Source organism: Treponema sp. OMZ 805, from assembly GCF_050937395.1.
Lineage (GTDB): Bacteria > Spirochaetota > Spirochaetia > Treponematales > Treponemataceae > Treponema.
The window spans coordinates 57,672-114,141 of record NZ_JACCLP010000003.1 but is presented as its reverse complement, the minus strand read 5'-3'; the positions used below and the strand labels follow the sequence as shown (position 1 = coordinate 114,141).

The window sequence follows — 56,470 nt, the reverse complement described above, 5'->3', positions numbered from 1 at the left end:
TTTGCTCCCACCCGTATTTTCCGCGGGCATGGCGGCTCGGATAAAAAAGCGGCGAAAAAGTAGGTGGAAATAATGGCTGAAACAACTAAAAAGAACGGTTACCGCGCTACGATAAAGTATTTTATTGCTTCTCCGACAAAAGTTCGACCGGTTGCGAATGTGATTAAACGCAAGTCTTATACCGATGCAATGGCGATCTTAGAGCACATACCCAATAAAGGGGCAGCGCTGATTTCACAGACGGTTAAGTCTGCTGCTTCGAATGCTTTGAACGGTAATAAAAAACTGGATGAAGATATGCTCTATATCAAAGAGATCCGTATTGATGAAGGACCGAGACTTAAGCGCTTATGGTGCCGCGGCCGCGGACGTGCGGATGTTCAATTAAAACGAATGTGTCACATTACGGTAATAGTTGACGAAAAGGCGGGAGCGTAAGTATGGGACAGAAAGTAAACCCTATCGGGTTAAGACTTGGAATTAACAAAACATGGGCGTCTCGCTGGTATGCAAGTCCGAGAGAATACGCAGATTTGTTGCACGAAGACTTAAAGATTCGCGCAATGCTCCAGACGATGCCTGAGTGTAAAAATGCGGATGTCGCCGACATCGAAATCATCCGTCATCCTCAGCGTGTAACAATTGTTATTCATACTGCGCGGCCGGGTGTTATCATCGGAACGAAAGGTGCCAATATTGAAAAAATCGGCGCTATTATTCAGAAAGAGCTGAATAAAAAAGTTCAGATCAAGATTAAAGAGGTGAAGCGTGCTGAATTGAATGCTTCTCTCGTTGCCCAGAATGTTGCTCGTCAGCTGATGGGGCGCGCCTCTTTTAGAAAAGCCTTAAAGCAAGGCTGCTTTTCTACGATGAAGGCCGGTGCACAGGGAATTAAAATCCGTGTTTCAGGCCGTCTCGGCGGCGCTGAAATGTCCCGAACCGAAGAAATGAAGGAAGGGCGAATACCGTTGCACACACTCCGTGCGGATATCGACTACGGTTTTGCGGAAGCGCATACCACCTACGGGAAAATCGGTGTAAAAGTTTGGCTCTATAGCGGTATGATGTACGGCAGCGACCAAAAAGATGACGCCGGTTTATTGTTAAAAAAACAGCGCAAGGAACGCGCTCCTCGGTCGGAAAAGGGCCGCGGCGAGCGTGCGGAAGCAGGGAGGGATTAAGCGATGGCTTTAAGTCCTAAGAGAGTAAAATACCGCAAAATTCAGCGCGGTAGAGTTAAGGGAAACGCAACGCGGTGTAATCATATCGACTTCGGTGAATTTGCATTGGTATCGCTTGAACCCTTTTGGCTGACTAATCGCCAGCTCGAAGCTGCTCGTGTTGCTTTAAACAGAAAGGTAAAGCGCGGCGGTAAGTTGTGGATACGTGTATTCCCCGATAAGCCGTATACGAAAAAACCGGCTGAAACACGTATGGGTAAAGGTAAGGGTGCTCCGGAATATTGGGTCGCTGTTGTAAGACCCGGAACGGTGCTGTTTGAGCTTACCGGTATTGATCGCTCGCTTGCGGAAGAGGCTATGCGTTTGGCAGGAAGTAAACTTCCGTTTAAGACACGCTTTGCCGAGCAGCCGCGCGATAACTAAGATGGAGTTTTCCGAATGAAAAAGCCGAACTATAAAGATTTATCCCTTGCCGAATTGGTGGCAAAGCGGAGCGAACTTAAACAAAAATATATGGATTTGAGGTTTCAGTTTGTAGTGGGACACGTAGAAAACCCTATGCTGAAACGGTCTATGCGCCGCGAAATTGCAGCGCTGAACACATTTATCCGGCAGAAAGAACTGGCCGGTGTAAGTGCAGAGTAGGAGCAGGCCCGTGGAAGAAACAACGGCAAAAAAGAAATCCGGGAACCGCGAGTTTGTTGGTTTGGTAACCAGCGATAAAATGGATAAAACCATTGTTGTGCAGGTCGCTACCAAGAAACTTCATCGGCTGTATAAAAAGTATGTGCTCAATACAAAAAAGTATAAGGCGCATGACGAACAAAATACAGCTCACATTGGTGATACGGTGCGTATTGTAGAGAACCGTCCGATCAGCAAGGAAAAATGCTGGCGTTTGGCGGAGATTATTGAGCGTGCAAAATAACGAGTAAGGAGCGTCTATATTATGGTTCAAGTAGAAACAAGATTAAACGTTGCCGATAACTCGGGTGCAAAAATTGTACAGTGTATTAAGGTGCTCGGCGGATCTCACCGCCGGTATGCCGGTATCGGTGATATTATTGTAGTAGCGGTAAAGGATGCCCTTCCGACGTCTACAATTAAAAAGGGTTCTGTAGAAAAAGCGGTTATCGTCCGCGTTTCTAAAGAATATCGCCGTCCCGACGGGACATATATCCGCTTTGACGATAACGCTTGTGTATTGGTCGATGCGAATAAGAACCCCAAGGGTAAGCGTGTTTTCGGGCCTGTCGCGCGCGAGCTGCGTGATATGGATTTTATGAAAATCGTATCGCTTGCGCCTGAAGTTCTATAAGGAGATTGAGTATTTATGGAAGGAAAAATCAAGATCCGTAAGAACGATACGGTAGAAGTGATTGCGGGAAGCGAGAAAGGAAAGCGCGGCGCCGTATTGCGTGTTTTACCTGAAAAGAATCAAGTGATTATTCAGGGCATCAATATGGGGAAAAAAGCAATGCGCAAGCGTTCTCAGCAGGATCAGGGCGGAATTGCCGAAATCGAGATGCCGATACATATTTCAAATGTCATGATAGTCGGTAAGAAAAGCGGCGTATCTCGCATTGGATATAAGATGGACGGCGATAAAAAAGTGCGTTTTTGCCGTAAGGGTGGAGAAGTATTATAATGAGCAATTATGTGCCACGGCTTAAGAAAATCTATACGGAAACGATAACGCCTGAGCTTACAAAAGAGTTCGGCTATACTACGGTTATGCAGGTGCCGAAGCTTGTTAAAATCGTACTCAGTATGGGGGTTGGCGAAGCATTGACAAATAAAAAATTGCTTGATGCTGCGGTAACCGATCTTGGTACTATTACCGGCCAAAAAGCGGTAAAAACAAAGGCAAAGAAAAGTATCGCTAACTTTAAACTTCGTGAAGGGCATGAGATCGGGGCGATGGTAACATTACGCGGCGCCAAAATGTATGAATTTTTGGATCGGTTTATTAATGTTGCGCTGCCTCGTGTTAAGGATTTCCGCGGTGTCAATCCGAACGGGTTTGACGGGAGAGGAAATTATTCATTAGGTGTTACGGAACAGATTATTTTCCCTGAAATCGACTTTGATAAAATCGAAAAGATTGCAGGTTTGAATATCAATGTCGTAACGACGGCAAAAACCGATAAAGAGGCGCGGGCGCTTCTTTTGAAGTTCGGCATGCCCTTTAGAAAGTAAGAGAGGTTTTCATGGCAACAACAGCAATGATAAATAAGGCAAACAGCACGCCGAAGTATTCCAGCCGCCAATATAATCGCTGCAGAGTATGCGGCCGTCCGCGCGGATATATGAGAAAATTTCAGATGTGCCGTATTTGTTTTCGCAAATTAGCAAGTGAAGGCCAGATACCTGGCGTTACAAAATCAAGTTGGTAGGAGGTAAAAAATGAGCGTTTCAGATCCCGTCGCAGATATGCTTACAAAGATTCGGAATGCAGCGGCAGCCGGTCATGAGAAAGTCGATGTGCCTTCTTCAAAGTTAAAACTTGAAATTGTGAAGATTTTGAAAACCGAAGGTTTTATTAAGAACTTTAAAAGACTTAACGAAGCCGGCGCAAGTACGATCCGGATGTTTTTAAAATACGATGATAATGAATTACCCGTTATTCATGGTATTGAAAAAGTGTCTACACCCGGACGCCGCGTATATTCAGGATATAAGATGCTTCCCCGCGTATATAACGGGTACGGTACTCTTATTCTTTCAACTTCGGTGGGCGTTATCACCGGCAAGCACGCAAGCGAAAAGCAGGTTGGCGGCGAGCTTATCTGCAAAGTTTGGTAGGAGGCGACTGTGTCAAGAATTGGAAAACTTCCGGTAGCTGTTCCTGCCGGAGTAAAAATCAATATTGCCGATGGTGCGTTGACCGTTGAAGGCCCCAAGGGGAAACTTTCCCGTACCTATAATTCTCTGGTACAGGTAAAGCTTGAAAACTCTGAGGTTTCCGTAACGCGGGTGAACGATACCAAAGAAGCCCGTTCGTTTCACGGTCTGTATCGGAATTTAATTCACAATATGGTCGTGGGCGTCAGTCAGGGCTTTTCTAAAACCTTGGTTGTAAACGGCGTCGGTTACCGTGCCGAAGTGCAGGGCAAACTGTTGGTAATGGCTTTGGGCTATTCAAACGATTTTATCGCATTGATCCCCGAAGGCATTGAAGTAAAGGTTGAACCGCAGGGAAATAAAATTATTATCTCCGGTATTGACAAGGAAAAAGTCGGCGAATTTGCAGCGCAGATCCGTAAACTCAGATTACCCGAACCCTACAAGGGAAAGGGTATCCGTTATGAAACCGAAGTCATTAAACGCAAAGTCGGTAAGACCGGTGTTAAATAAGGATAGGTACTATGTTTAAAAAGCGAATCGAGAAAGATAGAAAGAGATTTAAGCGTAAAGTTCATATCCGTAAACGGATTTATGGAACAGCTGAACGTCCGCGTATGACTGTGTTCCGCAGTAATAAGAATATTTCGGTGCAGGTTATCGATGATGATGCACGCATCACCATCGCTTCAGTTTCAACGCTTGAAAAAGATTTTAAGCCGTTGAAGGCAAACACTGAATCAGGGGCAAAGATTGGGGAAGAACTCGGTCGCCGCCTCAAGGAAAAGAATATTACGACAGTTGTTTTTGATCGGAACGGTTATCTGTATCATGGTGTGGTACAGGCAGTTGCAGACGGTGCCCGTAAAGCGGGAATAAATTTCTAGGAGCGGATATGGATCGTCAGAAAGATTTTAACAGAGACAGTTCGCATCGCGAGAAGGAACTGGTAGAAAAGCTGGTTAAGTTAAACCGGACTGCAAAGGTTGTAAAGGGCGGCCGCCGTTTCTCTTTTTCCGCTTTAACGGTTGTCGGTGATCAGAACGGACACGTGGGATACGGTTTCGGCAAGGCGAATGATGTAAGCCAGGCCATTAAGAAGAGCATTGAAAAGGCGAAAGCCAATATGATTTATATCCCGCTGAAAAACGGCACTATTCCGCATGAAGTGCAGGCTAAGTTCAAGGGTTCTTCGGTATTGCTTCGCCCTGCCCGTTCCGGTACGGGAATTATTGCAGGCGGTACTATTCGTGCAATTATGGAAGCAGCCGGAGCAGCGAATGTTCTTTCAAAATCCTTGGGGTCAAACTCCGCAGTAAATGTGGTGCGGGCGACTTTCGAGGCTGCATCGGGATTAATGGATGCTAAAACGATTGCTAAGAACCGCGGAAAGTCTATTACGGATGTCTGGGGGTAAACTATGGCAAAGAAAATTCGGATTACGTTAGTTAAAAGTACCATTGGACAAAAAAAGCCGGTTCGCGCGACCGTCCGTTCCTTGGGGCTTGGAAAATTGCATTCCGTAGTTGAGCACTCCGCTTCTCCCGCCATCTTAGGTATGGTACGGGCGGTTTCTCACTTAGTTGAAACAGAGGAGCTTGATTAATGTCTGATTTTATATTGAATGCGCCGAAAGGGGCAAATAAGAAAAAGCGCATTGTAGGCCGCGGTTCTTCATCCGGTCGGGGAACGACATCGGGTAAGGGAAACAAAGGCCAGAATGCACGATCCGGCGGCAAAACCTATATCGGTTTTGAAGGCGGACAAATGCCGTTGTATCGCCGCGTTGCGAAAAAAGGCTTTTCCAACTATCCCTTTAAGGAAACATATTCGGTTGTAAATTTATTTATGATCGATGAAAAGTATTCCGATGGGGAAACCGTTAATAAAGAAACGCTGAAAGAAAAGGGGCTGCTGAAAAAGCAAACGGCTTTGGTAAAAGTGCTCGCTTCCGGCGATATTACAAAAAAGTTGACGGTTGATGTAGATAAAGTTTCCGCACAGGCGCAAGCAAAGATTGAAAAAGCCGGCGGGACAGTCGTTAAACAGAACGGCTAGGTAGGCGGGCTTCATACATGGCTAACAATGCACTTGTAAATGTATTTCGGATAAAAGAATTACGCGACCGCATCCTGTTTACGATTGGAATTTTGATTGTATTCCGCTTGGGATCGGTACTTACTATTCCCGGTATTGATCCCCACGCCTTATCGGCATATTTTCAATCGCAGGTACGGGGAAATGCTTTTGTCGATTATATGGACTTCTTTGTCGGCGGGGCGTTCTCCAACTTTTCCGTATTCATGCTTGGCGTTATGCCGTATATCTCAACTCAAATTTTGATGCAGCTTGCGTTGTTCGTATTTCCGAGTTTGAAAAAGATTGCGGAAGATGACGGCGGCCGGAAAAAGATACAGGTATGGACGCGAATCCTTACCGTGTTTGTCGCGTTGATTCAATCGTATGCGGTAACTTTCTATGCCTATTCGATACCCGGCGCTATCGTGCTTCAAAGCCGGTTTATGTACATCTTTGTTACGATGCTTACCGTAACGACGGGTACTATGATAACGGTTTGGTTGGGCGAGCAGATTACGGCGCGCGGTATCGGAAACGGTATTTCGATGATTATCTTTGCGGGTATTATTGTCCGGTTACCCCATGCCGTTTCGCAGATGATCCGGCTGGTGCGGCTCGGAGAATTGAACCTCGTTTTTGTCGTTATCGCGTTGATTATGTTTGTCGGTATTATCGTACTGGTTGTTTATGAGCAGCAAGGGCAACGGAAGATACCGGTGCACTATGCGAAGCGGGTTGTCGGACGGAAAATGTATGGCGGTCAAAACACCTACATTCCGTTTAAGATCAATCCGTCGGGTGTTATTCCGATCATCTTTGCCTCATCGTTTTTGACGTTCCCGATTTCGATTGCGACAACGATAGGACCGAATGTTCGCTGGCTGAACAGTCTTGCTCATTTCTTGCGCCCGAACGGTTTGTGGTACAATATTTTCTATTTGATCCTTATTGTGTTTTTTGCATATTTTTATACACAGATTTCGTTAAACCCCACAGAAATTGCAAAGCAGATAAGGGAAAACGGAGGCTCTATTCCCGGAATTAGAACCGATAAAACCGAGGAATACTTGCAGCGGATTTTAAACCGGCTGATTTTACCCGGTTCGTTGTATTTGGCGCTGATTGCCGTCTTGCCGACTGTAATACAGACCATTTTCGGCTTCCCTCAATCGATTTCGATGCTGATGGGCGGAACCTCGCTTCTTATTTTGGTTGGCGTTGATCTTGATACGATGAGTCAAATCGAAGCGCAGCTTAAAATGCACCATCACGAGGGGTTGGTAAAACGAGGAAAGCTCAGATCACGGAATCTGTAGTATTTCGGGAAAGGTTATTCTTTTGTTAAGGAGAAAAACAATATGAAAGTAAGAACCAGCGTAAAGCCTATTTGCGATAAATGTAAGGTTATTAAACGCAACGGAATTGTGCGGATTATCTGCACTAATCCCAAACACAAGCAGCGCCAAGGCTAATGGAGGAAACTGAAGAATGGCTCGTATTTCTGGGGTCGACCTCCCCAATAAACATGTTAATATCGCGTTGACGTATATCTATGGAATATCTCACTCATCTGCAAAAGCAATTTGCGAAAAGTCGAAAATTGATCCGATGCGGATGATCAACGATTTAAATCAAGATGAACTTGCCGCTATCCGTGCCGTTATCGATCAGGATTACAAGGTTGAAGGTCGGCTTCGCACCGAAGTTGCCTTAAACATCAAACGCTTGATGGATATCGGTTGCTATCGCGGTCTTCGGCATCGAAAGGGTTTGCCCGTCCGCGGACAACGTACAAGAACCAATTCCCGTACTCGCAAAGGTAAGAAGAAGACCGTTGCAGGTAAGAAGAAGTAATTTTGGAGGATAAGCTGTGGCTACAACTGCAAAAAAACGAAAAGAAAAGAAAAGCGTATATGAAGGAAATGTCTATATTCAGGCAACCTTTAATAATACCATTATTACCATAACCGATTTGAAGGGCAATGCGCTGTCTTGGGCATCCTCCGGCGGTCTGGGATTTAACGGTGCGAAAAAATCCACCCCCTTTGCTGCACAGACAGTCGCGGAAACGGCTGTACAGCGTGTTCAGCAGTATGGATTACGGGAAGTTCACGTATTTGTGAAGGGACCCGGTGTCGGCCGCGAATCCGCAATTAGAACACTTGGCGTTATGGGGTTAAAAGTTCGCTCTATTAATGACGTAACCCCTATTCCGCATAACGGTTGCCGTCCCCGCAAGACCCGCCGCATCTAATAAAAAGGAGTTTAAATGGCTCGTAAAAATCTTTTGAAAGGATTCAAAAAACCAAAAGGTCTGGAATTTGCGGCAGATGTCTCGAATGACAGCTATGGTAAGTTTACGGCGTCTCCCTTTGAAACAGGCTTCGGTACAACGATCGGCAATTGTTTGCGGCGTGTTTTGTTGTCTTCGATACAAGGGTATGCTATTTCCGCTGTAAAGATTACCTCTTACGGTGATGATGATGTTCCGCATGGTATCTCAAGCGAGTTTGAAGCAATTCCAAACGTAACCGAAGACACGATGGAAGTTTTGAATAACCTGAAACAAATGCGGCTGCGGCTCCCGAATGAGATTGAGCAAGATGTCTTTTTGTTTGATTTTAAAGGTCCCTGCTCCGTTAGTGCAGCCGATTTTGCAAAACCCGGTCAACTTGAAATTTTATCCGGCGATCTCCATATTATGGAGTTGATGGAAAATGCTCATATTGAGATAGAGGTTCAGGTTGATTTCGGCCGCGGTTATGTACCGGCAGAAACGAATGAAAAATACGTTGAAGTGGTCGGAACAATTTCGTTGGATACCATCTTTAGCCCGGTTCGGAAAGTCAGCTATGAAATTCAGCCGTGTAGAGTAGGGCAGCGCAACGATTATGACAAGCTTGTACTTGAAATCTGGACGGACGGTACGATACGGCCTGAAGACGCTTTAGCGGAAGCTGCAAAAATCGCGAAAGAACATTTTACCGTTTTTGTCAATTTCAACGAAAATGAATTGCTCGGTGATGATGAAGCCGATGAAAGCGATGAAATGATAAAGCAGTTGCTTGACACACCGATCACCGAGCTTGATCTTTCCGTGCGGGCTTCCAATTGTTTGAAAAACGCAAACGTTTCAACAATCCGCGATTTGACAATGATGACCGAGGATGAGATTTCGAAAACTCGAAATGTCGGAAAGAAGAGTTTGCAGGAAATACAAGAAAAGTTGGCGGAACGTAATTTGAGTTTGGGTATGACTGATTACAGTCATTTAAAGAATTCGATCAAGTTATCGAGACAAAAGGAAGAAACAGATGAAGCATAAAAACGGCTTTAATCCGCTTTCACGTACCAGTGCACATCGCCGCGCATTGCATCGTAACATGGTTACATCACTGTTTAAGTACGAACGGATTACTACGACAAAACAAAAGGCGATGGAGATTCGGAGAACCGCAGAAAAGCTTATTACCCGTGCTAAAGTCGATTCAGTACATAATCGGCGGCAGGCTGCAACCTATATTTGGGATGAGGCAATCTTGAATAAATTGTTTACCGACATCGGTCCGCGCATGAAGGATCGGAACGGCGGATATACTCGCGTACTTAAATTAGGGTTGCGTGAGGGTGATGCCGCACAGGTCGCAATTTTAGAGCTGGTTGACTATACGCTCGATAAGAGCACGAAGAAGTCGGCAGATGCAAAGAAAGACGGTGCAGACAAGGGCGCTGCAAAGTCAAAGGCAGCGGAGGGCTAAACTATGTCGAAAGCACATCGCGGAAAGGGAATTAAAAGCGTTCCCAATCATGGGCGGGGAACCTGCCCCGTAACCGGACAGACCGGAGTTAAGCTCTTGTATGAGCAGGAAATTGACGGAAAGAAAGTCAATATCTCTAAAGTCGGCCGTGCAATGCTGAAAAACAAGAAGGCCGCCGAAGCTAAGGCGTAAATAACACTACGCTGTGAACAAAAACGATCCTTAAAATTCAGCAGCCGAATAAAATATTAATTTTAGAGGATGCTGAATTCGTGCGCGAAAACGCTCGCTCTGTCGAGCGTTTTTTTATGCCCTATTGTTTTTGCCAATATAAAAGCGAATAATAGTATTATGATGAATTTGTGTAAAATTGCCGCTGCAAAACCTTATGGGACTATTTGTAAATTAGCCGGTAAGGCATGGATACCGGTGAAAGGTTTTGAATCGCATTTGGATGAAGAATTGGCTTTGCAGGCTCATGGTTCGTCCGGGCGTATGTGGCGATTTTCTTCCGCTTCCGAAAGCTATAGTGATTTTAAGTTGAACGATAGTACTGTTCAATCAAGCAAGCTTGTGTACTGTGAAGATATACGGCAGGAAGTATTTTGGAAGCAGCTGTGTTGGGAAGAACCGTTTGTGGTGCGGTTCCGCAGTATTGGAGAAGCTGCGGAGCTGTTGCGGGGGATTCAGCGGAATTGGGCGCACTATCCGCTTAGCTGTTTTAGGCGGGCGGAACTGATCGGAGAAAAACTGCCGTATATCAGCAAAAAAGAAAAAACGTTTCCTTATACCGTGTCGCTTGCCGGTATGGGGGTGTGGTCGCTGTTGGATGAACATACGCTGGTTGCATCTGCAAAAACATCTTCCCCGTTTCCGCTCGGTGTTATCCGCTTTACCGAAGACCATCAAAATCCGCCGAGCCGCGCCTATCTTAAATTATGGGAAGCCTTAACCCTGTTAGACTTTTACTATCGGTGTGCTGCAGAGCAAAAGGGAGAGGCTGTTTCATCGGTAATACCGGTAGACTGGGCATTACCTCAGCGCGGCTCCCATTGTGTGGATGCGGGGGCCTGTCCCGGCGGTTGGACATGGGCGCTGAATAATCTGGGGGCAGAGATAACTGCTATCGACCGAAGCCCGCTGGCGGATTTTTTGATGCGTGAACCGCGGATTACCTTTATGCAGCATGACGCATTTACATTAACTCCCGAAAGTCTCGGTAAACAGGATTGGGTGTGTTCCGATGTTATCTGTTATCCGCCTCGCTTACTGGAATGGGTTGAGCGGTGGCGGGCAAGCGGCCTTTGTTCAAAATTCATCTGTACAATCAAAATGCAGGGGGCTCCCGATTTCGATACCATCCGCCGCTTTGCGGAAATTCCTCACTCAAAAATCGCTCATCTTACTGCAAATAAACACGAACTGACGTGGCTATGCGCTCCGTTTATCGATGGGGTAGGGGAAGCCGCATTAAATAATGGGTAATGCGATAATTGTAAATTATTCTATAAATTGCAAGAGGTATTGCCGTACAGAGAGCAGAATGGCTTTTGCCGATGGTAGAGCGCAAGGAATATCGCAAGGTTCTCGCCAAGCAAAGCTCGAAACAGCTAAGCTATTAAAACAGCTTGGTGATTCTGTACAGAAGATAATGCAGGTTACCGGATTAAGCAAAGCGGATGTGGAAGGAGCCTAAAAACGAAGCTTTCTCTATTTTATAGAGCACCATATTCCGCTTGGGAATACCGAGGAGCGCATTTATTCAGCACTTCCCCTTACATTTTCCGATATTGTCTATAATTACAAATTCGTCCGGTATTTACACAAAGAATTCCGAAGCCGCCGGGCGCGTATAGTTTTGTTCCAGCATAGCTTTATGCGACAGGAACAGCGGGTCGTCGAATGATTTTGCTTTTGTGTGGCAATGAACAATACAGGCCTGACACTTTATGCAGATGCCGGGGACTAACGAAACATCGTTTTTGTCGATGGAACCCATCGGGCATACGGCCGCGCAAACGCCGCAGTTGTCGCATTGCGCCTTATCGGTAACCGGTTTTGCCTTTAAAAAATTGACCGGCTTTCCGTCGGTTCCGAGCGGCACATAATAGGCGGTGAGCGCCTCGTTTCTTTTTATCGAAGTATTGGAGAGCGGCTGGCCTGATTGTTGAAGTTTTTCAAAAACGGTATCGGCAAAAGCGGCTATACGCTCCTCATCGGCAGCATCCGGCCGTCCAATGCCTACCTCGGCAAAAGCGTGTCGGCATACGACTGCACCGGCGCCGATTACCGAAAAATTATTCTTTTCCAACTCCATGTGAAGCTCGCTCAAGGAATTGTCAAAACTGCGGTTTCCAAAGGTAACCACCGCTATTGCGCGTGTTTGCTCCCCTTTAAATAGGGTTTGCACAAAGGGCAGTACCTTATTCGGAATGCGCCCCGCATACGTCGGCACGCCGAAAATGACCAAATCTTCAGACGAATACGTTCTGGTGTCGGCATGAGCCGCCGGCAGCGTAAAGTCATCCGATTCAACCGGCACGGAAAGTTTTTGCGCCAACCGACCGGCAATCAATTCGACTACCCGCTTGGTATTGCCGGTAGGACTAAAAAAAACCGTTTTTATGTTTTTAATTGATTGCATACTCTTTATCCTTTTTTGAAAAATTGCGTAAAGTTTTTAGCAATCATCCCCCGGCGCAGAGCATCGGAGAATGAACCCCTCCGCATGCATAACGCTTCATGCAGAGGGAATACTTCCTATCGAGAAAACTCGCTCTTCATATACCTCTATCAGTTTTCAGGCTCCAGTTCAATACGAGAACCGTCATGGGAATATTTATATGCTTTTCCGGTTGCATGTTCAAGCATATAAATTTGAGGGGGCGTTTTAAAATGCCATGTAAGGGTTGCCTCATCCTGCTCATACACATCCCTGCAAAACCATGTTTTTCCATCTCTCGTTGTCTGGTATAGTTGGTTTCCACGAGCCAATCGGATACGCTTCAGTTGCCCGCCGCCCTCTATTGGATAAGCTCCTATTTCAAGCCCGGTAAAAGATGCCTCACCCGGAACATCACACAGTATTCTACCTGTAATAAAAATATTCGTATCATTTTCAACCACATTAAATATTGAACGTGCATCAGGTTTACTGTAAATAATATGTGTATATTCAAGTTTTAGCGGACTCAAACTATGTACCTTGTATAACAGCCGATGACATGTTTCACCACCTACTACATTTACCTTGCAATAGACATTTTTTGCATCGGCATACTGATTCGTCAATTCAAGCGATGTTATAAACTCTTCCGGAACAGGGGTTATATTATTGTTACTAAAGAAACCGGTGGGGAAAACAGCATGGTACGGTATTTCTTGTACATATTCCTCATTGTCTGCACTGAGATTCACAAGCCAGTACACTCCTTTATTTTCCTTAGCGGGATAAAGGTCTTTATGTGAATCTGCTAATAACTGATATTTGCCCTCTCTGTAATGCATTCGGTTTACACCAGTTATCTCAATATCTTCCGTGGTAATATTACACTTTTTTACGATTGTTCCGCTTTGGTCAAGACGGCGAATTGCACACCCAATACCCCGGGCGCTATACGTTGCAATCCATAACGCTCCTTTTCCTCCTTCAGTATCATTAAAAGCAATAACTGTTTCGGGATGGCAGTCAAGATCGATAAAAGACATTTTTCCGCTGGCAGGATCAAGACGGGCAATATGATTACCGATAGTGGCTGAACAAATCCAAATACTACCGTGAAACTCCGCAATACCGGTAATCCATAAATCCGCATAGAACTTTTTTTTATCGTCTTTCACAAATAATTCATACACCTTTATCAGTTTCCCGCTCGCGCTGTCCCACACCTGTACCTGCGGTAAGTAATTACTTGCAGAAAGGATATACGAATCTTTCCATTCAAGAGGGCCGTAATCTATCTTTGTAAAAATCTTTTCATAATCTTCGGGGCCTGCCATCCTGTACATGGGACATGAAAGCAAGACGGCAGTAAGACAAACTATGCATAATGCAAAAGTTATTGTCTTTTGTTTCATCGCTCCCTCACTTCAATCAAATCTCCGGCAGCCGCATAGGTTTGCCATGTATAAGTCTTTGACCACCATCGGAGAGTCATTATCCACTGTTATATGAACATGGCTCTTCATATATCGCTATCAGTTTTCAGGCTCCAGTTCAATACGAGAACCGTCATGGGAATATTTATATGCTTTTCCGGTTGCATGTTCAAGCATATAAATTTGAGGGGGAGTTTTAAAATGCCATGTAAGGGTTGCCTCATCCTGCTCATACACATCCCTGCAAAACCATGTTTTTCCAGCTTTCGTTGTCTGGTATAGTTGGTTTCCACGAGCCAATCGGATACGCTTCAGTTGCCCGCCGCCCTCTATTGGATAAGCTCCTATTTCAAGCCCGGTAAAAGATGCCTCACCCGGAACATCATGCAGTATTCTACCTGTAATAAAAATATTCGTATCATTTTCAACCACATTAAATATTGAACGTGCATCAGGTTTACTGTAAATAATATGTGTATATTCAAGCTTTAGCGGATTCAAACTATTCACCTTGTATAACAGCCGATGACATGTCTCATCAATTACATTTACCGTGCAATAGACATTTTTTGCATCGGTATATTGATTTGTCAACTCAAAAGCTGATATAAACTCTTCCGGAACAGGGGTTATATTATTGTTACTAAAGAAACCGGTGGGGAAAACAGCATGGTACGGTATTTCTTGCACATATTCCCCATTGTCTGCACTGAGATTCACAAGCCAATACACTCCTTTATTTTCCTTAGCAGGATACAGATCTTTATAGGAACCGGTTAATAACTGATATTTACCCTCTCTGTAGTGCATTCGTTCAATGCCGAGTATCTTAATATCTTCCGTAGTAATATTGCACTTTTTTACGATTGTTCCGCTTTGGTCAAGGCGGCGAATTGCACACCCAATACCCCGGGCGCTATACGTTGCAATCCATAACGCTCCTTTTCCTCCTTCAGTATCATTAAAAGCAATAACTGTTTCGGGATGGCAGTCAAGATCGATAAAAGACATTTTTCCGCTGGCAGGATCAAGACGGGCAATATGATTACCGATAGTGGCTGAACAAATCCAAATACTACCGTGAAACTCCGCAATACCGGTAATCCATAAATCCGCATAGAACTTTTTTTTATCGTCTTTCACAAATAATTCATACACCTTTATCAGTTTCCCGCTCGCGCTGTCCCACACCTGTACCTGCGGTAAGTAATTACTTGCAGAAAGGATATACGAATCTTTCCATTCAAGAGGGCCGTAATCTATCTTTGTAAAAATCTTTTCATAATCTTCGGGGCCTGCCATCCTGTACATGGGACATGAAAGCAAGACGGCAGTAAGACAAACTATGCATAATGCAAAAGTTATTGTCTTTTGTTTCATCGCTCCCTCACTTCAATCAAATCTCCGGTAGCCGCATAGGTTTGCCATGTATAGGTCTTTGACCACCATAAATAAATCATTAAGTTTTGCATTAAATCCATAAAACGCAGTCATTTCGCCGAGCAAATCAGTGTTGTTTGTATGAACGGATCGGACAACAGGAGAGTCATTATCCACTGTTAAATGAGCATCGCACTGAACAACCGCTTTATCAGGATTATCACGAATCATTTGTTTTTCTTCTTCGCTGAGGGATTCCCAAAGACCTGCAAAAAGTTCATCCTCAGGAATTACAGATGCATCAACTGTATTCTCAGAACTAACCGCGCGTATTTTTCTCACATTTTCTTCAGGATTACGCAAAAATTGCTTAAAATTCGTTGTAGTATCTTTAGTAAAATAGGTTCGGGAAACTTCATCATCCGGAATAGTTGTATCGATTACAATAGACCCGCTTTGATTTCTTAGCGGTGATGAACACGAAACAAGTGCAAGCAATATAATAACTTGCAAAGAACATAAAAAAGCAGCGAGTTTTTTCATAAAACAAACCTCCGTTCATAAAATATCTTAATATATTCTAACACTCCCATATTCTACTGTCAATCTTACGCATAAATACAGGGGGATTCCGCATTATAAGGGCTGTAAGAGAATCTATAGAGACAATCTTCCCGTGTTTATAATGCAGAATATCCTTGAGCGCAACAGCCTTAAAGACCGTTGTCTCGTTGCCCTGCCTTAAAGACGGTATATAAGGCTGTTGAAAGATGGAAGTTCGAAAGTGTCCTACCGTTTATTGGAGCGCTTCCATATATGGAGCTTTTCCGCTTCGGCAATGAGTGAATCTCTAAAATCGGGGTGCGCGACCGAAATTAAGGCTTCTGCCCGCTGCCATGTCGATAAGCCCTTTAAGTTGACCTTTCCGTATTCGGTAACGAACCAATGGACATTGGTTCTTGTGTCCGTAACAACGGAACCCGGCGCAAGCGTCGGCCGGATACGGGAGGTAAGCGCCCCTGTTTTATCCTTAAAGGTGGACGAACAGCAGATAAAGCTTTTTCCACCCTTGGATAGATAGGCGCCCAATACGAAGTCGAGCTGGCCCCCCGCTCCTGAAATATGCTTGGTTCCCGACGTTTCGGCATTCACTTGACCGAATAGGTCGATATCCACTGCATTGTTGATAGACATAAAGTTATCGATTTGAGCAATCACCCGCGCATCATTCGTGTAAGAGACCGGTGCCCCCATACATGCCGGATTGTTGTGCACATAATCGTAGAGCTTTTTTGTTCCTGCGGCAAAGGCAAATACCTGCCGACCCGAATCAATCGCCTTCTTTGCGCCGGTTATTTTTCCGGCTTTGGCAATATCGACAAAGGCATCAACATACATTTCCGTGTGTACGCCGAGGTCTTTTAAGTCGGACTTTGCGATCATCGCGCCGAGCGTATTAGGCATCCCGCCGATACCGAGCTGCAAACATGCTCCGTTCGGAATTTCTTCGATGATGAGCTTTGCGACAGCCTTGTCTACGTCGGTCGGTTCACCCTTATCGACGAGTTCGTCTATCGGCGGATTATTCCCTTCGATAATCATATCAACATTGGAAATGTGAATCTTATCATCTACCCCGTTTACGCAGTTCGGCATATTGGTATTGACTTCCACAATGACGATATCCGCACAATCCGTAACCGCTTTGAGGTGCGAGGCGTTCAATCCGAAATTGAAAAAACCATCCTTGTCCATCGGCGTTGTTTGGAAAATCGATACGTTAAGGCGCTTAATATTTTCGTAATACCAGCGCGGTAATTCCGAATAGCGGAGCGGAATATAATAGCCGAATCCGCCTGTAATGGTTTTACGCTCATAGCCGGACATGTGCCAAGAATTCCACGTAAGATGAGCCGCCGGATCTTTTATTTTAAAAATTTCCGGCTCCCGTAATAGGACACCGCCTCTGATGTGGATGTGTTCAAGTTCGGGCAACCGCGCTGCAAATGCCTTATCGAAAGCTACAGGGGTATTATTTCCCCATCCATAATCGAGCCAATCACCCGACTTAACTACCTGCGCTGCTTTTTCCGCTGTGGTCAACTTTTGTTTGTATAACGAATGATAATCCATGACTATTCCTAACGATTATTGAATTTTTCAACCTTTTCTTTTTTGACAAAAGCGTTCATAGCCATTTTTTGATCTTCCGTTGCGAAACACTGCGCAAATTCTTCCGTTTCGATGGCGATTGCTTTATCAATGCTTACCTGCAAGCCTCTGTTGATAGTTTCTTTTGCCTTTTTAATAGCAAAGGGCGCTTTTTGGCAAATGGTCTGTGCCATAGCAAGAGTTTCCTGCATTAAAGCTTCCGGCTTTGTTACCTTATTGACAAGGCCGATTGCAAGCGCTTCGTCCGCTTTTACGGTACGGCAGGTGTAGATAAGCTCTTTTGCACGTCCCGCGCCGACAAGCCGTGCGAGCCGTTGCGTACCGCCGAATCCCGGCGTAATCCCTAAGCCTGTTTCGGGTTGAGCAAAGCGGGCAGTCTCTGAAGCGATACGGATATCGCAGGCCATTGCAAGCTCACAACCGCCTCCCAGTGCAAAACCGTTCACTGCGGCAATGACGGGGCAGTGGAAATTTTCTATGCGGAAAAATATCCCATCGGCAAACTGTGCGTATTGGGTCGCTTGTTTGGGGTCTTTATCTTTCATTTCTGCGATGTCCGCACCTGCTACAAAGCTTTTTTCACCGGCGCCGGTAAGAATTACCGCGTAAATGTTGTCTACTTTTTCAATCTCATCCAGCGCCTGATTAAGGTCAGTCAACACCTCGGTACTGAGCGCATTTAAAACCTGCGGTTTATTAATGGTAATTGTAGCGATATGCCCGTCTATATGAAATAATACCGTATTCATCTGTATACCTCCGCTTTGTTACTTTGAATAATCGTAAAAGCCTTTTCCGGTTTTGCGTCCGAGTAATCCACCGCGCACCATCTTACGGATAAGCGTACAGCAGCGATATTTGCTGTCGCCCGTTTCGCGGTACAATACGTCCATAATTGCCAACACAACGTCAAGACCGATCAAATCTCCGAGTGCAAGCGGTCCCATCGGATGATTTGCGCCGAGCTGCATTGCCGTATCGATATGTTCTGCAGTCGCGATACCTTCCTGCAGAATAAAAGCTGCTTCGTTAATCATGGGGATCAGTATCCGGTTTACAACAAAACCGGGTCCTTCCTGTACCTCAACGGGTGTTTTTCCCAAACTCTTAGCTGTTTCAATAATGGTGTTTTTTACTTCAACAGGCGTACTGATTCCTGAAATAACTTCTACCAACTTCATTCTATCGGCAGGGTTAAAGAAATGCATCCCGATAACGGGGTGTTTAATGCCCTTGGCAATTTCGGTAACGGACAGAGAAGAGGTGTTTGTTGCAAAAATGGCAGACTCTTTGCAAATACCATCCAATTCGGTAAAAAGCGTTTTTTTAGCTTCGCTGGTTTCCAAGATGGCTTCGATAATTAAATCACTGTCAGCCAAATCTTTGTATACGCCGGTCTTTAAATTCCCTTTTATGGTAGCGACTGCTTCCGCCGTTATTTTGCCTTTCGCGGCCAATTTATCGTAATTTGCTGCGATTTTATCTATTCCCGATTGCGCCCATTCGATTTTTAGATCGCATACCGTAACCTGATACCCGTTTGAAGCAAACGAGGCGGCAATTCCTTGTCCCATCGTGCCTGCACCTACAACACCGATTTTCTTCATAGCATAGCTCCTATACATACCATTTTGTAAAACCTACTGCCCGAAAAAGGTATCTCGGACAGTATCCGCCGGCAACGCCGGTAAAAAATGTCTTATAGACATCTCGAAAAACTTTGTTGTTTTTTCAGGAATGCCTGTCTTTAAAAACAAATATAGCATACCACAAAAGGTACCCAAAATAAAGCCCTGAATTGCGATTGAAATTTTAAGGTTCGCTCACTTCATTTGAAAATGATATTGACGATTACGGATAATTTAGTAGATTTTATAAGAAGGCTCAGAGAAAAAATACAGTAAACAAAAAAACGCATCGGTAGGTTACAAATATGAAATATGGGAAAAATTACGCATATACTGTGATAATGGTTATCGCAGCTATCACCGTGCTTTTCGGTTTTATGATTCCAAAAATCGATATGGATAATGAACTGCGTCACTTTTTCCCGGAAAAGCATCCGTCAAATATAAGGTTCAAGCAACTGACAGCGGATTTCGGCGATCAGTATGCAATGGATATCGTAATTGAAACAAAGGAAGATACGATCCTTCGCTCAGACTATGTTGCCGCCGTCAAAAATATTTCCGAAGAGCTTGCTTTAGTCGATAATGTTGTGAAAGTACGCTCTTTAACCAATATTGAGTTTATCACGGCAAAAGATGGTTCCCTTGTTGTAGAAACCTTGCTCCCCGAACCCTTTTCGGGGACTGCAGCGGAAATTCAGGCGATAAAACAAAAAATCTTTGAATGGCCGCATGCCTATCTCGGTACGATTATTTCCGATAATTTTAAAGGTGTGCAGATTGTCGTAACACTGTCGTCAATTTGTACCCCATCTGAAATCAGTGCGCTTTATAACAATACGGTAGAAATAGTCAAGCGGAATTTGCAAACGCTGAACGGGATGTCTTATAAAATTGCCGGTGATCCGGTACTTGCCGAATATGCAACGCTTTTTATGTATGCCGACTTGCGCAATCTTATTCCGTTAATCACAGTGGTAGTTTTATTCTGTTTGTTTTTATCCTTTAAGAATATTGAAGGAACAATTCTACCGCTGCTTGCGGTGCTTATCAGTACGGTATGGACAATCGGTACGATGGCTGTCTTGGGAGAGCCGCTCACGATTGTATCAAGCTGCTTGCCGGTATTGCTTATTGCCGTCGGTTCCGCTTACGGTATTCACATTGTCAATCATTATTATCAGCATCTTGAAATGCAGCCGCTGATAACTTCGCAGGAATGCCATTGCACCGCCGTTGCCGAATCGCTGAAAGAGATCCGCGCACCGGTATTGCTTGCAGGTATTACAACTATCGCAGGCTTTATATCTACCATCACCAGCCCGATAAAACCGCTAAAATCCTTTGCAACATTTAGCGCCTACGGTATTGTAATCGAATTGGTTGTCGCCTTTTTGCTCATTCCTGCATTGCTGGTACTGAAACCAATAAGGCTTGTACAAAAACAGCAAAATAGAATGAAGGTACATGCGGTAAAACAAAATGCACGACTTGCCGCGTTGGGAATAAAAATAGACGAAAAAGGACTGACACATAAGATTTATCTCTTTTTTAATCGACATCGAGCGGGATTTATCATTATGTTGCTTGTCATTATCAGCCTTTCGATATGGGGTATTCATCAGTTAAATATCGAGTCGGCATTTTTGGAATATTTCCCCAAGAATTCTGAAATACGCGAAGGCGTTTCCTATATAGACGACCACTATGTCGGCTCTACGGGATTCAGTTTGCTGATTGACGGTAAAAAGAAAGGCGCGCTCTGCGACCCAGAAATCTTAAAACAAATGGATGATCTTTCCGGCTTCCTCACCGATAATTATGCCGAGATCGGAACGATATTATCATTCTCCGATTTTATCAAGCGGCTCAATCAAGTGATGCATAAAGATATGCTGCCGGAATCTTTCGATGCAGCCGAGGCTGTCGATGAAAATTCACAATCCACCGAGAGTTTCTTTTCGGACACCGGAAGTTTCTTTACCGATTCCGATGCTGAACAAGACGGCGGAATGACGGATGTGTCTTCACCGGATAACCTTACGGCGCAAATCGTATCAAGTACGACTACTGAACCATCTTCTTTTGCCGCACGATATCGCGGAAAAACACTGACAACCGACGACGTGATGGAGCTTTTTATCGCTGCGTATGCCCAATCGGGAGGAAAGAACGTTACGCTTCCTGATTTTATGACCGCGCTGCAAAAAGAACTAAATTACAACGGAGCTGCTTATGATGAAATTCCCTACGACATTTCAAAATATCCGGTTGCTCATCGTGAGGAATTAAAAAATTTAATCTCACAGTATCTTCTATTGTATTCAGGTTCACTTGACGATCTGGTTGATGAACAGCTGGAGCCGTCAAAGACTCGTATGCAGATAATGATGCGTGTTCACGATACCGGCAAGATAAAAGCGGTTATCAACGCTGCCGAACAGTATGCACAACAACATTTTCCCGAAGGCTACACGTTGGAAGCGTCCGGACTTGGAGAGCTTGAAACCGCAATGACCTCGATGATTATTGATAGTCAGGTGTCGAGTTTGCTACTTGCTATTGTGATTGTGTTCTGTATTTTGTCTCTCTATTACCGTTCTCCGATTGCCGGACTTATCGGTGCGGTTCCGCTTGGTATTTCTATCCTTATGAATTTCGGCATTATGGGATTAGCCGGTATCAATCTTGATATGGTAACCAGTCTGGTAGCTGCGATCGCCATTGGAATCGGTATCGACTATACCGTTCACTTTATGAATAACTACCATAAAGAACGATTGAGAACAGACGATTTAACTGCGGTAACGGTCAATACGTTACAACTTTCGGGAAAGGCTATTATGGTCAATGCCGCATCAGTCGGCTTCGGCTTTGTTGTGTTGTGTTTTTCACGCTTTGTGGTGTTGCGATTTGTCGGATTTTTAGTTGCAGTTGTTATGCTGACCGGATCCGTCGCGGCAATGACGATTTTACCGGTACTGCTCAATATTTTTAAACCACGCTTTATGGCTGCCAACCGATGAACTTCCGTGTCCATCGGTTGATAGCGAATTTTGGCAACGCCAAAATATCGCTTCTGCTATAACCACCGCCATCCGTGGCGGTATTGTATAGGAGGAAAAAATGAAACACTTACTGAAAACAGTTTTGATACCGTTGTTGGTTGCCGGTATCGCAGGAACACTTGCTGCCGAAGACGGTAAAAGTGTCGTACAAAAGTCGCTGGATGTACCGCGTCCGCGTTTTACGCACAGCGCTGTAAAAATGGAATTGATCGATTCAAACAATTCCGTTGACGAACGCATGATCGAAGAATGGGCAAAAGATCCCGGTGATAAAACCGGAGCGGCGTTGATTATATTCCGGCAGCCTGCTTCGGTAAAAGATACGCGATTTTTGCAGATCGTGAATAAAGACCGTGCCAATGATAAATGGATATATATGCCCGCACTGCGCACAACTCGACGCATTGCTTCCTCCGATGGCTCAAAGTCTTTTATGGGAACTGATGCGAGCTATGACGATTTGGAAACGCGCAAGATTGACGAGGACACGCACGAACTGCTGGGAACAGAAACAGTCGGATCTTACACCTGTTATAAGATTGAATCGACACCGGTTAACGCAAAGTCAAGCCAGTACCTTAAGCGAATTTCATACATCGATCAAAAAACATCCATACCGATAAAAATTGAAATGTATGATAAAAAAGGTGCGTTGCTGAAAGTTTTGGAAATTGAAAAACTCGAACAACAAGGAGCCTATTGGATTCCTATGCAGGGGAAAATGACGAACGTACAAACGAAGCATACTACTCGCATCACCATTCTCAAGCTCGAATTGGATAAACCGATCAACGATAAAATGTTCACGCAGAATTTTTTAAACACAGGAAAACTGTAATATAATTGGTAATTCATAATTTGTGATGGGTAATTACTTATTACAAATTACCAATTACAAATTGATTACGCATTACCAATTAGCCATTGGAATTGCCGCAGGAAGCCGTTGCGGGGCGATGAATACGGAGAGGCTTAATATGAAGAAAAAGTTTTTGATGTGTGTGCTGATTGCAGTTGCGCTACTGGGAACGCTGTTTGCGCAGGAGTCTTTTTTTGACGATGCAGGAGAAATAGCGTCCGACTCTGCGGAAACGAATTTCACTTCGGCAGAAACGGATACAAGCAGCGCAATGAGTTCAGCTTCGATGAGCAAATCGGAAAAAACGCTGGAATGGCACGGCTTCGCTAAACTGGATACACGACTTTGGGTACATCCCGATGTAAAGCGGGCTGATGCAATTCCTGTGTTCGGACTTACGGTGAGTCACAGCAACGCTAAAACGGAGTTGTCCGCCGATTTGCAGTTGAATGTGCGGACGATAAAAGATTATCCGCTTGATATTCTGAATGAATTGACGATGCGTGTCTATTTAGGCGACTGCGTATTGTCTGCAGGAAAACTGAAATTGGTATGGGGCAAGGGCGATATGATTCACGTACTCGATGTGTTTAATGCAAACGACCTTACCGACTTTACCATTCCAGCCTATATAGACCGCAGAATAGGCGAACCGATGGTACACTTTGCCTATAATGCGCCGATCCCGCTGCGGCTTGAACTTGCATGGGCTCCGTCTATGACACCCGACCGTATCGCGTTGAATGGTCCGTGGGTTCCTACACAGATTATGACGGTGCAAGCAAAGGCAAAAACACTCGCAGAATCCTATATTGAAAAATTTTCTCAAGCAGCCTTACTGCCGAATATTACCGTACCGTCTGCCGATAAACTGTATGCTTCTTTATATGATCCGATTGAACGTACCGCTAAAGCGTTATATGAGAGTATTGACCCTTCGGCTTTTCCTTCCGAAATTCCTCTTAGCAGATTACTGAAAGATGCCGATTTTAAACAGTTTACTCAAACAGTGCAATCCGCCATCGGGAAGGACGCACAACTCATCGCCGAACTGCAGCAAGGGATTGGCACAAATAAAAAAGCGATAAAAGACCTCCTTATAAAAAAACGGGATGATGCAAAAGCTGCATGGGAGAATATCCCTGGTGGTATCTTCAACGCAGTCGACAAGCGTGTCGCAGCAGAAAAATACAAGACGTTAAAAGAATTGGTAGAAAGCATCGATGCCTACGAAAATAGTCCCGTATACAATGCCTTGCTCGAAACGGTTGAGAAGGTCGCACGGCTGCCCGATAACGGTGAGGTCGTTAAATTGTTGAAAGATCCCGCAAGTCTATTAAGCAGTGTTATTGTGAAGCTGCCTGATGAGGCAAAGAGGCAGATTATCGAATTGATTAAAAAAGCTGCACCGCCTGAAAAGATTGCAGAGATCATCGCTCGCAACGCGGCGGATGCCCTTGCCGGTTTCCTTAAAACAGAGAGTGACCTTATCACAAAAGAAATAACGAAAACCGTTGCTGCCTATAAACAGCAGGTAATCACGGCTGCGCATTTTGCCGTCAATAATGTGCCGCTCAATCCGCTTACCAAATTGGGGGTAGCTGCCTTTTTACCCGATATACATAACATCAAATACGGACAGTACGGCATACGGCTTTCCGGTTCGGCAGGGCCGGTGGATATGGCGGGGCAGTATTATTTCGGTCACTATAAGACACCGTCATTTGACGTAGAAGCCATGGTTGCCAATGCGCTTGCAGGTAAAAGCCTCGCCGATTGCGTGCACTATGATCCGGTACATATCTTCGGCATCGATATTGGTGCAGCTATTGCAATGTTTAATTTAAAATCGGAATTAGCCTATTACATGACAGGTGACTTTAAAGGTACCGATCCCGCAGTACATAACAATAGTATTCAGTGGGTGATAGGATTTGACGTTGATATTCCTTTAAATAATATCAATATTAATATCCAAAACCTCGGCGCATGGACACTCGGCTTCAAACAGGTAAAAGAAAATAACGGAAACGGGAAATTCGATATGGATTGGGATACATCAGAAAAAGCTACCAACAATAAATTGATTGTCAACATTTCCGATTCTTGGTTGCATGAAAACCTTACCGATTCCATAACCTGTATCTGGGGCATAGAACATAACGATTTTGTCATAATGCCTAAGCTGCGTTACCGTATTAAAGACGAATTATATGTAGAAGGTACCGGCGCCTATATCTATGCTGCAAACAAAAAGAGCGAGTTTTCAAATTGGAAAAACAACCATTTTATCCAAGCAAGTCTTGAATACCGGTTCTAAAAAGATGCTCATTGTAAAGAGAGTATTTTCTCCTCTTGATAGATGTGTTCAAGTGTATACATAGCGCGATTGTTTTCTATTGAATCAAAGGCATACAACGTTTGCTGTTGAACAGAGACTATGAATAAACCGTATAATATTCATTGACATACACGAAGTCTTTTGCTATATTAGCAATGAATAAATGATAAAATATTCACAAACATAGAGACGAGTGAGTAATCCCGAAACACTGTGACGAGGTATTAAACGCTCCGTATGAACGAAGGATGCAGTATGCCGAAAGCATTTACCGAAGAAGAACGCATAAAAATAAAAGAAGCGCTTATGGAAACCGCGCTCGATTTATTTCACGATAAAGGAACAAAATCCTTGAGCATAGCGGAATTGACCAAACGGGTCGGTATTGCACAGGGGAGTTTTTATAATTTTTGGAAGGATAAAGATGCTCTGATTATAGAACTCATTGTGTACCGCTCAAATCAAAAACTACGCAATATTGAAAAAAAGTTTTCAACTTCACTTGCCGACCCGGCGGCATTTCTTACGGATATGATATACAAATCTTCGATTGATCTTATGATAAAAATTCAAAGCCAACCTATTTATCAGGATGCGTTTAAGCTCTTTGAAGCAAAGGGGCAAAATGAGGCACATAAAATTGAAATTCTGTATCAAGATTTTTTAGCAAAGCTAATATGGTATTGGGAACAGCACAGTGCAATTACGTGGGTAGATCAAAAAGGGTTGATGAGCGCATTTATCGGGAGTGCGGTTTTGTGTTCTCAGTGTTATCAATTTGATGAAGCGTATTTTAATGATGTGCTGCGAACATATATTGCCGGAGTTGTGCACAAATATATAGAAGTATGAATGTAAGCGTTTAAAAGAAAAAGGCATACAGAGAAACCGCACTGAAAATACTGTAAGCGTTTTTCCTTAAAGGAGTTGAATAATGCGGATAGCTGATTTTACACAGATACATAAAGATGATGTACTCATTGCAGGCGGTAAGGGCGCTAACCTTGGCGAGATGACTGCTGCGGGAATACCGGTTCCTAAGGGATTTGTGATTACCGCAGATGCGTATCGAGAATTTCTCAAAGAAAATAACATAGATGAAATTATCTTGCGCGTTCTTACAGAGGCGCAAACGGATGAACAAGCCTTGTTATCCGCAGTCGGTACATTTCGGAAGAAAATCATAACAGGACATTTTCCTGCTCAATTGGAAAAAGAGATACGGAATAAATATGCAGAACTCGGAGAAGCTGCGAGAGTTGCGGTTCGCTCATCAGCAACAGCGGAAGATTTACCCGATGCAAGTTTTGCAGGTCAGCAGGAAACGTATTTAAATGTGCAAGGGATAGAAGATGTCCTGCTTCAAATACGCCATTGTTATGCTTCACTATGGGGAGAGAGAGCGGTACGCTATCGATTTAACCAAGGATATAATCAAAGCGGTGTTGCGATTGCCGTTGTCATTCAAGAAATGGTAGAAAGCGAGAAAGCGGGCGTTCTGTTTACCGTCAATCCGGTAACACAAAACAAAGATGAAATACAGATCAACGCAAGTTACGGATTGGGGGAAAGTGTGGTAAGCGGCCGTGTAACGGCAGATAGCTATATTGTAAATAAATCAGGCGATGTGCTAGAAGTAACTATCGGAAGTAAAGAAACGCAAATTGTTTATGCAGATAAAAACACAAAAGAAGAATCGGTAAGCGAGGAAAAAAGAACAGCGCGGGCATTGAATGATACTGAGATTGCAGCTCTATTGAGCGCTGCACTAAAAATAGAAAAACACTACGGTATGCCGATGGATATTGAATGGGCAATACAAAAGAACGAAATATATATTTTGCAAGCACGTGCAATAACAACCTTAAAAAATAATGATGATAAGAAGCTAGTTCAGGAATATCTCAAAGGTAGTAAATTAACACGAATGATGAAACAAAATATGGCTTTTCAGTTTGAAAAAATGCCGTTTGCATACCGTGCACTGGACTTTGATTATATGCTAGCAATTAACAACCAAAAAGCACGGATATTCGCAGAAGGCGGTATTGTTTTTAATTCAAACCCTGTAATTGATGACGATGGTATTCAGACGCTTCCGGAAAACAAAAAAGGGTTTACGCTGCGTATTTTTCATATTTTTAAAATTATTCGGATGCTTAAAAATTTTGACTATTGTGTAGAAGTATGTAAAAATTTTATGACTCAATATGAACAAGAAATAGCGCATATTAAAACCTTAGATTTTGAAAATATGAGTTTAGCCGAATGTACTGCATTTATGGAACGAAGTTATGTGCTGACAGAAAAACTTGCATACGATAGATTTAAGTATGCATTATTCCCGTCTTTTTTAATGAGCAAAAAATTCACCAAAATAATACAACGTGTAGATACGAATTATTCCGCCTTTGATTTTTATTGGGAACTCAATAATAAAACAGCGGTCGTTACCAATGCTGTTTCTCGCATAGCGGATACGATACGGAAAAACACAGCCCTAACGGAAGCCATACTATCAGGCGAAAGATTCAACACACTGTGTGCCGATTTTCCTGCATTTAAGCAGCTTGCGGATGATTTTATTAAAGAGAATGGTTTTAAGTCTGACTACAACTGCTATTGCATCGAAGCAAAAACATTTATCGAGGATCCCTATAGGCTTGTCAATATTATACGCCCGTTATTAAACACCGCTGATACATCCGATCAGCATTCTCATGATAACAAGAATTATACGGATTTAATACAGCAATTAAAGCGTATTTATGGAAACAAATATCCGCGTATAGAAAAAGACATACAGCGCTTCCGGTATTTTCATGTTGTTCGAGAAGAATCGCAGTATCTCTGGGAAACACTCTTTTATTATGTCAGACAGTGTGTAAAGCGGATAAATATTCTGCTCTTAAACAGCGGAGATTATAAAAACGGAATTGCAAATCTTTTTCATCGTGAATTACTGGAAGTGTTGAAAGCCGGATATATCAGTGATGTTTATAAAGAAAAGATCGCAAGACGGAATGAAAAATTTCCGCTTGCGGGAAAAGTTTGGGAAGCTTCAAAATTACTGGTGTTTGATTCAAAAGGGGATGTGCTGAAAGGGGTGAGCGGAAGCCCGGGAACTGCTGTAGGAACGGTACGCATTATCCGCACACCTGAAGAATTTTATAAGATGCAAAAAGGAGATGTGCTGGTGTGTCATCTCACCGATCCTGAATGGACACCGCTTTTTAAACTTGCAAGTGCTGTCGTTGCAGATACCGGCTCTGCACTCAGCCATGCAGCGATTGTTGCACGGGAATTTAATATACCGGCAGTATTGGGTGTCGGTTTCGCCACCGCCAAATTCAAGGACGGCGACCTCATCACCGTTAACGGAAACAAGGGTGAAGTACGGAGCTGTGCAGACGCATCAGGTGCTTTTTAGCTATGCCGCAGAATACGTGAGTCCGTTCAACCAGAGTTTCGCCGCTTTGCGGCTCAAATGGTTGCTCTGCCTCACGTATTCTGCGTTACTTGATCCACACTTCCTGATGCATCTGCACTGAGTTTGAAAAAATGGTGGGAAATTTTATTTAAAATTTTCCACTAAAGGAAAGCAACCGTTCAAAAGATTTCCGATACGGTTGCCTTACATTACGGAGTTGCTGGGATGGATTTAAAAGAACAAAGGCGATTGAATATTTTAACAAAACCGATTTTTCCGTTGCTCATTAAAACGGCAATTCCGACTATAATCGGTATGCTGATCAGTGTTATATACAATTTAACCGATACCTTTTTTGTCGGACAATTACACAATAGATCGATGATTGCGGCAATCGGTGTGGTGTTCAGTTTTGTCAGTGTTATTCAAGCAATCGGGTTTTGGTACGGTTACGGCAGCGGTAACGTAATGTCAAAGAAAATCGGAGAACACGATTATGCGGAAGCGGAAATCATTTCGTCGATAGGCATTGTCATTGCAATCGTAACCGGCATCGTAATCGCAATCGCAGCATATATTTTTGTTGTACCGCTTGCAACACTGATCGGCGGCAGTGCATCTCAAGACGTGCTCGCCTTTACCGTGCAGTATTTAAAGATCATTATCATCAGCATTCCGTTCAGCTTATATGCAATAACCGTGTATAATCAGCTGCGCTTATGCGGAAATGTACGCGATGGAATGATCGGATTATTGTCCGGAATGCTGAGCAATATGGTACTGGATCCGTTATTGATGTTTCCGCTTAATATGGGATTTATCGGCGCCGGATATGCAACACTGATCGGTCAGATTATCGGATGTATTGTGCTGACCGCACTTGCTCGAAGCCGCGGAGCTATTTCTTTTAGCATAAAAAAAGTTCAATGCAGTAAAGCGCGTGTGTATCATATTCTTGCAGGGGGGCTTCCCAATTTTTCGCGGCAGGCAATTACCGGTGCTGCATTGGTGCTGCTCAATGTTACGGCGGCGCAGTACGGCGAAAGTATGATCGCTGCTTTAACAATAAGTTCAAAAATTGTTGCAGTGGCTTTTATGATTATGATCGGTTGGGGGCAGGGGTTTCAACCGATTTGTGCGATGAATTACGGTGCTCAACAATATGAGCGGGTAAAAAGGGCCTTTATTACGACTGTTACCGTGGGAACAATTTTTTTAACAGTCGCTTCAATAATCCTATTCATCTTCGCCGAACAATGTATTCATCTTATGTCCAATGATGATGAAGTTGTGTCTACCGGAATTACGATACTCAGGATGCAATGCTTTTCGCTTCCGTTGCTCGGCGCTTTTGCCGTCAGTAGTATGTTCATGCAGAATATCGGCAATTATTTTTCAGCGCTCCTCATATCAATTTCACGGCAGGGTTTCTTTTATGTACCACTCCTATATCTTCTGCCTGCCGTATACGGCAAAACCGGCATCTACCTGCTGCAACCGGTTTCCGATTTTTTATCCTTCCTATTTGCCGTTGCAGTCGTGTATAGGTGGTATAAAAAAATGCGGACGATTTGGAATTAAAAAAGCTCGTATATATTCTCTGTCGGAATATATTTTTTTAAGATATAAAATAGCGTTGAAATAGTATGAACTGCTGCAACTCCCGTTATTTCTTCATTTTTACATTTTTTAACAATACACTGTGCATTATTAAAAAACTGAGGACGTTTTGCTAAAAAATCAACTAAGATATTTGTGTCAAGTAATACTGTCATATTTCTTAACCGTTTCTTCTACAATAGCGTGTTTATAATCAATATCTGGTGGGATACAACCTACATACTGTACTAGAGTTTCATACGCTTTATTTTTTTCTCGCTGCGTTATATTTCCACGAGTTTTTTTACTCAGCGTTTTATTTTTTAAAAATAAATATTCAATATAATGTTGCACTTCCTGCTGTAATTCGGTAGAAAGTAAATTATATTGATGTAACATTATCTCATTCATACACACCTCTCTTGCAATCTTTTTTCGGTAAGTGGAAGAAGTTTTTTAACTTCATCAAGTGTCAAGGTTTTCGTATTACCTCTTGTCTTTATTGTCCGATGCGAGAACTCGTTGACCTATTTGAAACCGAAAGTTTCAGAATAGGTCTGTTATTATAGAAAAAATGCATCTTACAATGCTTCTATTTCTGCTTGAGATAGTCCGGTTATCTCAGTAATTAGAGACACCTCAAAGTTTTTTAACTTCATAAACCTTGCCGTTTCCTTTTTTCCGTCTAAAAAACCTTGTTGTAGCCCCTCACGTCTTCCTTGCTGTATACCAAGCATGAGGCTTTCTCTCCGCTGTACGGCAATATCAGTATCATAATCGTATTCTGCTATGAGCATATTAATAACCTCCCTCGATTTCCTTTGTAAGTACTCTTTTGCTTTTTCATCGGTACTAAAAAGATCGACGAATACAGAGTCTTTATAGTTGCGATTATCTGGTCCGGACTTAATCATAGCGTTAGTATATCACATTTTGCCGTTTATTCGAATTGCCTGTCACTCATCATCTTCTTCATATACGGGAGGATGAAAATGTTGAGGCTGTAGCCGGTTTTGCCGAATTCGCATTTTTTAAGCAGCATTTGGGGGATTTTTTTGACGGTGATATTGTGACATGTTTTCGCTGCTGCGGAATCAAATGAGGTACAGGCGATGGTAAGATATTCTCCCTCCTGCATGGTGTTTTGGATGAATTGCAGGTAAGCAGCGCTTACATAGCGGGTTGTAACGAATAAAAAGGACTTTTCGCTTGAAACGGACTGCTTCCAAAAAAGGTCGGCATCGGGCTTGTAGATAAAGCCTTCGTGCAGGGCAGCGGCGGCGCTGAGCATATCGGGGCTGTATGCTTCGTTGATGACCGACTGTCCAAAAGAGTCGAGGTTGATAAGGGTTGGCTCTAATGTGTAGAAGATGTAACCCCCGCCGCCCTGCCAGTTGACGGCTTTTGAAATACCGCCTTGGTCTTCACCCGAAATAACCTTATCAAGCCTGACCTTACAATGGGTGTAGGCGTGCTCTCCCATTTCGATGCCGATCCACCGCCGCCTCATTTTGTGTGCAACGGCAGCGGTTGTCCCCGAACCGAGGAAGGAGTCAAGCACGAGGTCATTGGGATTACTCGCAAGGGTAATGATGCGCTTCATCAGCCGTTTAGGTTTTTTGGGGGGGGCAAACACGGATTCCGAATTAAATACCTTTACTTCTTTGCGTGCATCCTAATTGTGGCCGACTTCAGTATATTTCCAAAGCGTCGTTGCAGTGATACCTTGCTTTTTGCAGCATGAGGAAGAGTATAGCACAAAATTGCAGCTACTTGTATACCACTGCAATATTAAAAAGAACCTATTAACGGGTTTGTCGATATAGGTTTGTCTGTCAACGTTGACATAGCGCCCGCCTTAAAGTATTCTATGTTAAGATATTTACCATTTAGTAGGATTTTTTATGAATAAAACAAAGAGCAAAATTATCAATATAATATGTACCGCCATTACCGCACTGCTTTTGTTTGCCACCGGCGGCTGCCCGGGATCGCTCACCTCTATTCGCGGGAACGGGAACGTAAAACAACAGAACTTTTCACTGAATAGTTTTAAGACCGTTTCCATCAGCGGCGACTGGACTGTCGAGATAACACGGAACGGAACATTTTCCGTTACCGTAGATGCCGATGAAAATCTTTTTGACTATTTAGATATACAAGTCAACGATAGTGGTAATAACCTCCATATCGGCTTCAAAAAAGGGTACGCTATAAGCAACGCCCACTGCAAAGCTTCTATTACGATGCCGGTTTTAACACAATTAACAGCTTCCGGATCGCTGACCGGTACGATTTCATCATTCGATATGCACAGGGGAACAATGACAATAGATGTATCCGGTTCCGGCGATATTACTGCACGCAATATTGACGTAAAAAAACTAGAGTTGAACATATCCGGTTCGGGATCTTTTACAGCGTCAGGAAAAGCCGAACACATGAGAGCTGCTATTTCCGGTTCCGGCAATATCAAAGCTACCGACTTGAAAGCCGAATATGCCGATATATCCATTTCAGGTTCAGGCTCTGCAAATGTGTGGGTTACAAAGGTTTTACGAGCCGATATCAGCGGCAGCGGAAGCATTTGGTATAAAGGCGACCCTGCTATTATACGTAAGATATCCGGCGTGGGCAGTGTATCTCCTCTGTAGAAAGTGAGGCCATTTGTAAAGTATCGATATGCATAAGATGACGGTAGAAGATGAAGTACGCTTGGTCGATTCGATGATCGATCTCTATGCCGCGGCACATCGGCATAATCCTTCAAAGTCTAATAGGGAAGTCATTGATGCAGCGGTGCCGGACGTGGAGGCGTTAAAAGCATATACACACAAACGGATTGAACAATGCCGGTATCGCGGTAAGCAGGAAAAGCCGTTTTGTAATGTTTGTCCCGTGCATTGCTACAAGCCGGAGATGCGCCGACAAATCCGTGCGGTTATGCGCTACAGCGGTCCGCGTATGTTATTCCGCCATCCAGTTTTGAGCTTACAACATCTTATCGGCACCATTCGTAGCAAAAAGAAGGCAAAGGATACTGAAATGAAAACAACTGAACAAGAGCATCTTCCAATACTCGGTATCGGTCCGATTTGTATTGCAATTATGATTGCGTTCACTGCCGCAGGTATTGCAGCGGTAACATTCGGTATGCTGACAAGCGGAAACATTCGCAGTGCAATCATTGCAAGCGTGTTTGTCATTGTCGGGGTTTTGTGTATTGCAGGCGGCGTTGCATTGTGGTGCACTGCAGTATTCGGTGCCCGCATCGACACCAAAATAAAAGCAAATCAACTTGCAACGGATGGTGTTTACGGCCTTGTGCGTAACCCGATCTATTCCGCCTTTTTATTTATCTGTACCGGAGCGCTGCTATTTTGCCGGAACTGGTATGTATTGATATTGTCTCCGCTCTTTTGGCTATACCTCACCATATTTATGAAATTGACGGAAGAGCGATGGCTTACCGAACGTTTCGGTGATGAATACGCTGCGTATTGCAAACGGGTCAACCGCTTTATTCCGTGGAAAAGACGAAAATAATGTTTAATTGATAATGTGTAATTGGTAATCGGTACTGCATAATTAAAACGGCTTATATGAAGCACTTAAAGAAGCGGTTGTTGTCTACAAGTATCTTTGTTAGATGCCGTTGACAATCTATTTCTGTTTGGATATATTTTTTCATGTCAAACAGCTGACGATACCGTCGATTATTTGATATGGAGGCCTATGCTCTATGAATGATACAAAAAGATCACTGGGGAAAAGTTCTGCAAAGGAGCGGCAATCCCCGGTAAATGCTACAGAGGAAAATCCTGCATGGGGAAAAAAAGCACCGCAGCAGCAGGAACGAAATCCGGCAAAGCAGCAAGCCATTAAGCGGCTGTTAAGCTATGCGGGAAGCAGCAAAGGGCTTTTACCACTGTCGCTGGTGCTTTCCGCTTTAAGCGCACTCGTCAGTTTTGTGCCGTACATTATGGTGTTCTTTGTAATGCGCGATGTGATTTCCGCAGTTGCGGCAAAAGAAGCGGTGAACGCAGCAGCTCTTGCACGCTATGGGCTGTGGGCGGTCGGTGCTGCGGCGGCGGGCTTTGTGCTGTATTACACGGCGCTCATGCTTTCACACGCGACGGCATTTACCATTCAGCAAAACCTTTCGATACGGATGGCGGAAACACTGGCAGACCTGCCCATTGGCTGGCATATTACGCATGTCAGCGGCAAGGTACGCAAGGTGTTTGAAAAAAACATTAATCAGCTTGAAACGCTCATTGCTCATAATATGCCTGACACCGCACAGAACATGGTCTCTCCTTTTGCGATACTCGCCCTTACACTGGTATTCGACTGGCGGCTCGGGCTGATTTCTCTTTTACCGCTTGTGCTTGCGTTTGTTCTGCAAGCTGTTTTAATGCGGATCAGTACAAACTCCGGTTTTATGCAAAAGTATGAAGACGCGCTTGAGCAGATGAACAACGCAGGTACCGAATATGTACGCGGTATTTCGGTTATCAAAACTTTTAATCAGTCTGTGTATTATTTTAAAAACTTTTACACCTCGATTATGAACTATAAAGAGTTCGTTCTCCAATATTCGATGTCGTGGGAAAACGGCTATTCGATTTTTTTATCGCTGATTAAACTCGGGTTTGTCTTTTTACTTCCGGCAGCGTTATTGATGGCCGGGACAGCAACGCTTGACCCGCACTTTTTTTACAGCTTTGTGTTTTACCTCGCCTTTGCACCGGTTACCTATACGATGCTGATGAAAGTTATGTATGCAAACACGTTTTATCAACGCTCAAACGATGCGCTCAACCGTATCGAAGATATTTTGCAAGCACCGCTGACCAAAGAACCGGAAACATCCATACTGCCTGAAAAATATGATATTGCATTTAACGACGTGATATTTTCATATAAGACGGAACCGGCTGCCGCCTCTGCAAAGACCGCACCGGAAACAGACGGAGAAAACACCGGCAGAGCAGCCCCGTCTCCTCAGAGCCGCACCGCGGTAAACGGCATCACACTCAGCATCCCCGAACATTCGCTCACTGCGCTGGTCGGTCCTTCAGGCGGCGGTAAAACCACTCTGGTCAATTTACTCGGCCGTTTTTGGGAAATCGATTCCGGAAGTATCAGTATCGGCGATGTTGACATCCGTAGCATAAAAACAAGCGACCTGCTGCACACCGTCGGTTTTGTATTCCAAGAGAATAAGCTCTTTAAGGAAAGCATCTTAGAAAATATCCGCTACGGCAAAAAAGATGCAAGCCGTGAAGAGGTAATGGAAGCGCTCCGCAAAGCCGAGTGTATGGACATTATCGAAAAACTGCCCGCCGGTATCGACACGGTGTACGGCGCCAAGGGTACATACGTCTCAGGCGGAGAAGCCCAGCGGCTTGCCATCGCCCGCGCCTTGTTGCAGGATGCCCCCATCATCGTACTGGATGAAGCAACCGCCTTTGCCGATGCCGAAAACGAATACAAAATCAAAAAGACCTTCGACGTACTGCTCAAAGACAAAACCGTCATCATGATTGCACACCGCCTTTCCTCAGTCGTAAACGCAGATAAAATCTGTGTTATAGACGAAGGCAAAATCGCAGAAGAAGGCACACATAAGGAACTGCTTGTGCGGAAGGGTTTGTACGCAAGTATGTGGGACAATTTCCAAAAAGGCATCGAGTGGAAAGTGTGAATCAGGGGAGGAGAAAATGAGTTTAGGAGATAATTTTAGAAAACCTGCGGGCTTTATCGGTAAGCTGATTGTCGCGGGAATGAATTCAGGACATACACGCATGGCGGAATGGGGCTTTTCGCATTTGGATGGAAAAATTTTAGGCAGCGGTCTTGATATCGGATGCGGCGGAGGCGCAAATGTCAAACGATTGCTTGAGCGCGGCTGCGAAGAGGTAACCGGTATTGATTATTCCGATGTCTGTGTTGCGCAATCGACGAAATGCAATAAGGCGTATATCGAACGGGGAACCTGCCGTATACTGCAAGCAAGCGTTTCTTCCATGCCCTTTGAAAACGATTCATTCGATATTGCAACGGCATTCGAAACGGTTTATTTTTGGCCGGAAATAGAAACAGCGTTTAAAGAAGTGTTCCGCGTGCTCAAAAAAGGAGCGCACTTTTTTATCTGCAACGAAGTAGACGGGCTTCATAAAGGCGATGAAAAATGGCCGAAAAGAATCAGCGGTATGAAAATCTATACCGGTGAACAGTTGAGCGCACTGCTGACTTCGGCAGGCTTTACCGGTATACAAACCGACTCGCTTTTTGCAAAAAGGTATCTGTGTGTAACAGCGCGGAAAGGGTAAATAATTGATAATTGATAATTGATAATTAAATAAGATGGTACTGGTAACCGGTTTATAAAAAATATTATCGAGGTGTTCATGACATTAAGAAAATATGAGGCGCAAGATTCCAAAATCATTTGCAGTTGGATTAAGGATACAAAGCAGCTTTATCAATGGTCTGCCGACAGAATAGGGCGGTTTCCGTTAAATGGCAATGAGTTAAATGAATACTATGATTCGATGAACGGTATACAGTCTATCATTCCTCTTTGCGCCGTTGACGAACACACCGTGCTCGGTCATTTGTTTATCCGGTACCCAAATAAAGACGATAAAACACTCGTCCGATTTGGGTTTATTATACTTTCGCCTGAGAGCAGAGGAAAGGGAAACGGAAAGGAAATGGTAGCACTTGCAATAGAATATGCAAAAAACGTTTTGCATGCTTCAAAAATAACATTGAGAGTGTTTACGAATAATGAACGCGCTCGGCATTGTTATGAAATCGCCGGTTTCCAACCAACAGGAAAAGTTATAACCTATATGATGCCGGATGGCGTATGGGAATGTATTGAAATGGAATTGAATATCTAACTTTGAGGTCGGGTATGAACATACAAGATTTTTGGAATGCAATATTAACACAAGATGCCGAATGCACCGTGCTCGCCCCTTCCAAAAAACAGCTCTGCTCTGATCGGGCGGTAAAATAAGGCTATATCCTTTTTCAGCGAATGTCTTACGGATTGAGACACGTCAATCCAAAAAACAGAATTCCCCCTGAAAGCGGACGGGATGTTCATTTTTGGGCGGGTTTCCAAAGGGTGCAACCCTTTGGTCGTCATTTTTCTTTAGAAGGGGTCGTAGGGGAAGACCTTTCTTTTTATCGAAAAAAAAGAAAGGTCTTCCCCTACAAGACGTTTGGAGGAATTATGTTACAAAGATTTTTTGCGTTATCCGATGCGGGGACGCGGAATGTGCGTTTGTCAATTACACTCGGGGTTATTATCAATTTGTTTGTGATGGTGCCGCTGGGACTTTCGCTGTATGTGCTGCAGTATTTTTTAGCGCGCATTATGCAGCAAGGTTTTAAAGCTCCGAATGTATGGGCGGTGGTAGCAGCCGGAGCGGCGTTTATAGCCGTGCTGTTTATCCTTGAAAAATTAAAGTACGGCAGGACGTATAACGGCGCGTATGAAGAAGCGGCAAATGTGCGTATTTCGCTCGCGGAATCGCTTCGGAAGCTCCCGCTGTCGTATTTCGGCAGGCAAGATTTATCGTATTTGACCTCGACGCTTTTAAACGATGTTACAACGATTGAACAAGCGTTTTCTAATGTCGTGCCGGAAATGTTCGGCGGTATTATTTCGATTTTAATTGCGGCGGCTCTTTTAGCGTTTTTGGATTGGCGGATGACTATTGCGTTGTTTGTTTGTGCCTTTGCAGGATTTTTTATTGTTGTCGGCTGCCGGAAGCTGTCGGAAAAAAAGATGAAAAGCGTCATCGTACGGAAGGATGCAATATACGATTCGCTACAGCAGATGATAGACAATATCAAGGTGCTGAAATCTTCCGATAAAAAAGCTTTGTATGTGCAAAAGCTCAAAGACGATATTACCGAAACAACGCACGCTGCGCTCAAATCGGAAGCTGCAATCGGCGCGCTTATGTTCGGTGTGGCCGCGTTGATCCGGTTCGGCTTTCCGCTCGTCATTTCTTACGGAGCGTACTTGCTGTCGCAGGGGAAAATCGAACTGTTGACCTATATCGTTTTTTTGTTGGTCTCATGCCGTATCTTCGATCCGTTGACGACAGTGTTTATGCTGCTTGCCGAATTCTTTTATACACTGATTGCTGTTGAGCGGAAGCAGGCGATTATCAATTATCCCAAACAGACGGGCAGTGAAAGTTTTAAGCCGAACGGCTACGACATTTGCTACGATAATGTGTCGTTTTCATATAATGAACCGAGCAGTAAAGGTGCGACTGACATCGGTGGAAGCGCTGCCGGTAATTCCAATAATGCAGGCACCGCCGCAAACGATGCCGGAGAAAACACGGTAAGCGGAATCAGCTTTACCGCCAAGCAGGGCGAAATTACCGCGCTCGTGGGACACTCCGGCTGCGGGAAATCCACCATTGCGCGATTGGCTGCGCGCTTTTGGGATACGTCATCGGGTACGGTCAGCATCGGCGGTGTTGATGTTTCCTCGGTAGAACCGGAAACCCTGCTCAGCGCGTTTTCGATTGTGTTTCAGGATGTCGTGCTCTTTAACGACACGGTGTACAACAATATTTTAATCGGCAACCGGAATGCGACGAGGGAACAAGTGCTCGCTGCCGCAAAAGCCGCGCAGTGTGAGTCGTTTATCGAAAAACTGCCGCAGGGCTACGACACGGAAATCGGCGAAAACGGTTATACCCTTTCCGGCGGAGAACGCCAGCGGCTTTCCATCGCCCGCGCCCTCCTCAAAGATGCACCGATTATCCTTTTGGATGAAGCAACCGCAGCCCTCGACCCTGAAAACGAAACGCTTATCCAGCATGCCATCGGTACACTTATAAAAGGTAAAACCGTTATCGTCATCGCTCACCGCCTCCGTACCGTAGAAAATGCTGATAAGATTATCGTGCTCAACAAAGGAACCATTGCCGAAACCGGCACCCACGCCGAGCTGATGAAAAAAGACGGCATTTATCGGGAGATGTATCGGCTGCAAAGGGAAAGCGACCAGTGGTCGGCGTAAACTTGCAGATATGCGGGCATCTGCGTTGTCGATGAAAAATGTACACGGAAGTACATTTTTCATCGACAACATCGCATCTAAAGCTCAAGGAAACTGTCCTTTTGGACAGCCTTTCGTCGTTGAGCAGTATATTAATGATGTACGCTGCTCAACAGCCGCCCTAAAACCCTACATAAAAAATATGCTTTTTAACAGTTTTTAACAGATAGAAAGATAGGCATCGTGGAGTCGCTGTGCGCTGGCTTCAAGCGCTGACTGTTCATCCTTGGGAAGTTCGCCTTCGATGATTTTTTCTACACCGTTTCTGCCGACAATACAGGGAACGCTCAAGCAGGCGTCGTGCAAACCGAATTCTCCGTTTAGAGCCATCGAAACGGAGAGGATACTGCGTTCATTCCGCAAAATGGCGCCGGCTATTCTGGTAAGCGCCAAGCCGACGGCAAAATAGGTAGAACCTTTGTAGTCAATGATATGATAGGCTGAATGGCGTACTTCGTCCAAGATTTTTTCCTTATCGAAGTGAATGCCTGAAGTGCAGGCGCCGTTTCCGCAGTATTCATCGATACGCCGTCCGGCTATGGTGGTCATCGACCATGCGGCAAATTCGCTGTCGCCGTGCTCACCGAGAATGTATCCGTGTATATTACGGGCATCGACGCCGCATTCTTTGCTGAGTACGTAGCGGAAGCGGGCAGTGTCCAAGACGGTGCCGGAACCGATAACACGCCCGCGTTCCCAGCCGCTTGCTTCGAGCGCTACCTTTGTAAGAATATCGACGGGGTTGCTGACGAGCAGCATCACACCTTTGCAGCCGCTTGCGGCAATTTCTTTGGCAATGTTTTTAATGATGGCAGCATTGCGTTTAAGGAGATCTATTCTCGTTTCTCCCGGCTGCTGTTTTGCACCGGCGGTTATGACGATAATATCGCTGTCCGCATAATCGGTTTGACTGCCGGTATGGATATCGACCTGTGGCAAAAACGGTAGGCCGTGGACAAGATCCATTGCCTGCCCTTCCGCAAAGTTTTTATTCATATCGGTTATTGCAATCTCATCGGCAAAACCGCTTTGAGCCAACGCATACGCAAAGGTTGCCCCGACGGAGCCTGCGCCGACGATTGTTACTTTTCGTTTCTTTTGATCCATAAAAGTCTCTCCTAAAATAATTTCGGTACCGCCTAACCTAGATTAGATATGAAAGGGTACCTTTAATTACTATACACTTTTAAGTAGATAAATTATAGAGAGTCTGATTGTAATGAGACCGTTCGATAATTTATCATGAGGATGCCGAAAAAGTAACCGACTTTTGAGACATCCCCGCATTTCTTGTAAAGCGTGACGTAAATAATCTACCCTTCTTGTTCACTTATTTTCTGTTCACTTTCCAACATTTTTATCATTGACAGTGAACAAAAACTAAAATATACTACATTTTATATGAAAAGACGATATTTTCAAATTATCGAGTTAATGAAAAAAAATCCGGCGATTACGCAGCGGGATATTGCTGGCACATTAAAAATATCACTCGCGTATGTCAATCAAATTCTCTTTGCTATGGAACAGGATGGTCTTCTTAAAACGAACGGATTACCCGCCATCGGCAAAAGAGTTCTAACCATTAAAGCGCATACCGAATACGATTCGTGTAAAGTTGACAATGCTATTATTATGGCGGCGGGTTTTGGCTCGCGGTTTATTCCGCTCACCTATGCCATCCCCAAAGGGTTGCTGGAAGTTTTCGGTGAGCGGATGATTGAACGCCAAATCAAGCAGCTGCAGGAAGCGGGCATTACCGATATCACGGTAGTCGTCGGCTATCTGAAAGAAACCTTTGAATACCTCATCGATAAATACAATGTAAAACTTGTATACAATCCCGATTTTGAAAGTAAAAACAATCTTTCAACACTGTATCATGTTCGCGACAAACTCAAAAACACCTATATTCTTTCCAGCGACAACTGGCTGCGAAAAAATATGTATCACACGTATGAATACGATTCATGGTATTCGTCCGTAAAAGTGAACGAAAAGACTACCGAATGGGTATTGCAGCTGGGTTTACATGACAAGATAATGAAGGTGAAGGTCGGCGGCAGGAACGCATGGGTGATGTACGGGCCGGTCTATTTTTCGCGTGCTTTTTCCGATGCCATCCGTCCAATGATTGAAGAAGCCTATCACCGCGAGGATACCGACGACTGGTATTGGGAAGACGTATTGAGCCGTCACTTAAACACGTTGACGATGTTTGCAAATAAACAGCCCTCCAATCAGGTATATGAATTTGAATCGTTGGAAGAGCTGCGCCAATTCGACACCTCATACATGATTTCCACACAGAATAAATGGATGGAATTGATCTCCCGTGTATTCGGGCAACCTGAAATGCAGATCAAAAATTTACGTCCGTTGCGGCTTGGAATGACTAATAAATCTTTCATATTTGAACTGAACAACAACAAATATATTTTCCGCATTCCGGGCGCCGGTACTGACATTCTTATCAACCGGAAACAGGAATATGCGGTATATAAAGCGATTGAGCCGCTCGGTATCTCCGATAAGATTATCTATTTTGACCAAATAACCGGCGTAAAAATCAGTCAGTTTGAAGAAAATATGCACATAGCGAATCCTCACAACTCGGATGATTTGGAAGCGTGTATGTGGATAGCCCGTAAGCTGCATACATCCGGTATTACGGTACGGCACCGATTTAATTTTAGGGAGCGGATTAATTTTTATGAACAGCAAGCGGAAGCAAAGCACGGTATTCTTTTTTACGATTATGCCGAAGTCCGGGAAAAAATGAACACCTTGCTGGATTTACTCGATACACTTAAAAAACCGGAAGTGCTGACCCATATCGATTTAATCTGCGATAATTTTATTGTCAGCGATGGTGATGTTAAACTGCTCGACTGGGAATACGCCGCGATGTGCGATCCGCTGGCCGACCTTGCAATGTTTTCTATTTACTCTTACTTTTCCGAAGCTCAAATAGCCGATCTTATGCACCGCTACTTCCGCCGCGATCCGGAAAGCGAAGAGAAGTTACGTGTCTATATCTATGTTGCGCTTGCAGGATTCTTATGGGCGCTGTGGACATGTTATAAACAAGCGCTGGGAGAAAATTTCGGTGAGTACGGGCTAAAGATGTACCGATATGCAAAAGATTATTACAAACAAATTATGCAGATGACGGAGTTTCCTGCTCAACAAGATGGAGAAAATGAAGAAACAACCAATGAACAAACACAAAATGAACACTCGGAAGCTCAATAAAGGCTGGTACGGTTCCGGAGAAATCGATTGGATTATTACCCTTTTACCGCTCATCATTGTAACCGGCACTGCGGCATTGCTGCTTACCTTTCCGAAGCACTCGATGAAGGTCATTGATACTCTATGGAATATTTTTGTCAATAAGCTTGGATTTTTCTATATACTTCTTGGCTTCGGCTTAGTGTGTACCGCATTTTATCTTGCTTTTTCAAAATACGGAGCAATCCGGTTAGGCAGTCTCGATAAACCGCGCTATAGCAATTTTACATGGGGCGCCATGATTTTTACCTCTACGATGGCTGCCGATATTTTGTATTGGTCGCTTATCGAATGGGGATATTACTACACAGCATCGCCATTCGGGAAACATCTGCTTACGGCAGCTGAAAAACAAGACTGGGCTGCAACATACCCGCTGTTTCACTGGGGCATTACCCCGTGGAGCTTCCATATCGTATGCGCTGTTGCGTTCGGTTATATGCTCCATGTACGGCAGCGGAAAAAGCAAAAACTTTCCGAAGCGTGTCGCCCCCTTTTCGGTAATAAAATCGACGGCATACTGGGAACCATCATCGATGTATTTTCAGTCGTCGGTCTTTTAGCAGGAACCGCAACGACATTTTCGCTTGCAACACCGCTGTTGTCGCTGGCAATTTCCACCATCTCCGGCATTCCTGAATCACGGATGCTTACCTTGGTTGTACTCTGCATTATTGCAGCGGTATATACCTCGGCTGTTCTGCTGGGGATAAAAGGCATTTCTCATCTGGCAAAGGTTGCCGTTGTGTGTTTTTCAAGCCTCATTGTATTTGTGTTTTTGTTCAGTCCCAAACTCTATATTATCGAAACAAGCATAACCGGCATCGGGAAGATGCTGCAAAACTTTATCTCGCTTTCCACATGGATGGATCCCCTACGGATTTCGGGCGCAGACGGTGCAGGGTTCCCGCAGCAGTGGACGATTTTTTATTGGGCATATTGGATTGCATGGTTTGTCGCAACGCCGTTCTTTATCGGGACAATCTCGGAAGGGCGAACGGTACGGAATACCGTATTAGGCGGGCTTATGTGCGGTATCGCGGGAACCTATTGCTCGTTTATCGTGTTGGGGAACTACGGTCTCTATTTGGAAACGCATGGCTTATTACCGGCAGCGGAACGGCTTGCTGCCGGTATCGCCCCCGCAGAAATTATTTTAAGCATTTTGGAAACGCTACCATTTGCGAAAGTCGGTTTAGTGCTGCTCATCATCACGATGATTGCTCTCTATGCGAGTACATTCGATGCAATTACAATGGTTATTGCGTCTTATTCGCAGCGGCAGCTGGAAGGCAGTGAACCTAAAAAAAGCCTGCGGGCATTCTGGTCGGTTGTCTTTATCTTACTACCGGCAGCGTTGATTCTTACCGGCAGTAACCTCAGCCAGCTGCAAAGCTTATCAATTATCGCCGCCTTTCCGCTCGGCATCATTATGATCTGCATTATTGTCAGCTTTTTAAAGGATGCGAAGGAGATTATATGAAAAGGAATTGCATTACTGCCGTATTGCTGCTTGCACCGCTTTATCTTTTTGCAGCAGGATTTGACCACTTTGTTTTCGCACCGCATAACGGAATGACAGGCGCAATTCTCGCACATACGTCCCACTATGCCGATAAAATGTATTTGTATGAAACAATGGCCGGCCCTGCAATCGGATTGGATATCATATTCGTACAAAAGAAAAACGGCTTTACTTTTATGATCAACAATAATATTATGCCTATTTTTATAATAGAGCATCGTACAGATCCTTATAAACCGCCAGAATCGATGCACGGCGAAGCGCGATCGATGGGATTCGGTATAATCGGTTATTTTGAATTTCTTTTCGGATACACACACGGTATCGGAAGTAATTTTGAGCTTATGGTTGGCATAGGCCCCGCAGGACTGTGGCCGTTAGCGCCTGCTCTTAATATGCGTTTAAGCGGCGCATATTACTTTAATAAAAAATGCGGAATATTTTTCGGGGTCGGCAATAGCCTCGGTTGTTTGCCCAACCCGACACGACGAGACATCAATATTGTTAACGCGACCGTTATTTCAATCGGACCCGTTTTTAGAATAGACCGATGACATCAACTGCTACAAGAACTCAGATTTGTCGAAAATAAGACAGGAGATTCCCAACGAAGGTATAACTTCGACAGAGAACCTCTCGATCATTATGGTACTTATTTCGTCTTCAAGTTCCGCAATGCGCGACTCAGCCGTTCGAGGGTCTCGGTAATAATCGATGCGGGAGCTGCAAGGTTAATCCGTTCAAAACCTCTGCCTTCTTCGCCGAAGATATATCCTTCATCTAGGAATACTTGCGCCGTCTGCGTCATAAACGTTTCCAAAGCCTTGTGTTCCATTCCCAGCGCCCTAAAATCGAGCCATTGCAAATACGTGCCTTCGATGAGCGGCGCTTTAATTTCGGGATGGTGCGTTTGGAAAAACTGCTGCACAATACGCTGATTGGCATCGATTACGGACAAAAATTCATCAAGCCACGCCGCGCACTGCGTATAGCAAATTTCACAGGCCTTATAGCTCAATGCCGTGAACAATGCTCCCGCCCCAAGCTCTTGGGCTTTTACAAAAGTTTCCCGCATATTCTCATTTTTAATGATGATATTGCTGATTCCCAAACCGGCGATGTTGAATGTCTTGGAAGGTGCGGTAAAGGTGATTGTCCGCTCGGCAAGGTCGTCCCCTAACGATTGGAAAACGGTGTGCGTATACCCCGGCATTACAATATCAAAATGAATTTCGTCCGAAAACAGCAAAAGATTATTTTTTAACAGGATTTCTTCTATTTTATGCAGCTCTTCTTTTGTCCACACTCTGCCGACAGGATTATGAGGTGAACAAAAGAGCAGCGCCTTATTACGCGAATCCGCAGCGAGCCGCTCAAGTGCTTCAAAATCAATCGTATAGCGGCCGCCGTTTTCCTGCAACGAACACGCTGCAACATTCCGTCCCTGCAAGCGTATTGCCCTAAAAAAAGGATAATACACCGGCGACAGCAGAATAACGCCGTCTCCCGGTTCGGTAAAAGCTCTAACCGCATTAAAAATCGCAGGCACAACACCCGCAGTGGGGACAATCCAATCAGGATCAATTACCCAATTATGCCGCGCTTTCATCCAATTTTGTACCGCTTCTTTATATGTAACAGTCGGCCCCGTATAGCCCAGCACGGCGTTATCAAGATAGTGCTTGAGTTCTTCCGTTAATTCCGGCGGCATCTTAAATTCCATATCGGCAACCGAAAGCGGCACAACGGACGAATCGACGTGCGGGTTGACCTGATACATCGCATCCCATTTACGCGAACCTGAACCGGCTCTGTTTACTTTTGTCGTAAAATCATATTTCATATCAATCTCCCTATTATCATGATACTATCACAATTTTATCGGGAATGACGATATTACCTCTTTTCTCTAATATCTATTTTTTGACTTCTTCCTGCGTCTGTCCGGTTGCCTGTACGATATTTCCAAAAGCAAAAGAGGGCTTACATTTCTTTCTAATATCATTTAAAAGTTTATGTATGTATAGTGACGCCCATCTCCATCCTGCAGATTATATTGATTCGTGCATATCTTCGGACGATACCGGAACTGTAAGTGAGCTATTTGCACAGTCGATATCGCTTTGCTGCTCGGCGCACGATCATACCGAATACGAACGGCACCGCAGCCTTTTACAACTGTCTGAGAGTCGGCGGGTACTCTTTTCCTTCGGCATTCATCCGCAAAATCCCGTAACCGATGAGGCGGAGTTTTTATACCGCCTATTGGAAACACGGCAGATTCAAGCGATCGGAGAATGCGGATTCGATCTTTTTAATGATGATTATAAACAGCTTTTGCCGATGCAGCAAACAGTATGGGATATGCAATTACGATGGGCGCAGGAGTTTCAGCTGCCGGCTGTGATTCATTGCCGGAAAGCCCTGCCCCTCATCTTTGATTCGGTAGCTCGGTTAAAAAAGCTGCCGGCAGTTATCTTTCACGGTTGGGGCGGTAGTCCGCAAGAGGCTGCGGCGTTCCTCAAAAAAGGTGTCAACGCCTATTTTTCACTCGGCAAGGCGGTACTCCGCGGGCAGAAATCCGTATGCGCAATGGCCGCTTCATTCGATAGCAGCCGCCTCTTAACGGAAACCGACGCCCCATATATGAGGCTTAAATCGGAGCCGTATTCTCATCCTCGAGATATTATCGCAGTTACGGCGCAATGTGCACATCTACGATACACAGGAGACGATACGGCAAAGCACCCCCGTGTACAGTCACTAAAGCGGATAGGTATTATCAAACAGTATGAATCGTGCACTACGGCGCTTGAAGAAATCGACATAGATGAAGCTGCGGTAGAAGCATTCAGCGATATTATTGTACGGAATTTTAATTGTGCGTTTGGATTATCGAATTGAACGAATGGGTGAATAAAAGGCGCCGATCAGAATCGAACTGATGAATGAAGGTTTTGCAGACCTCTCCCTTACCACTTGGGCACGGCGCCGATAATGGAATTACTATATCAGAAACCGATATCTTATGCAAGAGGTTCGTCAGGGGTTTATCTTGACCCTATCATTCCGCCGACGAGCTTGAGTCCTATGAGTATTTAAAGTAAAATACCGTCATGGCGGGAAATACATTTGGAACGATTTTTAGAGTTACCACATTCGGTGAAAGCCACGGAGCCGCAATCGGCGTTGTCGTCGACGGGTGCCCCGCCGGTATTCCGCTCGGTTCGGAAGATTTTACCGCTGCGTTTAATACGGTAAGACCGTCAGGCAGTTTTGAAACCGCGCGGCGGGAATCGAATATACCCGAAATCCTTTCCGGCGTATTTGAAGGCAAAACTCTTGGGACTCCGATTGCGGTGCTTCTGCGCAATGCCGATGCGCGTCCGCATGACTACGAAGCGCTAAAAAACATATACCGTCCCGGTCATGCGGATTTTGCCTACGAGGCAAAATACCGCCGCCGCGACTGGCGCGGTGGCGGACGCGCATCGGGGCGTGAAGCCGCTGCACGCATTGCTGCCGGTGTTATCGCAAAGAAAGTGTTGACACATTGTTCGACACCGTATCATGCACAGTATACGGCGTCTGCAAGTCTCCCGCTCACCATTGAAACCTCAGCAATAGAAATTGCAGGCATCCCTTGCGAACCGATTTCTGCAGCCGACGAACTCCCACTGGAGATCAGCAGTAAACTTGCTGCGATTAAGCAGGCAGGCGATTCCGCCGGAGCTATTGTGCAGTGCACGGTGCGGAATGTTCCCGCCGGTCTCGGTGAGCCGGTCTTTGATAAGCTCGAAGCGGAACTCGCAAAGGCGGTGCTTTCCATCGGCAGCGTGAAGGGTATTGCATTCGGAGCAGGCTTTCAGCTGGCGCGTATGGCCGGTTCGGAGGCAAATGCCGTCGATAAAAATTATCACGGAGGAATTGCCGGAGGCATTTCCGATGGAAAAGATATTGTGTTTCAGGCGGTCATAAAGCCGGTGCCTTCAATCGCTCAAGAACAGATAATGGAGACCGCAAGCGGCGAACGTATAGCCTATGCGATTACGGGACGGCATGATGTCTGTCTCTACCGGCGGGTCATGCCCGTTATCGATGCAATGGTTGCGATTGTGCTTGCGGATATGATGCTTCGCCAAGGAGCCGCTCAAATCTTAAAAGTTTAATTAAATCAACATCGGCTTGTAGGATAATACCGAATTGTAGAATTGTGATGAATGAAAAAGATAAAAGATTGGACGATACTGGGTTTGAACCAGTGACTTCTACCGTGTGAAGGTAGCACTCTACCACTGAGTTAATCGTCCGTTTTTAAACAACGAAACGAATGTAGCATATTTGCGGGGTTTAGACAAGCGGGCATTTATTTTTAACAATCATCCTAAAACTCATTCCATTGGATTAAAATTCCTATTATTGTGTATTATTGGTATGAGGTGCATCAATCCCCTTTACATAATCAATCCAAACCGATGTATCTGTAACAATCATTTATCAAGCCTCATTTTTTCTAAATCGTCACCCCAAAACAGTTTCCTGCGAAAATTCCTTACGTTTGTTTGTTTTTTCCCTCGCTATAAGACGTCCCGTTGAACGAGTGCTTAACTTACATTGTCGCAAAGGCAATGCCAGCCTTGAGGCTGGGGAATGGGTGCTTTATTTATATCGATACTTTAGCTTTAGCAACAAATTCTATCTTCAAATTCATTCCTAATCCGTCTGCAAGCCTTTTCAAAATCTTTATTGTCGGATTTCCGAAACCATTTTCTATTTTGCTTATATCTGCTTGAGCAATTCCAGTTGCATCGGAAAGTTGTTTTTGAGTAACATTACACAATTTCCTGGCATCAATTAACGAACTGATAAGTTCATATTCCGGCTCAAGAGATTCATATTCCTTTCTGAAAGTTTCATCGTTCATTTGTTCTTTTAATGCCTCTGTTAATGTCATTTCTTTCCTCCTGCTTCTAGCTTCCTATTCAAATAGTCGGTTCGATAATCTTTTGCCCGTTGTATTTCTGAAGGTGGTGTTTTTTGAGTTTTCTTTCGAAAACCATGCGTTATGACTATCTTCTTTTCAATGAAAAAGAAATACAAATACCTTACTATATTGTTACCTTGAATTGTTCTTAACTCAAATATACCGTCATCAAGATGTTGTGAATATGGTAATCGTAATTCATTTCCTTTATTTTCCAGTAATTCTAAATCACGGAATACTTTAGCTTTAAGCTTGACTTCAAGCGTATTTATAAAATCTAAACTTGGTTTTTCACCTGCTTTTGTTTCATAGAATTCAACCGTCCAATTACTTTCCATATCTAATTCTGACTATATAGGTTATACCCTATATTTGTCAAGATGATTGTTCTATCACAAAAAGGTATTGTAAGCGATTTTACAAATGCTTTGAGTTCACTCATGTATCAATATTTGTTCTCACATTCTTTTATTCGTGCGGAGGGTTTCATACCCGCCGTCCTCTACCGCCACGGACGGCGGTGGTTCCGAACAGGAGCAATGTTGTGGCAGAGCCACAACTTGCAGTCAAAACTATACACGGATGTATAGTTTTGACGAACGCTCTACGTCGTAATAAAGGGTATTAAAGCCGATTGCAACCACCTCGTCAAAAATATACATTCTTGTACCTCTCTACCAATGTACGTCCATGTACATCGGTAAAGGACAGGTTTTGTTTCAAAACTTGTTTAACGTGATTCAACGCGCTCTTGTAACGTATTTTGCATCTCGTTATAATATTTTATTAATACATTTCACACAGAAAAATGTAAAATAAAAGCCGTACAATGGTACGTCTTTTATTTCTCCAAGTTTGCGCACCGCAAACTTGTATAGGAGTTGCGAATGAAACCGCTATTACATATAGAAAATTTACATCTGTCGGTGAATGAAAAGCCGATTTTGCATAATTTAAACCTGACCGTCAATGCGGGAGAAATACATGTCGTGATGGGGCCGAATGGCGCCGGAAAATCCACGCTTGCCGCTGCGATTGTCGGTAATCCCGTCTTTCAAGTTGACCAAGGCTCGATTTTTTTTGAAGGAGAATTGATCAACGATTTGCCTGTTTTTGAGCGAGCGCGGAAAGGTATCTTTCTTTCCTTCCAAAATCCTGAAGAAATCCCCGGCTTAAAGGTCGAAGAATTTCTCCGCGCTGCAAAGGAAGCGGTTACCGGTAAAAAAATACCGGCGCTCACCTTCCACAAAGAGCTGCTCCGGCTGATGGAATCGCTCAGTATCAATCCCGAGTACGCAGACCGCAGTTTGAACGTCGGCTTCTCCGGCGGCGAAAAGAAAAAGAACGAAATATTACAGCTCGCCGTGCTCCAACCCAAACTCGCTATTCTGGACGAAACGGATTCAGGGCTGGATATCGATGCCACCAGAATTGTATTTGAGGGCGTTGCAAAACTCAAAACGCCGGATATGGGCATCTTAATCATCACTCACCACAGCAAGGTACTCGATTACTTAAAGCCCGATTATGTCCACGTGTTGATTAACGGATCACTGGTAAAGACTGGTGGCATCGAACTGGTAGAGCATATTCAAAAATATGGCTACGCAGGGATGTAGGAGCGGCTATGAGTAACGATTTTAGAGATTCCCGCTCGCCCCTGTTTCAAACGCGGAAGCGCACATTTGTTTCCGATATTGAGCGGGGCATTTACGATATAAAGGACAAAATCGATTATCAGTATTCCACCGGTATGGGGCTGAATGAAGATGTGGTACGAAAGATTTCCGCCCGCAAGTTGGAACCCAAGTGGATGCTCGACCTCAGACTGCAATCTTTGCAGTATTTTTTTGAACGGCCGATGCCGGATTGGGGCGCCGATATTTCCGACCTCAATATTCAAGAGATTATTCACTACATTGTTTCGGACGAAAAGCCGATGGCGACCGACTGGGATCAGGTACCGGAGGAGATAAAACAGACCTTTGACCGGCTCGGTATTCCCAAAGCGGAGCAAACCTCGCTGGCAGGCGTCGGCGCGCAGTATGATTCGGAAGTGGTGTATCACAGCCTGCAGAAAAACCTTGCAGACCAAGGGGTTGTGTACCTCGATATGGAATCGGCGGTGCTGCAATACGGTGATCTTGTCCGCGAGCATTTTATGAAGCTGATAAAGCCGAACGATCATAAATTTGCGGCGCTGCACGGTGCGGTATGGTCGGGCGGCTCGTTTGTGTATGTACCCAAAGGCGTCAAGGTAGAGCTGCCGCTGCAATCCTATTTCAGACTGAATGCGAACCAGTCAGGGCAGTTTGAGCACACACTCATCATCGTCGATGAGGGCGCCTATCTGCACTTTATCGAAGGATGCAGCGCACCTAAGTACTATAAAAATGCGCTCCACGCAGGCGCCGTCGAGCTGTATGTCGGTAAAAAGGCGACCATGCGCTATTCCACGATCGAAAACTGGTCGCGGAACCTCTACAACCTGAACACCAAGCGGGCAATCGTAGAAGAAGACGGCGCTATCGAATGGGTGTCCGGTTCGTTCGGCTCGCGTGTTACCATGCTCTATCCTATGAGTATTTTGAAGGGAGACCGCTCGCGCTCCGAGTTTACCGGCGTTACCTTCGCTTCCGCGGGGCAGTGTCTCGACACCGGTACCAAGACTGTACATATCGGAAAGAACACCGTGTCCGAAATGCACTCGCGTTCTATCGCGAAAAACGGCGGCGAATCAAACTACCGCGGTTTGCTGGTTATCGGTAAAGAGGCAACCGGCGCGAAGGCACTCGCCGAATGCGAATCCCTCATGTTGGATAACGAGTCCCGCACCGACACCATCCCGATTATCGAAAATCATACCGACGATGCCGACATCGGACACGAAGCGAAAATCGGACGCATCAGCGATTCGATGATTCTATACCTCATGCAGCGCGGTCTCGACGAAGCGACGGCTAAATCCTTGATTATCAAAGGCTTTGTCGAACCGATCTCCAAAGAGCTTCCGCTCGAATATGCCGTCGAGCTGAATAACCTTATTTCCATTGAGCTTGAGGGGACGATAGGCTGATGAGAAACGACAACTATTTTAAACGGCTCGATTATCATATACAGGATGTACCGACGGCTCCTTTTTCCGGTATCTTTTTTCATACAGGATCTAAGACCGCGCAGTATCTGCCGATTGAAGACTTCCTCAAAACATGCAGTGCGGAGCAGGTTGCAAAAATATTCAATACCGAAAAGTCTCCGCGTGAAAAAAACTGCGGATTGGGAAAGCGGTTTACCGACGAAGCGCAGACAAAGCGGAACAGCGGCTTTTACCTCAAGATTGAAGCTGATAAAGCTGAACACGATAAGGCCGCAGCTTCGGGCAATGCTGATTGCTGCAAGACCGCGGGCGCGAGTTCCGGCACTAATCACGCTCAGAACAGACCCGAAGCAATGCAGGATTTCTTTGTGCGGTTTACGATGGATGCCGTCCATCACGTGCTGTTTGACCGGAGCTATATCGACATAGCGGATAACGCTGCGGCGCGGCTCATCCTGTACTTTGACACCGATGAAAAGACTCCGGCGCTGCAATCATACCGGAACGGACTTATCAGTATTCGTGTCGGGAAACATGCCGCAGTCGAAATTATCAAAATTCAAAACTTTGCAGACACCGCACTCAATTTTGAAACGGTGCGGATGGATGTCGGCAAAAGAGCACGGGTAACCGTTCACGACATACAGCTCGGTTCGCAAAAAAACGGCATCTCCTATTCTTCCTATATGCAGGAAGATTGGGCGGAAGTGTATATCTTCCCGCTGTACTTTGTCGATAAAACGCGCCGGATGGATCTTGAACATAATCTGATTATCAACGGCAAGAGCACGCTATCGGAGATAAAAGCCCGCGGCGCGCTGAAAAACGAGGCGCATAAGGTTTTCCGCGGCAATATTTTCTTGAATAAGGGCTGCTCCGCCTCCGTCGCCCGCTTTGCGGATAACAGTATCATGCTTGATAAAAATGCCGTCGGTACGAGCATCCCGACCATCTTCTGCGATGAGGATGACGTTATCGGAGAGCATGCCGCGAGCTTTGCCGCCATCGATAAAGAAAAACTCTACTATTTAATGACCCGCGGCTTCGACGAACTCAGCGCCAAAAAGCTGATTATCGACGCTGCATTCCGCCCCGTCTTTAACAGTATTCCTGATGAGGCAATACGGGACCGGCTGAACGCAGAATTTGATGCGCGCCTATCAACGCAGATTCAGGCGCAAGCGGATAAAACGACGGCATCCGGTACCGTTCCGGAAAAAACGAGGACAGCGAATATAGGGCAACCGCATCGGAAATAGGTAAAAGTCGCAGAATAAGTGAGGTTGGACGACCATTTGAGACGCAACACGGCGAAACTCCGGTGCGATGCGAGAACTCGTCGACCTATTCGAAAACGAAAGTTTCAGAATAGGTCTAATATCTGATGTGTGGACTGCCTTACGGCAGCTTCTTCCATAGGGAATGGTCTGAAAATCAAAAATATAGTATAGTACTTACTATGGTAGCAGTTGCAGACATACTTGAAAAAGAGCGAAAGGTTCACGCCATTAAAACATCCTTAAATCATAAGGAAGAATTTGGACAGTATTTTACTCCGTATAAAATAGCCCATTTTATGTCATCTTTATTCCCTGTTACTGATAAAAAAATCAAATTGCTTGACCCCGGGGCAGGTATAGGAATACTTTCATGTTCTTTTATGGAACGAATTGCAAAAGAAAATTGGAATACCCCCGGCATTCACATTTCGGCTTATGATATTGATAAAAATATTTATCCTGCTTTAAATGAAAATATAGCCTTATCGAGTTCAGCTTTAAAAAAATCGGATTACAGAATCTTTTCGGAAGATTTTTTAGAAAAAACCTCATTTGAATATACATGGAAAATCAATGAGACATATACGCATGTGATAATGAATCCTCCATATAAAAAAATTCAGACAAATTCAAAAGAACGACAGTCTGCTCGTGCATTTGGTCTTGAAACAGTAAATTTATATTCAGCGTTTATGGGTGCTGCAATTTCACTTACAGAAGATAGCGGCTATATCGTTGCGATCGTTCCGAGAAGTTTTTGTAACGGAGTTTATTACAAAACATTCAGAGAATTTATTTTAAAAAATTGTGCTATTAAATACATTCATCTTTTTGAATCCCGTGATAAGGCATTTAAAGATGAATCTGTTTTGCAAGAAAATATAATAATTATGTTACAAAAGAATGCTGAACAAGGAAATGTAAAAATTTCCTATTGCAACGATGATACTTTTATAGGTTTATCTGCATTAGAAGTTCCTTTCTCTCATATTTTACATAAAAATGACGATGAAAAATATTTTCATATTCCTATAAAACAGAAGGTTGAAAATAGAAATCTGACGGATTACTCAAGTATTAACAACCTCGGTATAAAAGTTTCAACAGGGCCTATTGTTGACTTTAGAATGAAAAATCTTTTGCTTAAAGATTACACGGAAAATTCTAGCCCGCTTGTGTATTCTGTTCATTTAAAAAATCATCGTCTTGCATGGCCTCAGAAATCAAAAAAGCCGAATGCAATTTTTGAATCAGAAAATGTGAAAAAACAACTTTTCTCCAAAGGTTTTTATGTTCTTGTGAAACGTTTTTCTACAAAGGAAGAAAAAAAACGAGTTGTTGCTTCGATTATAACTCCAGATGATTTTATAAAAAACGGTATCGCTTTTGAAAATCACTTGAATGTTTTCCATATAAATAAAACATCTCTTCCAGAAAATGTCGCTTATGGTTTAGTTTGCTGGCTTAATTCAACCTACATTGATGAGAAATTCCGCCTGTTTAGCGGTCATACACAAGTTAATGCAACAGATTTACGCAATCTTCCCTATCCAAATAGCGCTGATCTAGAAAAACTGGGAAAAGGTTTAAGAACTCATAAGGAATGGAATCAAAAACTTTTTGATAAACTTTTGCAGGTTGTAACAAAATGAAAATCGAAGAACAAATAAAACTGAAACTTGACGAAGCTATAGATATTCTTAAAAAATTTGGTATGCCATCAGCCCAACAAAATGAGCGGACAGCTTATTGTTTGCTTTCGCTTTTAAACGTTACTCCTGAAAAAGAATGGGAAAATGCAGAAAGTCCGCTTGTTGGAATTACACCGATGATGACTTTTGCGAAAGACTACTACAACAAGGAATATGCACCAAACACTCGTGAAACCTTCCGAAGATTTAGTACGCACCAGATGGTACAGGCTGGAATTGTGCTGTATAACCCAGACAAACCTGCTCGCCCGGTGAACAGTCCAAATGCTGTTTATCAGATTTCCCCCGAAGCTCTCAAAGTTATTAAAGCATATAAAACACATCTGTATGATTCATTACTTGCAGATTTTATAAAAAAGAAATCAACTCTTTCTGCTCAATATGCACATGAACGGAAAATGAATATGGTTTCCGTAAAAATCAAAGAAAATCATAGTATTCAAATTTCTCCCGGTAAACATAGCGAATTAATACGAGATATAATTGAGCAGATGGCTCCGCGATTTTTACCGAATAGTACGCTTATTTATGTCGGTGATACCGGAGAAAAGTGGGGATATTACGACCAAGAACTTGCAGGCAATCTTTTATTTAATGTGCAGCAGCATGGAAAAATGCCGGATGTAATCTTATATATTGAAGATAAAAGATGGTTGATACTTGTTGAATCTGTAACATCGCACGGACCAGTTGACAGCAAGCGATACATTGAACTTGAAAATCTATTTGCAAATGTGATTGCGGATAAAGTGTATATCTCAGCATTTCCGGATAAGAAAACATTTATACACTACGCACAAGAAATTGCATGGGAAACAGAAGCATGGATTGCAGATAACCCGACACATATGATTCATTTTAATGGAGATAAGTTTATCGGGCATCATAAATAATGGCACCTAACACCGTTTTCAAAGCTGACAACGCAGACAAGCTGCGTTGCGGTTTAAAACAATGATGTGTTTGTTTTGGAGAGAGATTATGTACAGTAAATATTTTCCATTACTACAAAACAGGAATATTCACTATTTGGAT

The 56,470-nt window shown here is 44.1% G+C and carries 62 protein-coding genes, 2 tRNA genes and 2 pseudogenes (2 of these 66 only partly in view); 49 read left to right on the top strand and 17 right to left on the bottom strand.

Annotation, left to right across the window (positions count from 1 at the left end; translation table 11 throughout):
• From rpsS to HGH47_RS03810, 25 genes are all read left to right on the top strand, one after another.
• On the top strand, positions 1-63 hold the final stretch of the coding sequence (rpsS, locus tag HGH47_RS03930; RefSeq protein WP_016522594.1) for a 30S ribosomal protein S19. It extends 228 nt beyond the left edge of the window; the window shows 63 of its 291 coding nt (coding positions 229-291); its start codon lies off the left edge, out of view; the stop codon is at positions 61-63.
• A gap of 9 nt (positions 64-72) precedes the next feature.
• On the top strand, positions 73-438 hold the full coding sequence (gene rplV / locus HGH47_RS03925; RefSeq protein WP_432910491.1) for a 50S ribosomal protein L22: 366 nt from the start codon (positions 73-75) through the stop codon (positions 436-438).
• Between the two features lie 2 nt (positions 439-440).
• On the top strand, positions 441-1,181 hold the full coding sequence (gene rpsC / locus HGH47_RS03920) for a 30S ribosomal protein S3 (RefSeq protein WP_162664403.1): 741 nt from the start codon (positions 441-443) through the stop codon (positions 1,179-1,181).
• A 3-nt stretch (positions 1,182-1,184) separates the two neighbouring features.
• The gene (gene rplP, locus HGH47_RS03915; RefSeq protein WP_016522591.1) at positions 1,185-1,604 is read left to right on the top strand and encodes a 50S ribosomal protein L16; all 420 of its coding nucleotides are present in this window, start codon (positions 1,185-1,187) and stop codon (positions 1,602-1,604) included.
• A gap of 15 nt (positions 1,605-1,619) precedes the next feature.
• Positions 1,620-1,826 (top strand): 50S ribosomal protein L29, encoded by a 207-nt coding sequence (rpmC, locus tag HGH47_RS03910; protein WP_016522590.1) that lies wholly within the window; start codon positions 1,620-1,622, stop codon positions 1,824-1,826.
• Positions 1,827-1,836: 10 nt separating this feature from the next.
• Positions 1,837-2,109, top strand: a complete 273-nt coding sequence (rpsQ, locus tag HGH47_RS03905; protein ID WP_006188379.1) for a 30S ribosomal protein S17 — start codon at positions 1,837-1,839, stop codon at positions 2,107-2,109.
• Positions 2,110-2,130: 21 nt separating this feature from the next.
• Complete coding sequence (gene rplN, locus HGH47_RS03900) at positions 2,131-2,499, top strand: 50S ribosomal protein L14 (protein WP_044014180.1); 369 nt, start codon at positions 2,131-2,133, stop codon at positions 2,497-2,499.
• A gap of 15 nt (positions 2,500-2,514) precedes the next feature.
• Positions 2,515-2,829: a 50S ribosomal protein L24 gene (gene rplX / locus HGH47_RS03895; protein ID WP_006188381.1), complete on the top strand. Its 315-nt coding sequence runs from the start codon at positions 2,515-2,517 to the stop codon at positions 2,827-2,829.
• Positions 2,829-3,380, top strand: a complete 552-nt coding sequence (gene rplE, locus HGH47_RS03890; protein ID WP_006188382.1) for a 50S ribosomal protein L5 — start codon at positions 2,829-2,831, stop codon at positions 3,378-3,380. Before rplX ends, rplE begins: the two co-directional genes overlap by 1 nt.
• Before the next feature lie 11 nt (positions 3,381-3,391).
• Positions 3,392-3,577, top strand: coding sequence for a type Z 30S ribosomal protein S14 (locus HGH47_RS03885; protein WP_081984397.1), 186 nt, complete (start codon positions 3,392-3,394; stop codon positions 3,575-3,577).
• 10 nt (positions 3,578-3,587) lie between these two features.
• Positions 3,588-3,986: a 30S ribosomal protein S8 gene (gene rpsH, locus HGH47_RS03880; protein ID WP_162664397.1), complete on the top strand. Its 399-nt coding sequence runs from the start codon at positions 3,588-3,590 to the stop codon at positions 3,984-3,986.
• A 9-nt stretch (positions 3,987-3,995) separates the two neighbouring features.
• Positions 3,996-4,538 carry a 50S ribosomal protein L6 gene (rplF, locus tag HGH47_RS03875; protein WP_212565610.1) on the top strand — a complete coding sequence of 181 codons (543 nt, stop codon included), beginning with the start codon at positions 3,996-3,998 and terminating at the stop codon, positions 4,536-4,538.
• Between the two features lie 11 nt (positions 4,539-4,549).
• Entirely contained in the window at positions 4,550-4,912 is a 363-nt protein-coding gene (rplR, locus tag HGH47_RS03870; RefSeq protein ID WP_016522587.1) for a 50S ribosomal protein L18, read from the top strand.
• An 8-nt stretch (positions 4,913-4,920) separates the two neighbouring features.
• Entirely contained in the window at positions 4,921-5,442 is a 522-nt protein-coding gene (gene rpsE, locus HGH47_RS03865) for a 30S ribosomal protein S5 (RefSeq protein WP_212565609.1), read from the top strand.
• Positions 5,443-5,445: 3 nt separating this feature from the next.
• Positions 5,446-5,631 (top strand): 50S ribosomal protein L30, encoded by a 186-nt coding sequence (rpmD, locus tag HGH47_RS03860; protein WP_006188388.1) that lies wholly within the window; start codon positions 5,446-5,448, stop codon positions 5,629-5,631.
• Positions 5,631-6,083: a 50S ribosomal protein L15 gene (gene rplO, locus HGH47_RS03855; protein WP_432910481.1), complete on the top strand. Its 453-nt coding sequence runs from the start codon at positions 5,631-5,633 to the stop codon at positions 6,081-6,083. Before rpmD ends, rplO begins: the two co-directional genes overlap by 1 nt.
• 17 nt (positions 6,084-6,100) lie before the next feature.
• Entirely contained in the window at positions 6,101-7,420 is a 1,320-nt protein-coding gene (gene secY / locus HGH47_RS03850; protein WP_212565608.1) for a preprotein translocase subunit SecY, read from the top strand.
• A 42-nt stretch (positions 7,421-7,462) separates the two neighbouring features.
• Positions 7,463-7,576 (top strand): 50S ribosomal protein L36, encoded by a 114-nt coding sequence (gene rpmJ, locus HGH47_RS03845; protein ID WP_002672206.1) that lies wholly within the window; start codon positions 7,463-7,465, stop codon positions 7,574-7,576.
• A 16-nt stretch (positions 7,577-7,592) separates the two neighbouring features.
• Positions 7,593-7,958 carry a 30S ribosomal protein S13 gene (gene rpsM, locus HGH47_RS03840; protein WP_016519026.1) on the top strand — a complete coding sequence of 122 codons (366 nt, stop codon included), beginning with the start codon at positions 7,593-7,595 and terminating at the stop codon, positions 7,956-7,958.
• A gap of 16 nt (positions 7,959-7,974) precedes the next feature.
• Entirely contained in the window at positions 7,975-8,358 is a 384-nt protein-coding gene (gene rpsK / locus HGH47_RS03835; protein ID WP_006188392.1) for a 30S ribosomal protein S11, read from the top strand.
• Positions 8,359-8,373: 15 nt separating this feature from the next.
• Positions 8,374-9,429: a DNA-directed RNA polymerase subunit alpha gene (locus tag HGH47_RS03830; protein ID WP_212565607.1), complete on the top strand. Its 1,056-nt coding sequence runs from the start codon at positions 8,374-8,376 to the stop codon at positions 9,427-9,429.
• Positions 9,419-9,862 (top strand): 50S ribosomal protein L17, encoded by a 444-nt coding sequence (gene rplQ / locus HGH47_RS03825; protein WP_162664393.1) that lies wholly within the window; start codon positions 9,419-9,421, stop codon positions 9,860-9,862. Before HGH47_RS03830 ends, rplQ begins: the two co-directional genes overlap by 11 nt.
• 3 nt (positions 9,863-9,865) lie before the next feature.
• A complete protein-coding gene (locus HGH47_RS03820) occupies positions 9,866-10,054 on the top strand; it encodes a hypothetical protein (RefSeq protein ID WP_006188395.1) in 189 nt (62 codons plus the stop codon).
• A 159-nt stretch (positions 10,055-10,213) separates the two neighbouring features.
• Complete coding sequence (locus tag HGH47_RS03815; protein ID WP_230974492.1) at positions 10,214-11,347, top strand: SAM-dependent methyltransferase; 1,134 nt, start codon at positions 10,214-10,216, stop codon at positions 11,345-11,347.
• Between the two features lie 58 nt (positions 11,348-11,405).
• Positions 11,406-11,558 (top strand): hypothetical protein, encoded by a 153-nt coding sequence (locus HGH47_RS03810; protein WP_212566626.1) that lies wholly within the window; start codon positions 11,406-11,408, stop codon positions 11,556-11,558.
• 123 nt (positions 11,559-11,681) lie between these two features.
• Here HGH47_RS03810 and HGH47_RS03805 read toward each other — a convergent pair whose 3' ends face one another.
• The 7 genes from HGH47_RS03805 to HGH47_RS03775 all read right to left on the bottom strand — a co-directional run bounded on the left by HGH47_RS03805 (position 11,682) and on the right by HGH47_RS03775 (position 19,119).
• Positions 11,682-12,506, bottom strand: a complete 825-nt coding sequence (locus HGH47_RS03805; protein WP_212565606.1) for an EFR1 family ferrodoxin — start codon at positions 12,504-12,506, stop codon at positions 11,682-11,684.
• Positions 12,507-12,655: 149 nt separating this feature from the next.
• Positions 12,656-13,939, bottom strand: a complete 1,284-nt coding sequence (locus HGH47_RS03800) for a hypothetical protein (RefSeq protein ID WP_212565605.1) — start codon at positions 13,937-13,939, stop codon at positions 12,656-12,658.
• Positions 13,940-14,059: 120 nt separating this feature from the next.
• The gene (locus HGH47_RS03795) at positions 14,060-15,340 is read right to left on the bottom strand and encodes a hypothetical protein (protein WP_212565604.1); all 1,281 of its coding nucleotides are present in this window, start codon (positions 15,338-15,340) and stop codon (positions 14,060-14,062) included.
• Between the two features lie 12 nt (positions 15,341-15,352).
• Positions 15,353-15,883 (bottom strand): hypothetical protein, encoded by a 531-nt coding sequence (locus HGH47_RS03790; protein ID WP_212565603.1) that lies wholly within the window; start codon positions 15,881-15,883, stop codon positions 15,353-15,355.
• Positions 15,884-16,129: 246 nt separating this feature from the next.
• A complete protein-coding gene (locus HGH47_RS03785; RefSeq protein ID WP_212565602.1) occupies positions 16,130-17,473 on the bottom strand; it encodes a butyryl-CoA:acetate CoA-transferase in 1,344 nt (447 codons plus the stop codon).
• A gap of 8 nt (positions 17,474-17,481) precedes the next feature.
• Positions 17,482-18,261, bottom strand: coding sequence for an enoyl-CoA hydratase-related protein (locus HGH47_RS03780; RefSeq protein ID WP_212565601.1), 780 nt, complete (start codon positions 18,259-18,261; stop codon positions 17,482-17,484).
• A gap of 18 nt (positions 18,262-18,279) precedes the next feature.
• Positions 18,280-19,119 (bottom strand): 3-hydroxyacyl-CoA dehydrogenase family protein, encoded by an 840-nt coding sequence (locus HGH47_RS03775; protein WP_212565600.1) that lies wholly within the window; start codon positions 19,117-19,119, stop codon positions 18,280-18,282.
• 326 nt (positions 19,120-19,445) lie between these two features.
• Between HGH47_RS03775 and HGH47_RS03770 the strand changes: the two genes are divergently transcribed.
• The 6 genes from HGH47_RS03770 to HGH47_RS03745 all read left to right on the top strand — a co-directional run bounded on the left by HGH47_RS03770 (position 19,446) and on the right by HGH47_RS03745 (position 30,419).
• Entirely contained in the window at positions 19,446-22,166 is a 2,721-nt protein-coding gene (locus HGH47_RS03770) for an efflux RND transporter permease subunit (RefSeq protein ID WP_432910468.1), read from the top strand.
• Positions 22,167-22,266: 100 nt separating this feature from the next.
• Entirely contained in the window at positions 22,267-23,046 is a 780-nt protein-coding gene (locus tag HGH47_RS03765) for an outer membrane lipoprotein-sorting protein (RefSeq protein WP_212565598.1), read from the top strand.
• Positions 23,047-23,185: 139 nt separating this feature from the next.
• Positions 23,186-25,387 (top strand): hypothetical protein, encoded by a 2,202-nt coding sequence (locus HGH47_RS03760; RefSeq protein WP_230974491.1) that lies wholly within the window; start codon positions 23,186-23,188, stop codon positions 25,385-25,387.
• Between the two features lie 276 nt (positions 25,388-25,663).
• Positions 25,664-26,260 (top strand): TetR/AcrR family transcriptional regulator, encoded by a 597-nt coding sequence (locus tag HGH47_RS03755; RefSeq protein WP_212565597.1) that lies wholly within the window; start codon positions 25,664-25,666, stop codon positions 26,258-26,260.
• 82 nt (positions 26,261-26,342) lie between these two features.
• Positions 26,343-28,838 (top strand): PEP/pyruvate-binding domain-containing protein, encoded by a 2,496-nt coding sequence (locus HGH47_RS03750; protein WP_432910463.1) that lies wholly within the window; start codon positions 26,343-26,345, stop codon positions 28,836-28,838.
• A gap of 225 nt (positions 28,839-29,063) precedes the next feature.
• Positions 29,064-30,419: an MATE family efflux transporter gene (locus HGH47_RS03745; protein WP_212565596.1), complete on the top strand. Its 1,356-nt coding sequence runs from the start codon at positions 29,064-29,066 to the stop codon at positions 30,417-30,419.
• Here HGH47_RS03745 and HGH47_RS03740 read toward each other — a convergent pair.
• The 4 genes and pseudogenes from HGH47_RS03740 to HGH47_RS03725 all read right to left on the bottom strand — a co-directional run bounded on the left by HGH47_RS03740 (position 30,416) and on the right by HGH47_RS03725 (position 32,073).
• Positions 30,416-30,613: a PIN domain-containing protein gene (locus HGH47_RS03740; RefSeq protein ID WP_212565595.1), complete on the bottom strand. Its 198-nt coding sequence runs from the start codon at positions 30,611-30,613 to the stop codon at positions 30,416-30,418. The two genes, HGH47_RS03745 and HGH47_RS03740, sit on opposite strands and share 4 nt — an antisense overlap.
• Positions 30,597-30,848, bottom strand: a complete 252-nt coding sequence (locus HGH47_RS03735; RefSeq protein WP_212565594.1) for a hypothetical protein — start codon at positions 30,846-30,848, stop codon at positions 30,597-30,599. Before HGH47_RS03735 ends, HGH47_RS03740 begins: the two co-directional genes overlap by 17 nt.
• A 170-nt stretch (positions 30,849-31,018) precedes the next feature.
• A pseudogene (locus tag HGH47_RS03730) lies at positions 31,019-31,273 on the bottom strand (hypothetical protein); the annotation flags it as partial.
• 104 nt (positions 31,274-31,377) lie between these two features.
• Positions 31,378-32,073 (bottom strand): DNA methyltransferase, encoded by a 696-nt coding sequence (locus tag HGH47_RS03725; protein WP_432910458.1) that lies wholly within the window; start codon positions 32,071-32,073, stop codon positions 31,378-31,380.
• 268 nt (positions 32,074-32,341) lie between these two features.
• On the opposite strand from HGH47_RS03725, the gene HGH47_RS03720 reads away from it, so the two are divergent.
• From HGH47_RS03720 to HGH47_RS03690, 7 genes and pseudogenes are all read left to right on the top strand, one after another.
• A complete protein-coding gene (locus HGH47_RS03720; RefSeq protein ID WP_212565591.1) occupies positions 32,342-33,091 on the top strand; it encodes a head GIN domain-containing protein in 750 nt (249 codons plus the stop codon).
• Positions 33,092-33,119: 28 nt separating this feature from the next.
• Positions 33,120-33,461: pseudogene (locus HGH47_RS03715) on the top strand (nitrous oxide-stimulated promoter family protein); the annotation flags it as partial.
• A gap of 21 nt (positions 33,462-33,482) precedes the next feature.
• On the top strand, positions 33,483-33,983 hold the full coding sequence (locus HGH47_RS03710; RefSeq protein WP_330997247.1) for a methyltransferase family protein: 501 nt from the start codon (positions 33,483-33,485) through the stop codon (positions 33,981-33,983).
• 196 nt (positions 33,984-34,179) lie between these two features.
• Positions 34,180-36,147, top strand: coding sequence for an ABC transporter ATP-binding protein (locus tag HGH47_RS03705; protein WP_432910454.1), 1,968 nt, complete (start codon positions 34,180-34,182; stop codon positions 36,145-36,147).
• A gap of 16 nt (positions 36,148-36,163) precedes the next feature.
• Entirely contained in the window at positions 36,164-36,775 is a 612-nt protein-coding gene (locus HGH47_RS03700; protein ID WP_432910451.1) for a class I SAM-dependent methyltransferase, read from the top strand.
• Positions 36,776-36,853: 78 nt separating this feature from the next.
• Entirely contained in the window at positions 36,854-37,351 is a 498-nt protein-coding gene (locus HGH47_RS03695) for a GNAT family N-acetyltransferase (RefSeq protein WP_432910448.1), read from the top strand.
• Positions 37,352-37,689: 338 nt separating this feature from the next.
• Positions 37,690-39,504, top strand: coding sequence for an ABC transporter ATP-binding protein (locus HGH47_RS03690; protein WP_432910445.1), 1,815 nt, complete (start codon positions 37,690-37,692; stop codon positions 39,502-39,504).
• Positions 39,505-39,702: 198 nt separating this feature from the next.
• On the opposite strand, the gene HGH47_RS03685 is transcribed toward HGH47_RS03690, so the two are convergent.
• Positions 39,703-40,650 (bottom strand): L-lactate dehydrogenase, encoded by a 948-nt coding sequence (locus HGH47_RS03685; RefSeq protein WP_212565586.1) that lies wholly within the window; start codon positions 40,648-40,650, stop codon positions 39,703-39,705.
• Between the two features lie 294 nt (positions 40,651-40,944).
• Between HGH47_RS03685 and HGH47_RS03680 the strand changes: the two genes are divergently transcribed.
• Genes HGH47_RS03680 through HGH47_RS03670 form a run of 3 tightly spaced genes read left to right on the top strand, consistent with a single transcriptional unit; the run spans position 40,945 to position 44,916 of the window.
• Positions 40,945-42,798, top strand: a complete 1,854-nt coding sequence (locus HGH47_RS03680; protein WP_414162752.1) for a sugar phosphate nucleotidyltransferase — start codon at positions 40,945-40,947, stop codon at positions 42,796-42,798.
• Positions 42,776-44,320 carry a BCCT family transporter gene (locus tag HGH47_RS03675; RefSeq protein WP_212566488.1) on the top strand — a complete coding sequence of 515 codons (1,545 nt, stop codon included), beginning with the start codon at positions 42,776-42,778 and terminating at the stop codon, positions 44,318-44,320. The genes HGH47_RS03680 and HGH47_RS03675 overlap by 23 nt, the downstream gene beginning before the upstream one ends.
• Complete coding sequence (locus HGH47_RS03670; protein WP_212565585.1) at positions 44,317-44,916, top strand: DUF2715 domain-containing protein; 600 nt, start codon at positions 44,317-44,319, stop codon at positions 44,914-44,916. Before HGH47_RS03675 ends, HGH47_RS03670 begins: the two co-directional genes overlap by 4 nt.
• A gap of 98 nt (positions 44,917-45,014) precedes the next feature.
• Here HGH47_RS03670 and HGH47_RS03665 read toward each other — a convergent pair whose 3' ends face one another.
• Positions 45,015-46,205 carry a MalY/PatB family protein gene (locus HGH47_RS03665; RefSeq protein WP_212565584.1) on the bottom strand — a complete coding sequence of 397 codons (1,191 nt, stop codon included), beginning with the start codon at positions 46,203-46,205 and terminating at the stop codon, positions 45,015-45,017.
• Positions 46,206-46,381: 176 nt separating this feature from the next.
• Between HGH47_RS03665 and HGH47_RS03660 the strand changes: the two genes are divergently transcribed.
• Positions 46,382-47,266, top strand: coding sequence for a TatD family hydrolase (locus HGH47_RS03660; protein ID WP_212565583.1), 885 nt, complete (start codon positions 46,382-46,384; stop codon positions 47,264-47,266).
• A 17-nt stretch (positions 47,267-47,283) separates the two neighbouring features.
• Here the strand turns inward: HGH47_RS03660 and HGH47_RS03655 are convergent.
• Positions 47,284-47,355 (bottom strand) — tRNA-Cys (locus tag HGH47_RS03655).
• Positions 47,356-47,478: 123 nt separating this feature from the next.
• Between HGH47_RS03655 and aroC the strand changes: the two genes are divergently transcribed.
• A complete protein-coding gene (gene aroC / locus HGH47_RS03650) occupies positions 47,479-48,531 on the top strand; it encodes a chorismate synthase (protein ID WP_212565582.1) in 1,053 nt (350 codons plus the stop codon).
• Positions 48,532-48,600: 69 nt separating this feature from the next.
• On the opposite strand, the gene HGH47_RS03645 is transcribed toward aroC, so the two are convergent.
• The 3 genes from HGH47_RS03645 to HGH47_RS03635 form a co-directional block, all read right to left on the bottom strand.
• Positions 48,601-48,672: transfer RNA gene (locus tag HGH47_RS03645), tRNA-Val, on the bottom strand.
• A 353-nt stretch (positions 48,673-49,025) separates the two neighbouring features.
• Complete coding sequence (locus tag HGH47_RS03640) at positions 49,026-49,316, bottom strand: helix-turn-helix domain-containing protein (RefSeq protein ID WP_212565581.1); 291 nt, start codon at positions 49,314-49,316, stop codon at positions 49,026-49,028.
• Complete coding sequence (locus HGH47_RS03635) at positions 49,313-49,684, bottom strand: type II toxin-antitoxin system RelE/ParE family toxin (RefSeq protein ID WP_212565580.1); 372 nt, start codon at positions 49,682-49,684, stop codon at positions 49,313-49,315. Before HGH47_RS03635 ends, HGH47_RS03640 begins: the two co-directional genes overlap by 4 nt.
• Before the next feature lie 549 nt (positions 49,685-50,233).
• On the opposite strand from HGH47_RS03635, the gene sufC reads away from it, so the two are divergent.
• The 6 genes from sufC to HGH47_RS03605 all read left to right on the top strand — a co-directional run.
• Positions 50,234-50,965: a Fe-S cluster assembly ATPase SufC gene (sufC, locus tag HGH47_RS03630; RefSeq protein ID WP_212565579.1), complete on the top strand. Its 732-nt coding sequence runs from the start codon at positions 50,234-50,236 to the stop codon at positions 50,963-50,965.
• 8 nt (positions 50,966-50,973) lie between these two features.
• Complete coding sequence (gene sufB / locus HGH47_RS03625) at positions 50,974-52,422, top strand: Fe-S cluster assembly protein SufB (protein WP_206182866.1); 1,449 nt, start codon at positions 50,974-50,976, stop codon at positions 52,420-52,422.
• Positions 52,422-53,702, top strand: a complete 1,281-nt coding sequence (sufD, locus tag HGH47_RS03620) for a Fe-S cluster assembly protein SufD (RefSeq protein WP_212565578.1) — start codon at positions 52,422-52,424, stop codon at positions 53,700-53,702. Before sufB ends, sufD begins: the two co-directional genes overlap by 1 nt.
• A 200-nt stretch (positions 53,703-53,902) precedes the next feature.
• A complete protein-coding gene (locus HGH47_RS03615; protein WP_212565577.1) occupies positions 53,903-55,375 on the top strand; it encodes an Eco57I restriction-modification methylase domain-containing protein in 1,473 nt (490 codons plus the stop codon).
• Positions 55,372-56,328 (top strand): BsuBI/PstI family type II restriction endonuclease, encoded by a 957-nt coding sequence (locus HGH47_RS03610; protein ID WP_253675780.1) that lies wholly within the window; start codon positions 55,372-55,374, stop codon positions 56,326-56,328. Before HGH47_RS03615 ends, HGH47_RS03610 begins: the two co-directional genes overlap by 4 nt.
• 88 nt (positions 56,329-56,416) lie before the next feature.
• Positions 56,417-56,470, top strand: the beginning of a protein-coding gene (locus HGH47_RS03605; protein ID WP_212565576.1) for a SufS family cysteine desulfurase. Its footprint extends 1,143 nt past the window's final position; 54 of the gene's 1,197 nt are visible here — the first part of the coding sequence; it begins with the start codon at positions 56,417-56,419; its stop codon lies off the right edge, out of view.

What these genes read in the sequence shown, in the direction of transcription:
- HGH47_RS03760 (WP_230974491.1), top strand. Translation starts at nt 23,186, where the DNA reads ATGAAGAAAAAGTTTTTGATGTGTGTGCTGATTGCAGTTGCGCTACTG.
- HGH47_RS03780 (WP_212565601.1), bottom strand. Translation starts at nt 18,261, where the DNA reads ATGAATACGGTATTATTTCATATAGACGGGCATATCGCTACAATTACC.
- HGH47_RS03660 (WP_212565583.1), top strand. Translation starts at nt 46,382, where the DNA reads ATGTATAGTGACGCCCATCTCCATCCTGCAGATTATATTGATTCGTGC.
- HGH47_RS03635 (WP_212565580.1), bottom strand. Translation starts at nt 49,684, where the DNA reads ATGGAAAGTAATTGGACGGTTGAATTCTATGAAACAAAAGCAGGTGAA.
- rplE (WP_006188382.1), top strand. Translation starts at nt 2,829, where the DNA reads ATGAGCAATTATGTGCCACGGCTTAAGAAAATCTATACGGAAACGATA.
- rpmC (WP_016522590.1), top strand. Translation starts at nt 1,620, where the DNA reads ATGAAAAAGCCGAACTATAAAGATTTATCCCTTGCCGAATTGGTGGCA.
- rpsM (WP_016519026.1), top strand. Translation starts at nt 7,593, where the DNA reads ATGGCTCGTATTTCTGGGGTCGACCTCCCCAATAAACATGTTAATATC.
- HGH47_RS03805 (WP_212565606.1), bottom strand. Translation starts at nt 12,506, where the DNA reads ATGCAATCAATTAAAAACATAAAAACGGTTTTTTTTAGTCCTACCGGC.
- aroC (WP_212565582.1), top strand. Translation starts at nt 47,479, where the DNA reads ATGGCGGGAAATACATTTGGAACGATTTTTAGAGTTACCACATTCGGT.
- HGH47_RS03745 (WP_212565596.1), top strand. Translation starts at nt 29,064, where the DNA reads ATGGATTTAAAAGAACAAAGGCGATTGAATATTTTAACAAAACCGATT.
- rplN (WP_044014180.1), top strand. Translation starts at nt 2,131, where the DNA reads ATGGTTCAAGTAGAAACAAGATTAAACGTTGCCGATAACTCGGGTGCA.
- HGH47_RS03810 (WP_212566626.1), top strand. Translation starts at nt 11,406, where the DNA reads ATGGCTTTTGCCGATGGTAGAGCGCAAGGAATATCGCAAGGTTCTCGC.
- HGH47_RS03690 (WP_432910445.1), top strand. Translation starts at nt 37,690, where the DNA reads ATGTTACAAAGATTTTTTGCGTTATCCGATGCGGGGACGCGGAATGTG.
- HGH47_RS03705 (WP_432910454.1), top strand. Translation starts at nt 34,180, where the DNA reads ATGAATGATACAAAAAGATCACTGGGGAAAAGTTCTGCAAAGGAGCGG.
- rplR (WP_016522587.1), top strand. Translation starts at nt 4,550, where the DNA reads ATGTTTAAAAAGCGAATCGAGAAAGATAGAAAGAGATTTAAGCGTAAA.
- HGH47_RS03885 (WP_081984397.1), top strand. Translation starts at nt 3,392, where the DNA reads ATGGCAACAACAGCAATGATAAATAAGGCAAACAGCACGCCGAAGTAT.
- HGH47_RS03800 (WP_212565605.1), bottom strand. Translation starts at nt 13,939, where the DNA reads ATGAAACAAAAGACAATAACTTTTGCATTATGCATAGTTTGTCTTACT.
- rplX (WP_006188381.1), top strand. Translation starts at nt 2,515, where the DNA reads ATGGAAGGAAAAATCAAGATCCGTAAGAACGATACGGTAGAAGTGATT.
- HGH47_RS03740 (WP_212565595.1), bottom strand. Translation starts at nt 30,613, where the DNA reads ATGACAGTATTACTTGACACAAATATCTTAGTTGATTTTTTAGCAAAA.
- HGH47_RS03750 (WP_432910463.1), top strand. Translation starts at nt 26,343, where the DNA reads ATGCGGATAGCTGATTTTACACAGATACATAAAGATGATGTACTCATT.
- HGH47_RS03770 (WP_432910468.1), top strand. Translation starts at nt 19,446, where the DNA reads ATGAAATATGGGAAAAATTACGCATATACTGTGATAATGGTTATCGCA.
- rpsC (WP_162664403.1), top strand. Translation starts at nt 441, where the DNA reads ATGGGACAGAAAGTAAACCCTATCGGGTTAAGACTTGGAATTAACAAA.
- HGH47_RS03790 (WP_212565603.1), bottom strand. Translation starts at nt 15,883, where the DNA reads ATGAAAAAACTCGCTGCTTTTTTATGTTCTTTGCAAGTTATTATATTG.
- HGH47_RS03640 (WP_212565581.1), bottom strand. Translation starts at nt 49,316, where the DNA reads ATGACATTAACAGAGGCATTAAAAGAACAAATGAACGATGAAACTTTC.
- rplO (WP_432910481.1), top strand. Translation starts at nt 5,631, where the DNA reads ATGTCTGATTTTATATTGAATGCGCCGAAAGGGGCAAATAAGAAAAAG.
- rplQ (WP_162664393.1), top strand. Translation starts at nt 9,419, where the DNA reads ATGAAGCATAAAAACGGCTTTAATCCGCTTTCACGTACCAGTGCACAT.
- rpmJ (WP_002672206.1), top strand. Translation starts at nt 7,463, where the DNA reads ATGAAAGTAAGAACCAGCGTAAAGCCTATTTGCGATAAATGTAAGGTT.
- HGH47_RS03830 (WP_212565607.1), top strand. Translation starts at nt 8,374, where the DNA reads ATGGCTCGTAAAAATCTTTTGAAAGGATTCAAAAAACCAAAAGGTCTG.
- HGH47_RS03815 (WP_230974492.1), top strand. Translation starts at nt 10,214, where the DNA reads ATGATGAATTTGTGTAAAATTGCCGCTGCAAAACCTTATGGGACTATT.
- HGH47_RS03720 (WP_212565591.1), top strand. Translation starts at nt 32,342, where the DNA reads ATGAATAAAACAAAGAGCAAAATTATCAATATAATATGTACCGCCATT.
- rpsE (WP_212565609.1), top strand. Translation starts at nt 4,921, where the DNA reads ATGGATCGTCAGAAAGATTTTAACAGAGACAGTTCGCATCGCGAGAAG.
- HGH47_RS03670 (WP_212565585.1), top strand. Translation starts at nt 44,317, where the DNA reads ATGAAAAGGAATTGCATTACTGCCGTATTGCTGCTTGCACCGCTTTAT.
- HGH47_RS03675 (WP_212566488.1), top strand. Translation starts at nt 42,776, where the DNA reads ATGAACACTCGGAAGCTCAATAAAGGCTGGTACGGTTCCGGAGAAATC.
- HGH47_RS03785 (WP_212565602.1), bottom strand. Translation starts at nt 17,473, where the DNA reads ATGGATTATCATTCGTTATACAAACAAAAGTTGACCACAGCGGAAAAA.
- HGH47_RS03795 (WP_212565604.1), bottom strand. Translation starts at nt 15,340, where the DNA reads ATGAAACAAAAGACAATAACTTTTGCATTATGCATAGTTTGTCTTACT.
- HGH47_RS03685 (WP_212565586.1), bottom strand. Translation starts at nt 40,650, where the DNA reads ATGGATCAAAAGAAACGAAAAGTAACAATCGTCGGCGCAGGCTCCGTC.
- HGH47_RS03755 (WP_212565597.1), top strand. Translation starts at nt 25,664, where the DNA reads ATGCCGAAAGCATTTACCGAAGAAGAACGCATAAAAATAAAAGAAGCG.
- HGH47_RS03665 (WP_212565584.1), bottom strand. Translation starts at nt 46,205, where the DNA reads ATGAAATATGATTTTACGACAAAAGTAAACAGAGCCGGTTCAGGTTCG.
- HGH47_RS03610 (WP_253675780.1), top strand. Translation starts at nt 55,372, where the DNA reads ATGAAAATCGAAGAACAAATAAAACTGAAACTTGACGAAGCTATAGAT.
- secY (WP_212565608.1), top strand. Translation starts at nt 6,101, where the DNA reads ATGGCTAACAATGCACTTGTAAATGTATTTCGGATAAAAGAATTACGC.
- rpmD (WP_006188388.1), top strand. Translation starts at nt 5,446, where the DNA reads ATGGCAAAGAAAATTCGGATTACGTTAGTTAAAAGTACCATTGGACAA.
- HGH47_RS03710 (WP_330997247.1), top strand. Translation starts at nt 33,483, where the DNA reads ATGAAAACAACTGAACAAGAGCATCTTCCAATACTCGGTATCGGTCCG.
- HGH47_RS03615 (WP_212565577.1), top strand. Translation starts at nt 53,903, where the DNA reads ATGGTAGCAGTTGCAGACATACTTGAAAAAGAGCGAAAGGTTCACGCC.
- sufD (WP_212565578.1), top strand. Translation starts at nt 52,422, where the DNA reads ATGAGAAACGACAACTATTTTAAACGGCTCGATTATCATATACAGGAT.
- rplP (WP_016522591.1), top strand. Translation starts at nt 1,185, where the DNA reads ATGGCTTTAAGTCCTAAGAGAGTAAAATACCGCAAAATTCAGCGCGGT.
- sufB (WP_206182866.1), top strand. Translation starts at nt 50,974, where the DNA reads ATGAGTAACGATTTTAGAGATTCCCGCTCGCCCCTGTTTCAAACGCGG.
- sufC (WP_212565579.1), top strand. Translation starts at nt 50,234, where the DNA reads ATGAAACCGCTATTACATATAGAAAATTTACATCTGTCGGTGAATGAA.
- rpsH (WP_162664397.1), top strand. Translation starts at nt 3,588, where the DNA reads ATGAGCGTTTCAGATCCCGTCGCAGATATGCTTACAAAGATTCGGAAT.
- HGH47_RS03695 (WP_432910448.1), top strand. Translation starts at nt 36,854, where the DNA reads ATGACATTAAGAAAATATGAGGCGCAAGATTCCAAAATCATTTGCAGT.
- rplV (WP_432910491.1), top strand. Translation starts at nt 73, where the DNA reads ATGGCTGAAACAACTAAAAAGAACGGTTACCGCGCTACGATAAAGTAT.
- HGH47_RS03765 (WP_212565598.1), top strand. Translation starts at nt 22,267, where the DNA reads ATGAAACACTTACTGAAAACAGTTTTGATACCGTTGTTGGTTGCCGGT.
- HGH47_RS03735 (WP_212565594.1), bottom strand. Translation starts at nt 30,848, where the DNA reads ATGAATGAGATAATGTTACATCAATATAATTTACTTTCTACCGAATTA.
- HGH47_RS03775 (WP_212565600.1), bottom strand. Translation starts at nt 19,119, where the DNA reads ATGAAGAAAATCGGTGTTGTAGGTGCAGGCACGATGGGACAAGGAATT.
- HGH47_RS03700 (WP_432910451.1), top strand. Translation starts at nt 36,164, where the DNA reads ATGAGTTTAGGAGATAATTTTAGAAAACCTGCGGGCTTTATCGGTAAG.
- HGH47_RS03680 (WP_414162752.1), top strand. Translation starts at nt 40,945, where the DNA reads ATGAAAAGACGATATTTTCAAATTATCGAGTTAATGAAAAAAAATCCG.
- HGH47_RS03820 (WP_006188395.1), top strand. Translation starts at nt 9,866, where the DNA reads ATGTCGAAAGCACATCGCGGAAAGGGAATTAAAAGCGTTCCCAATCAT.